The organism is Allobosea sp. P1_A7 (assembly GCF_056406775.1).
The window spans coordinates 1-41,743 of the sequence record NZ_JBFTZN010000031.1; the positions used below are offsets into that span (position 1 = coordinate 1).

The following is a 41,743-nucleotide window of genomic DNA, read 5'->3' on the forward strand; positions in this document are numbered from 1 at the left end:
GTCCTGGATGCAGTACAGGTTCGTCTTCTGGCAGCGTTCGAGTAACACCATCTCTTCCAGGGCACCCCGGTGAGCGGCAGCAGGACAGACACGACCATGGCAAAAGCTGCCGAGAAGACCACGCTGTCTACGACGGTCTACCAGAAACTGCGCAGCGACATCATCCAGGGTGAATTCAGGCCGGGTGAGAAGCTGCGCATCGAGGGGATTGCCTCGACCTATGGCGTCGGCAGCAATGCGGTCCGCGAGGCCCTGTCGCGGCTGTCATCGGAGCGCCTCGTCGAGCGGCACGAGCAGCGTGGCTTCTCGGTGCCGACGATTGCCCTCGACGATTGGCGGGTCCTCGTCCGCACGCGCTGCTGGCTCGAAACCAGGGCGCTCGAGGAAGCGATCAGCCATCGTGACGAGCGCTGGGAGGAAGGCATCGTGCTCGCCCTCCACCGGCTCTCGCGCTATCGCTCGGATCTCCCTGCGGAGCGCGCCGCCTGGGAGGACGCCCATCGCAATTTCCACCGGGCGCTGCTGGCGAATTGCGGTTCGCCCTGGCTGCTCGAGTTCTGCGAGATCCTGGCCGACCACGCCTCGCGCTATATTTCGATCTCGCACGCCTTTGGCAGGATGCCGCGCAATGGCCAGAGCGAGCACGAGGCGCTGATGAAGGCGGTGCTCAACGGCACCCCGCAGGAAGCTTGTGCCCTGCTCGTCGCGCACTACACCAAGACGCTCCAGACGATCGAGGAACTGTTCACGGAGGAGCGTTTCGCAGCCCTTGCGACCGGGCCGGGGAGCACACGCACCGCGGAATTCACGGACTGACCACAGCGACGCTACGCGGAAATCTGATCTCCGCGTCGGCAAATCTGTGGGGACCGCCGTTGTTTCGAGTGTCGCCTCCAGCCCGATCTTGCCGGGCCTCTTCCCGTCTCCGCCCGCCGCAGCGACGAACGTGGCTGGCGTGTCTGACTGGACCTCGGGACAGTCGGTGGTCAGGCTCGGCGACAAGGCCGAAATCCTCCTGGAGCCCCCCGGACCCGGCAATGGGCTCGTGAGCCGAAGGTGCGCATATTGGCGTAAGGCATCGCTCGTCAGAAGCCGACCGATGCGGTCGTAAACGGCAAGCCCGTCACGCGGTGCCTGTTCGGAAGCGGCAAAAGTCCGACGATTGCCGAACACCGGATTGTCCATGGTAGTGGACATGCTTGGTGGCGTGGCGATCGTCTGGGCAGCTGACGCGGCGGCCCCGATAATTCGCGTGAGATGGTTCGGTTTCTGCTCGAAAGCTGAGGCGAGACCGAACATGTCCCCTGTGGGATTGCACGAGAAGGATCACGTTTCGGGTCGGCCGACATTGACGAAGGCGAAGTCCGCATGCCCTCACTCTGCCGCGCCTCTGCCGACTGCCAACGGACGAGTGCTCTCGACAGACTCACGGCGCGGCAAACGGCCATGCAGGATCACATAGGCGACGAGCCCGATCACCAGCCCCCAGAACGCCCCGCCGATGCCGAGCAGGCTGATCTTGGCCGAGGAGGCAAGGAACGTGATCAACGCCGCCTCACGCGACCTCGGATCAGCCATAGCGCTGGCGAGGCTGCCGCCAATCGTGCCCAGTAGCGCCAGCCCTGCGAGCGTCGTGATGAAGGTCGCTGGGAATGCCATGAAGACCGCCGCCAGAGCCACGCCGAAGACGCCGACAAGCACATAGAAAACGCCTGCGGCGATTCCTGCGATCCACCGTTTGGACGGATCCTCATGCGCTTCCTTGCCCGTGCAGATCGCCGCGGTGATCGCTGCGATGTTGAAGGCGTGGGAACCGAACGGCGCCATGATCAGCGAACCGAGACCTGTCACGGTCACGATCGGATTGGCGCTGGTCCTGAAGCCGTCATTGCGCAGGACGAGCATCCCCGGCATGTACTGCCCGGTCAACGTGATCAGGAACAGCGGCAACGCGACGCTCAAGAGCGCATTGAGCGAAAAGTCCGGCGCAGTGAACACCGGAGCCGCAAGCTTGAACTGAAGCCCCGCGAGATCGACACGTCCCTGCACAGTCAAGAAGGCGAGGCCGAGCACCAGAATGCCAACGATAGCATAGCGAGGGATGAAGCGCTTCAGCACGAGATAGGCGATGATCAGAAGCCCAACCAGCAGAGGATCGACGCTCGCACCGCCAAACGCGCCGATGCCGAACTGCAGCAGGATACCGGCGAGCAAGCCTGATGCGATGCCCGGCGGGATCAGCCTGACGACCTTCTCGAAATAGCCCGACAGCCCGAGGGCGACGAATGCGGCCGCCGAGATCAGGTAAGCACCGACCGCCTCGGCATAAGGGGTCGTGGCGAGTGCCGTGACGAGGAACGCCGCCGCCGGCGTCGACCAGGCCGTGATGATCGGCTCGCGAAAGTGCCAGCTTAGATAGATCCCCGTCAGCCCCACGCCGATGGAAACAGACCAGACCCAGGATGCCGTCAGCTCCGGGCTGAGCCCCGCAACCTTTGCGGCCTGAAAGACCAGAATGAAGGTTCCCCCATAGTTGACGATGACAGAGATCAGTCCCGCGACGATCGGAGGCGCGAGATCACTTGGAGTGAGCGATGGTGGTGACGAGACAGGCGGCATGATCGTGGTCGTTATCCTGAAAACCCGCCTGGCCCGGGCCAGCGAGGCGGCTTGACTCCTAGCGGATCAATGGTCTGTTCATCCCCTCCACTTTCTTCGAGCAGGTCAGACCAATTGTTCAAGCATTCTCAGTTGGAATCGGTGAAGGCATGGCTTGCCCATCCCGCCCATGCGGAACTGCCGCTTCACGCGCGTATTCAACGGGCTTTGCGGCAGATGATCCTCGATGGTGCGCTGGGCCCCGGCAAGCCGCTGCCGGCCTCGCGGGCGCTCGCCAAATCGCTCGGTCTCTCCCGCGACACGATCGAGGCCGCCTATGCCCAGCTCCATGCCGAGGGCTTCATCGACCGGCGGGTGGGCAGCGGCAGTTTCGTGGCTGAGATGACCCAGTTCACTCCTGGCCTCAGGCTCTCTCATCGCGGCGCACTGCGGCGTAGCCCGGCTTCGAACCTCAGCGAACGCGGAGCGGCCATCTTCCGCGGTGGCGGCGTTCGCGAGCAGCTATCTCCCCGGCCGTTTGCCCCGGGCGTACCCGAGACGCGCAGCTTTCCGCTCGCGCTCTGGCAACGCCTGGAGCGGCAGGTGCTGAAGGAGACCGGCACGCGGGCGCTTCTTCACGGAGATCCCCAGGGCGCGGAGCCGCTTCGACGCGCTATTGCAGACTATGTCAACCTGGAGAGAGGCGCCCGCGCTCATCCCGACCGCGTGCTGGTCCTGACAAGCTCACAACAGGCAGTGGCGCTCTGCGCCAATATGCTGCTGGATCCTGGAGACCGCATCTTTATCGAGGATCCAGCCTATTACGGGGCACGCAAGGCCTTCGATGCAGCCGGTCTGGAATCTGCGCCTATCCGCGTCGACGATCAGGGAATTCTGGTCGAGCAACTGCGTGACGATCCGCGCAAGGCCAAGGCCGTCTTCCTGACGCCGTCCCATCAGTTTCCGACGGGCGCGACACTTGCGCTCGACCGGCGTCTCTCCCTGATCGAATGGGCAGCGAAGCATCAGGCCTGGATCATCGAGGACGACTACGACAGCGAGTTTCACTACGCCGGCAAACCAATGGCCTGCGTTCAGGGTCTCGATCAGCATGACCGGACCGTCTATATCGGCACATTCACGAAATCGCTCTTTCCAGGCTTGCGGGTCGGCTATGTCGTGCTGCCCCCGCAGCTGGTCAAGCCAATGACGATTGCGCGCACGCTCCTGGACGGCCACACCGCCTCGATCGCGCAATTGACACTCGCCCGTTTTATGGAGGGAGGACATTTCGGAGCGCATGTTCGCGCCATGCGTAATGTCTACGCCGAGCGGCTCGAAATCCTGGCAAGCCTCGTGCGGACGGAGCTTTCGGCTTTCGTCGAGCCTCGGGTTCCGATCGGTGGACTCCAGATGCCGTGCGCGCTGACCGGCGACCTTTCAGAGCGTGCGGCCATCGACGCCGCGCAGCGCGTTGGCGTCGAGCTTCTGGGTCTGTCGGCCCTTCATGCTTCTGGCAATGGCGAGGCTGGCTTTCTGATGGGCTTCGCGGCCTACACTCCGGCCGAGCTTGAGGTCGCAGTCAAGCAGCTCTCGAGCGCATTCCGGACTGTGAAGAGCGCGTAGACCGGGGCAGTCCGGCTCACCGCAAATGGCCGGCCTTATCCTCTGCAAGTGGATGGGTGCAGCAGGCCATTTTCAAGATAAATACCGACGAAGCGATCCGCCGCAGATCAACAGTCGCATGTGCCAGGACTACACTTCATCTGGGTATAACGGACCTGCATCAAGGCGGGATCGTCGGGTTGCCGCCCTCGGCAAGGTCTTCGCAAGACTTGCCCGGCGGTCTCATCTGGAGCTTGCTTCGACATGAATGCACCATCGACGGGCGCCCTTTCGGCCGAGGATATCGCCCGCTTCGGTCATGACCCTGCCGAAGCATTTGCGATGAACCTGAAAGCCGTTCAGGAGCGCATCGCGTCAGCGTGCCAGGGCTGCGGGCGAAATCCAGTCGATGTGCATCTGCTGCCGGTCACCAAGACGGTTCCCGCCCATATCCTGCGGCTCGCCTTTGCTGCAGGCATCTCCAGCTTTGGGGAGAACAAGCTTCAGGAGGCCCGGGACAAGCGGTCGGTGCTTGGCGACCTGCCGATCCGCTGGAGCATCATCGGTCACCTCCAGACGAACAAGGTCAAGTATCTCGCCCGCTTCGCCACGGAGTTCCATGCCCTCGACAGCGTCCGGCTGGCCGATGAGCTCAACCGCCGGCTGGAGGCCGAGGGGCGCGACCTCGACGTCTTCGTTCAGGTGAACACGTCCGGCGAGGCCAGCAAGTACGGCCTGCATCCCGACGATCTTGTGTCGTTCGTCGAATGTCTGTCCGAGTACCCTCGCCTGAAGCCGCGCGGCCTCATGACGCTGGCAATCTTCAGTGCGGATTCCGAGCGCGTGCGCGCCTGTTTCCGGCTGCTGCGGACCCTGCGGGACCGCGCCGTCAGCATCGATCCCGGCCTTGTGCAGTTGTCGATGGGTATGTCGGGTGACTTCGAGTGCGCCATCGAGGAAGGCGCCGACGTCGTTCGGGTCGGCCAGGCCATTTTCGGTGCGCGACCGACCAGCGACGCGCTCTACTGGCCTGGTCTCATCCCGACCTCGCGACCGGAAGAGTGACGACACCGAGCCGAGCCTGTTCTGTTTCCGAAAGCAGACATGATCCGGCGGCAATGCGGGTTGCCGGCTGCGCCTCATGCAGCTTCGTCAGGCCCAGGTCTTCACCGCTGCGTCAGGTCAGCAACTGCCCGCCATCGACGACGATCGTTTGCCCGGTCACCCAGCTTGCCATGTCGCTCGCCAGGAACAGGGCGACATTGGCGACCTCTCCCGGCGCCCCGAAGCGCCCCCAGGGAATGCTGCCGAGCGTGCGCTCGTAGAGCTGCGGATCGGTCGTCTTGCGATTTTCCCACGAGCCGCCCGGAAACGCGATCGAGCCCGGCGCGATGGCGTTGACCCGGATGCGCTTCGGTGCGAGCGCCCGCCCCTGCCCCATGGTGTAGTTGACCACGGCCGCCTTGATGGCAGCGTAGGGCAGCGAACGCGGCACCGCCGTCAGGCCGGAAATCGACGAGATGTTGATGATGGCGCCGCCGCCCGCTTCCTCCAGGAACGGTATCGCCGTCTGGGTGGCGCGCACGGTCGCCATCAGGTCGACATTGATGCTGGCAAGCCAGCCGCTCTCGTCATCCTTCGAGCCGAAGCCCGACGCGTTGTTGATCAGGATGTCGATGCCGCCGAGTGCGCGAGCAGCGTCAGCCACAAAGTTCGCGGCCGCAGAGCCCTCGCCGAGATCGCATGCCATGCTGAAAACCGCTCCGCCATGCCGCTTCAACTCGGCTTCGACGGCACTGAGCCCCTCCGGATTGCGAGCGCAGATCGCCACATCGGCGCCTGCCGCCGCGAAGGAGAGCGCGATGGATCGCCCGATGCCGCGGCTGCCGCCTGCGACGACGACCTTCTTGCCCCTGAAGGAGATTTCCATTCCGTAGCCCCGTGCAAACCATTTGACAGATCACGCCATGGTGCGCTTTCGGCAAACCGGCCTCAATCCGAATATGGCCCGGCGTCGATGTGTCCACACCCCAGTGAGGGGCGGATCATGCCGTCCGCTCCATCGCGGGCGCGAACTCCTTTTTCGGGGCAAGGGGCAATTTCTGTCGCGCATCACCGGCGGGCATGCCTGAGGCGATAGGCGCCGATCGAAGCCCGGGTCGCTCAGCGGGTGAGCGGCATCCTGAATCTGAACCGCGTGCCCTCGGATGTCGAGATGACATCCAGCGTGCCCGCATGCGCCTTGGCGATCTGCGCGCAGATATAGAGGCCAAGACCGAGGCCCTGCTGGTGGGATCTGGCGGAGGCGCGCACGAAGGGCTTGAAGAGCTCGGCCATGACCTCAGGCGAGATCGGCTCTCCGGAATTCGAGACCGACAGCTCGAAATACTCGGGAGACCGATGAGCGTCCACGATCACGGGGCCGTCCTCGGCACCGTGCCTCAGTGCGTTGGCGATGAGGTTCGACGCCATCTGGGCGATGCGCGCCGGGTCGCAGTCGATGACGCCGTCGAACCGCAGCGCCGTCGCGATCTCGCGATCGGGATATGCGGTCTGGAGTTCGCCGATGACCTGTTCGAGCGCGGGCTTCAGGTTCGTCTCGGCACCGCGCTCGAGAATGAACCCGCCGCCCAGTCGCCCGCGAGCGAAATCGAGCACGTCGTCGATCAGGCGCGACATCCGGCCAACGCTGCTCTGCATCATCGTCGCCAGCGTTCGCACCTTCGCCATATCGTCGCTCTTTAGCACCATGCGAAGGCCGGAATGGATGGAGGCAAGGGGATTGCGCAGGTCATGGCCGAGCACGGCGATGAACTGCTCGCGGATCTCGGTGTTCTGCAATTCGCCGACCAGCCTGGCCGCGCTGTCGGCGAGTTTCTGGTGGGCGTCGAGATGGAAGGCGATCAGCTCGGCGAAGAGCCTGAACATGCCGGTAATGGCCGGCGTGCTGACGACATGCGGCCGCGGGTCGATCGCGCAGAGCGTGCCGAAGAATGTTCCATCCGGCAGGATGATCGGCATCGATATATAGCTCTGCAGGCCATAGGTCGCAGGCGTATGATGCCGGCAATAGACGGGGTCCGCATCGACATGGTCGATGACGACCATCTCGCGATGGTCGCGGATTTCATTGCAGATCGTGGTCTCGATCTTGAGCTCGCCGCCGGGCTGCAGGCCGAACGCGATTTCGTCGCGAACGCCACAGGCGACCCAGCGATCCTCGGTCACCCGCGCGACGGCCGCAAAGCCCATGCCCGTCGTCCGGCACACCACTTCCAGAATGCTCGGTACCGCGGCAATGGACGAGATCGCGGCAATATCTTCAGAGAAATCTTGACGCATCAAACCCCGCCCGGAAAAAACGAGCGGAAACACAATCGTGACGACGCGTCTATGTCAAAAGACCGGTCACGATTGGCCGTCCACGCCCGGATATGCGGCTCAGACATTTCTCCATAGCCATGGGCATAGCGGCCATTCCGGCCCCATACCATAGGATAATGCCTAGCCTGTGACGCGTCCCAACACCCGCCCGAGCAGGTCCAGACCATAGGGCTTCTTGAGCAGCTCGGTGCGCGGCTCTGCATCAAGACCCTCGACCTGGTCCCGCCCCGTCGCAAAGACAATGGCGATCGCCGGCTTGAGTTCACGCAAGCTCCGGGAGAGCTCGATGCCCGAAATGTCGGGCAGGCCGACATCGGTCAGCAGGATGTCGATCTCCTCCCGCGACGCGATATCGATTGCCTCGCGCCCGCTATCGGCCTCGATCGCGACATAGCCGAGCTCGCGGACCAGATCGGCGGTATCCATGCGAATGATGGCGTCATCCTCGCAAACGAGGACCGTGAGTTTCCGCGCGGGCTCGGATGCAGCGAGCAGTGCCGGGCTGACTGCCGGCTCCGGCGTGTCGCCAGACGGTTTCCTGCCGCCCTGCGACAGGACCTGCCTGATCTTCCTGGCCAGAGCCTCGCGCGTGTAGGGCTTCGACAGCAGGTTGACGCCTTCATCGAGCCGCCCGCCATGCACGATGGAGTTTTCCGTGTAGCCCGAGGTGAAGAGCACGCCGAGTTCCGGCAGCCTCTCCTTGGCCTTGCGCGCCAGTTCCGGGCTCTTCAATACTCCCGGCATCACGACATCGGTGAAGAGCAGGTCGATGGGTATGCCGCTCTCGATGACCGCGAGCGCGCTTTGCGCGTCATGTGCCTTCAAGACGCGGTAACCGAGTTCGCCCAGCAGTGCGATCACCGTGTCGCGAACGGCTTCGTCGTCCTCGACCACCAGGATGGTCTCGCTGCCGCCGCTGACCGGGCCGGTTTCGCTTTCGACCGGCATATCCTCGACCTGGGTCGAGCGGCTCGAAGACACGCTCCATGACCTCGGGGCTCATGCCCGAGCCCGTATCGGTCACCGCCACCAGGACGTACTGGCCGGCCGAGACATCGGAATGCGCGCGCGCATAGGCGTCGTCGAGAAAGGCGTTGCCGGCTTCGATGGTGAGGCGGCCCTGGCCGTCCATCGCATCACGCGAATTGATCGCGAGATTGAGCAGCGCATTCTCCACATTGGTCGGATCGACCAATGTGTTCCAGAGCCCGCCGGCGATCATCGTTTCCACCTCGACGGCTTCACCGAGCGTGCGGCGAAGCAGATCGTCCATGCCGCGGATCAGCCGGCCGACGCTGACGACCTTGGGCTCCAGCGCCTGCCGGCGGCCGAAGGCCAGCAGTTGAGCGGCGAGCTTTGAGCCGCGCGCCACGCCTGCCATGGCGTTCGCGGCCCGCTTCTCGGCTCTCTCATTGCCGGTGATATCGCGCGAGAGCAGCTGCAGGTTCCCGCTGATCACCTGCAGCAGGTTGTTGAAATCATGTGCAACGCCACCGGTCAGGTTGCCGATCGCCTCCATCTTCTGGCTGTGGCGCAGCGCATCCTGCGCCCTGGCGAGCTCGGCCGTGCGGAGATCGACGCGATCTTCCAAGGTCGTGGCGAGGTCCGATAGCGCCGCCTCGGCCGTCTTCTGATCGTCGATATCGGTATTGGTGCCGATCCAGCGCACCACCGCGCCGTTCTCATCGAGGATCGGGACGGCGCGGGCGATGTGCCAGCGGAAGGCCCCGTCATGGCGCCTCAGCCTGAACTCGGTCTCGTAACCGATCCCGTCGCGACGCGCATTTTCCCAGGCGGCGGCCGCACTCGCGAGATCGTCAGGATGCACGATCGATGCCCAGCGCTCGTCGTCGAGCGAGCCCGCGCCCGTGCCAGAATAGGAATAGACCTGCTCGTTGAACCAATCGAGCATTCCGTCCGGTGTCGCGGTCCAGACATGGTTCGGCATGGACTGCGACAGGGTCCGGAACCGGCTTTCGCTCTCCTGCAAGGCGGCCTCGGCTTTCTTGCGGCCGGTGATGTCCTGGAAGAGCACGGCGACCTGCTTCGCGCTGGCCGGCTCGATGCGAAAGGCCGAGAGCTCGAGATAGCGGCCGGTCGCGACGAGCTCGCGTTCGAAGCGGATCGGCTGGCCGGTGCGGAGCACCCCGCCATAGAGCTCGACCCAGCCATCGGCCTCGTCCCGCACCATGTCGCGGAGCTTCTTTCCGACGACATCGGGAATGCCGGCATGAACCGCGTAGGCGGGATTGGCCTCGATATGGACGTAGTCGCTCAGCGCGCCATGCGGCCCATCGAAGAACTCGATGATGCAGAACCCCTCATCGATGCTGTCGAACAGGGTGCGATAGCGCTCTTCGGTCGCGACCAGCGCCTCTTCGACCGATTTCTGCGCCGTGATGTCGCGGGAAATCGCCAGCAGCCGCTCCGGCTTGCCATCTGGCCCGGGGACGGGCGTGATGCGGACATTCCACCATTTGGGCGTGCCCGCCATCGTCCTGGCGAAGCCCTCGAATTGGCCGGTGCCGCCGGCCCTGGCCGCTGCAACAGCGGCGATCGCCTCTGCCCGATCCTTGCCCTCCCAGAAATCGGTCCAGGCGCGGCCCGCGATCGGCCCAAAATCGGGGACCTCCATGACCCGCATGCCGCCTTCGCTCATGAAGGTCAGCTTGCCGTCGAGGTCGAGAACCTTGATGCAATCGTCGGATATCGCGAGCACGCTCTGGATCAGGCGGCGGTCGCGCTCCACGTCTGTGGTCACAGTCAGGTCCCTGCTCATTGCGCTGCGTGATGTCTCGAGCGTGCAAGGGTTCCTAGTGGCATTCGGCATGAATTGACACTGAGAGGATCATCGCGGGGCCGCCAGACTGAGCAGAGTGGAAGGAAAAACGGGGAGATAGACACGCCGGCAGTCCGCCGGGGAGACGAAGGATTTCGACACCGACAATCGACTGGCGACACTCAACTGCGATGCCCCCCGTCAGGTTCCATCGGTCCGAAAAGATTCTGCGCCTCACGATGCCGTCCGTGCGCAGGCACGAAGAGGCGCCCTCATTCTGATCCGGCCTGGGCCTCGCCTTCGCCGTCCCCGCCATTCATCACGCCGTAGGAGCTGGATTTTGCGCCCGGCACGAGCGTGTAACCGACGGCCTCCAGCCCTCGCCTGAGCAGCTCCCGCACGGCCGCGGCACGCGTCGGCATGCGATTATTGAACCGGAAGTCATCGATCACCCGCAGCTCGTCCTCGTCGAGCATGACCTGAAGTCGCTCGCCGCGGCTGAGGCTTGTTCCCTTGATCGTTGTCTCGCTCATTGTCCGACCCTGCGCTGCCCCGGATCACTCAATCGACGCAAAAGCATCACTCTCATCAGAATGCGCCACTTACTCATTTGTTCCCATTGCGCTATCGGCTCGAAATGAGCAGGCGGTGCGCACGCCTCGCTATAAGTCACTGCACCAATTGGTTTTTTATCGTATCGACGGGCGAGGCGCGGTACTCTTGAGAAAATTATCTCAGGGACCGCGCCGAAGTTTCGCCCGTCCCGGAACAGGAGCAGCGATGCCAGTTGCAGGAAAAATCGTACTCAAGAGCGGAGCACAGCTTCCGCTGGAATACCGCATGGTGACCCAGCCGGACGGCCTCCTGTCCGGTGAGCTGATCGGCGATCTGGATGCCTGGGATCYGTTGGTCTTTGCCGACCGCCTGAGACTGGTCTGCAATGACGGGCGATCAGTCGAGGTGCTGATCACGCATGTGACGGAYAAGGGCGCGCTTTTCATCGCCGCGCTGGAAGTTGCCGCCACGAACTCCGATTGCCAGGGTGTGGCAACCACGACGGCAGCACTCGCTGGCTAGTATTGGGCCGCGGCGCAGTCGGATCTGCGTGCCGAATTCAGCTTGTTGCCGCGTCGACGGCACGCTGGAGATCGACCTGCCAGAACGGCTTTGAGAGCCGGGGCAGTTTCTGTCCCTGCTCGGTTGGCAGCTCCGCATAGCCGGTTGCCAGGATGATCGGCAGGTCCGGCCATTTCGCCCTGATGATTTCGGCGAGCTGGGCGCCCGTCATCCGGGGCATCGCGTGGTCGGTGATGACGAGATCGATCTTTGCGCCGCCGTCGAGCACCTCGAGCGCCTCCCTGGCCGAGGCCGCCTCGATCACGCTGTGTCCAAGATCCTCGAGCAAGGCCGCCGTGTTCATCAGGATGAGTGCGTCGTCATCGACGGCGAGCACCCGCAATGAGCGCTGGGGCTTGTCATCCGCCGGATACGATCGGGCATCGGGCGAGACCTCCTGCGTCGGCAATCGCTCTGCGACGGGAAGCCAGATTTCGGCCGTCGTCCCCTCTCCGGACCGGCTCTTGAGGACGAATCCCCCCCCGGACTGTTCGGCCATGCCATGGACCATGGAGAGCCCGAGCCCGGTGCCCTTGCCGACCCCCTTGGTCGTGAAGAACGGCTCGGTCGCGCGTGCCAACGTCTGCTCGTCCATTCCCTCTCCGACATCGCTCACCGACAGGCAGAGATAGCGCCCTGGCGCCAGGTTCGAGCGCCCGGCCGCCGCAATATCCTCAGCGCGCGCCGCAATGATGATCGTCCCGCCACCTGGCATGGCGTCCCGCGCATTCATGGTCAGGTTCAGCAGCGCCAGTTCGAGCTGATGCGGATCGACGCGCGCCGCATCCAGCGCCAGCGGAAACCGCGTTTCAATACTGACGAGGGGACCGAGCGAGCGCTGGAGCAACTCCGACATGCCCGAGACCAGCTTCGGCAGGTCGACCGTCGTGGGAGAAAGTTCCTGGCGGCGCGCGAAGGACAGCATGCGCTGTGTCAGGGAAATGCCCCGGCGCGCGCCCTCGATCGCGTTATCGGCGAGAGCGGCGACCTTCTCGCTCGAGGCCTGTTTGCGGATGAGCTCCAGGCTGCCGAGGATGGCGGCCAGCAGATTATTGAAGTCATGCGCAACGCCGCCGGTGAGCTGGCCGATGGCCTCGGTCTTCTGGCTTTGAAGCAGCGATTGCCGCGCCTCCTCCAGCGCCTGCTCATGGCGTCGCCGTTCGGTCATGTCCCGGGTGACCTTGGCGAAGCCGATGACCTCGCCATTGTCCCCCTTGATCGCATCGATGACCACGCTTGCCCAGAACGGCGTTCCGTCCTTCCGGAGGCGCCAACCCTCCTTCTCGAACTTGCCCTCGCGGATGGCCGTGTCGAGCGCGCGCTGGGGCTCGCCCCTCTCGCGATCCTCGGCCGTATAGAAACGGGAGAAATGCTGCCCGATGATCTCGTCTGGCGCATAGCCCTTGATCCGCTCGGCACCCTGATTCCAGTTGCTGACGATGCCGTCGCGATTGAGCATATAGATGGCGTAGTCGGTGACGCCCTGCACCAGGAGCCGGAAGCGCTCCTCGCTTCGACGCAGGGCATTTTCGGCTTCTCTCCGCTCGGACAGATCGCGCGTGATCTTGGCGAAGCCGAGGAGTTCGCCGTCCGTTCCATAGATCGCATCGATGACGACGCTGGCCCAGAAGGTCGTGCCGTCCTTGCGGACGCGCCAGCCCTCGCTTTCGAAGCGGCCCTCGCGCGCCGCCGTGCCCAGCGCGAACGCGGGCAGTCCCCTCGCGCGATCGGCATCGGTGTAGAAACGCGAGAAATTGGTGCCAAGCACCTCCAGCGCCGTGTAGCCCTTGAAGCGTTCGGCCCCGCGGTTCCAGCTGCCGATCGTGCCTGCCGGGTCGAGCATGTAGATCGCATAATCCGTGACGGCCTCGACCAGGATGCGATAACGCTCATCGCCCATTGCAGATTGTTCGGCCTTACCCATAGCGTCCCCGCGCATCACACCGGAACAGGGAACGTCGGCGAGTGGACATTGTTCCGTCGCCGGAATGAAAAAGCATCGAGCGCCCCGTCGCAGCGCAGCACGCCTAAGCCCCATTTGCTTTATCGAATGCCCCGAGCAAGATGGCTACCAACTCGCGAAAGCGTCGTTGGAGACTGGCATGGCCGACGCCGAAGCTCTGCTGGGCACCTGGAAAATGATCTCCTGGACGCGCGAGGCTGTCGCGACCGGGGTCGTGACCGACGCCATGGGGTCTGATCCGGTCGGCTACATTTCCTATCAGCCCGACGGTCGAATGATGGCGCTCGTGCTTGACCGGAACAGGGAGAAGCCCGTCGGGTCTGCGCCATCGCCCGAGGAAAAGATCGGTCTGTTCGATTCGATGCTTGCCTATGCGGCGGCCTATACGCTGGAGGACGACAAGGTCACCCACCATGTCGACGCGGCCTGGAACCCGACCTGGCAGATCGACCTGATCCGGCCCTACATCCTGGCCGGGGACAGACTCGTGATCAGCGGAGCGCCCGGCCATGATCCCGCAACCGGCGAAGCGGTGATCTACCGCATGGAGTTCCGGAAGGTCTGAGCGCTTTCGCGGGCAGATCGGCACATTTTCAGATTGAACCGAACGACCGCCGCGCTAGCCTAGCTGCAATGATCATTCGTCAGCTTGTCTATCTGGACGCCCTTGCCCGCGAGAAGCATTTTCGACGCGCAGCCGAGGCCTGCCACGTCTCCCAACCCACCCTGTCCACCGCCATCGGACAGCTGGAGGAAGAACTCGGCGTGCTTATCGTCGAGCGGGGGCGCCGGTTTCAGGGGCTGACCAAGGAGGGCGAGGTCGTCCTCGCCCATGCCCGCCGCATCCTGGCAGAGGCCGACCTGCTGAAGGAATCGATCGCCGAGCTCAGGCAGGGCGTGAGCGGTCGCATCCGGCTCGGCGCCATTCCGACAGCCCTGCCGATGATCGCCCACATCACCGCGCCGTTCTCGGAGCGCTACCCGGCGGTCTCCCTGACCGTGCTGTCGCTGACCTCGGCCGAGATCCAGAGCCGAATCGACAATTTCGAGCTCGATGTCGGCCTGACCTATCTCGACAATGAACCTCTCGACCGCGTGATCTCGAAGCCGATCTACCTGGAATCCTATGTGCTGCTGACGCGCGAGGATGGCGAGATCGCGCGGCAGGACACCATCACCTGGGCGGAAGCCGCGGAGCTCAAGCTTTGCCTGCTGACCTCCGACATGCAGAACCGACGGATCATCGACGGCATCTTTCGCTCCGTCGGACATTCGCCGCGGCCGGCAATCGAAACCAACTCGATCTTCAACCTGTGCTCTCATGCCGGGATCCAGGGCGTCTCGAGCATCGTCTCGCTGCAGCTGCTCGAGTTCTTCGGGGTACCGCTCGGAACCAAGGCCCTGCCGCTCGTGGAGCCGGACGCCAAGCGCACCATCGGGCTGATCGTGGCGGACCGCCAGCCCTTCGCGCCCTTGGCGCGAAACCTGCTGATGATGTCGCGCCCGATCAGCGAGGCCGGCCTGCCTCGCCTGCCCATCGTGAGATAGCTGAGTTCTATCTAAGACGGCAGATCCAGCTCCTCCCGGAGGGAACTATAATCGTTTGGCCGCGTTCTGTGGATTGGCACGCAAGGAGATGCGGCAAGCATCCCGGGAACGCTGCTTTTTGATAGCTAGAAACTATCACGTAGTTGGAACAAACGATTTGAAATCGTTCCAGCCTTGGCCACCCTGACCACAAGCATGACGGCCGGTTCAACGGCCCGCTTGGAGGAAATATGGCTGAGTTTCCGGCATGGGACCGGGACGAAGCACGTCGAATCGTCGGCGGGCTCGTTCATTTGGAAGGCGCAACCCTGCCCATCCTGCACGCGCTGCAGGAGGAGTTCGGCTATATCGACGCCGAGGCCGTTCCGCTGATCTCGGAAGCGTTGAATCTGTCGCGGGCCGAGGTTCATGGCACGATCAGCTTCTATCACGACTTCCGGTCCGAGCCGCCGCCGCGCCGCGTCGTCAAGCTGTGCCGGGCCGAGGCCTGCCAGGCGCTCGGCTGCGAAGACCTCGTCGCGCATCTTGCCCAGGCGGGCGGCATCGCGGTCGATCACGCGTCTCCCGACAGCCCCGTCGCGGTCGAGACCGTCTATTGCCTCGGCAATTGCGCACTCGGGCCCTCGGCCCTGGTGGATGGCGAACTGATCGGGCGCGTCGACGCTGCGCGCCTGCTTGCGCTTTGCGAGACGCAGCCCGGCTCGAGGGGGCAGCGATGAGCCAGGAGTTCACCAACAGCCCGCCCCCCGGCATCCGCGTCTTCGTGCCGATCGATGCGGCCGCCCTGTCGGTCGGCGCCGAAGCGGTCGCGCAGGCGATCCTGCGAGAAGCCGCGGAGCGCGGCATCGAGATCGAACTCGTCCGCAATGGTTCGCGCGGCCTGCTCTGGCTGGAACCGATGGTCGAGGTTGAAACCAGCGAGGGCCGCGTCGCCTATGGCCCGGTCACCGCGGCAGGGGTAGCCGGCCTGTTCGATGCAGGCTTCATGCATGGCGATGCGCATACGCTGCGCCTTGGCCCGGTCGCCGAACTCGACTGGATGAAGCGCCAGCAACGCCTGACCTTCGAGCGTGTCGGCGTCACCGATCCGCTCTCCCTGCCGGAATATCGCGCCCATGGCGGCCTGGCCGGATTGCAGTCGGCGCTCGCGCTTCAGCCGGCCGAGATCGTCGAGACGGTTCGCGCGTCGGGCCTGCGCGGCCGGGGCGGCGCCGGGTTCCCGACCGGGATCAAATGGAAGACCGTCCAGGACGCCAGGGCCGATCAGAAATATATCGTCTGCAATGCCGATGAGGGCGATTCCGGCACATTTGCCGATCGCATGCTCATCGAGGGCGACCCCTTCCTCCTGATCGAGGGCATGGTGATCGCGGCAATCGCCGTCGGCGCGACGCGTGGCTACATCTATCTGCGCTCGGAATATCCGCATGCCTATCGCACGCTCTGCCGCGCCATTCTGAAGGCGGAGCATGCCGGCCTGCTCGGCGACTCGGTCCTCGGTTCCGGACATGCTTTCCACCTCGAGGCCCGGCTCGGGGCCGGCGCCTATATCTGCGGCGAGGAGACGTCGCTGCTCGAAAGCCTGGAAGGAAAGCGGGCGATCGTCCGGGCCAAGCCGCCCCTGCCCGCGCTGCAAGGCCTGTTCGGCAAGCCGACGATAGTCAACAACGTGCTGTCCTTCGCGGCCGTGCCCTGGATCCTGGCCCATGGCGCCCAGGCCTATGCCGATTTCGGCATGGGTCGCTCGCGCGGCACGCTGCCGGTGCAGCTCGGCGGCAATGTCAGACGTGGCGGGCTGATCGAACTCGCCTTCGGCATCTCGCTGCGGGAGATCATCGAGGGCTTTGGTGGCGGCACGCTGAGCGGCCGGCAGATCCGCGCCGTCCAGGTTGGCGGTCCGCTCGGCGCCTATCTGACTGCGAGCCAACTCGACACGCCGATGGATTACGAGGCGCTGGCGGCCATCCGGGCGATGCTCGGCCATGGCGGTATCGTCGTGTTCGACGACACGGTCGACATGGCCAAGCAGGCGCGCTTCGCCTTCGCGTTCTGCGCCAAGGAAAGCTGCGGCAAGTGCACGCCCTGCCGCATTGGCGCGACGCGCGGCGTCGAGGTGATGGACCGCATCATCGCAGGCGAGGAGCGCCCGAAGAACATCGCCGTGCTGCGCGATCTTTCGCGCCTGATGACCGACGCCTCGCTCTGCGCGATGGGCGGCCTGACCCCCATGCCCGTGCTGAGCGCGCTGAACCATTTTTCCGAGGATTTCGACCGGCCACCGCTGCCGATGGCCGCCGAATGAGGAGCATCTGATGAGCCTGATCAAGGAGATCGATTTCGGGACGCCGATCCGCGTGGCGGAGAAGCTGGTCACGCTGACGGTCGACGGACAGAGCGTCACGGTGCCGGCCGGCACCTCCGTCATGGCCGCGGCAATGAGCCTCGGCACCAAGATCCCGAAGCTCTGCGCCACCGATACGCTCGAGCCCTTCGGCTCGTGCCGGCTCTGCCTGGTCGAGATCGAGGGGCGGCGCGGCACGCCGGCCTCCTGCACCACACCGGCCGAGGACGGCATGGTGGTCAGGACGCAGAGCGAGCAGCTCTCGACGCTGCGCAAGGGCGTGATGGAGCTCTACATCTCCGATCACCCGCTGGACTGCCTGACCTGCTCGGCCAATGGCGACTGCGAATTGCAGGACATGGCCGGCGCCGTCGGCCTGCGCGAGGTGCGCTATGGCTATGAGGGTGAGAACCACGTCTTCGCGAAGCAGGACGGCGCGGCCAACGCGCTGTTCCTCGGCAAGGACGCTTCGAACCCCTATTTCACCTATGACCCGTCGAAATGCATCGTCTGCAACCGCTGCGTCCGCGCCTGCGAAGAGGTGCAGGGCACATTCGCACTGACGATCACCGGACGCGGCTTCGAGTCGCGCGTCGCGGCCGGCCCAACCGACTTCCTCGGCTCCGAATGCGTCTCCTGCGGCGCCTGCGTCCAGGCCTGCCCGACCGCGACCCTGATGGAAAACTCCGTCATCGCGATGGGCCAGCCGGAGCATTCCAAGGTCACGACCTGCGCCTATTGCGGCGTCGGCTGCTCGTTCAAGGCCGAGATGCAGGGCGACCGCGTCGTGCGGATGGTTCCCTACAAGGACGGCAAGGCGAACGAGGGACATTCCTGCGTCAAGGGCCGCTTCGCCTGGGGCTATGCGAACCACAAGGACCGCATCACCCAGCCGATGATCCGCGAGAAGATCACCGATCCCTGGCGCGAGGTGTCCTGGGAGGAGGCGATCGGCTACGCGGCGTCCGAGTTCAAGCGGATTCAGGCCAGCTACGGGCGGGAATCGGTTGGTGCGATCACCTCGTCCCGCTGCACCAATGAAGAGGTCTTCCTCGTCCAGAAGCTGGTGCGCGCCGCGTTCCGCAACAACAATGTCGATACCTGCGCCCGCGTCTGCCACTCGCCGACCGGCTACGGTCTGAAGACGACATTTGGCACCTCCGCCGGTACCCAGGACTTCAAGTCGGTGGCCAAGGCGGATGTCATCATCGTCATCGGTGCGAACCCGACCGACGGTCACCCGGTTTTCGCCTCGCGGATGAAGAAGCGCCTGCGCGAGGGCGCCAAGCTGATCGTCGCCGATCCGCGCCGGATCGACCTCGTGAAGTCGCCGCACATCAAGGCCGAGCATCACCTCCAGCTCAAGCCCGGCACCAATGTCGCGCTGATCAATGCGATTGCCCATGTCGTGGTCACCGAGGGGCTGATCGACGAGGATTATGTCCGCGAGCGCTGCGACCTCACCGATTTCGAGATCTGGGCCCGCTTCATCGCCGAAGAGCGCAACTCGCCCGAGGCGAGCGAGGAATTCACCGGCGTTCCGGCGACCGAGGTCCGCGCCGCCGCGCGCCTCTTCGCCACCGGCGGCAATGGCGCGATCTATTACGGGCTCGGCGTCACCGAGCACAGCCAGGGTTCGACCACCGTCATGGCGATGGCGAACCTCGCGATGGCCACCGGCAATATCGGCCGCGAGGGCGTCGGCATCAATCCGCTGCGCGGCCAGAACAACGTCCAAGGCTCCTGCGACATGGGGTCGTTCCCGCACGAGTTCTCCGGCTATCGCCATGTCTCCGACGATGCGACCCGCCAGATCTTCGAGATGATGTGGGGCGTGCCGCTCGAGACCGAGCCGGGCCTGCGCATTCCCAACATGCTCGACGAGGCGGTCGGGGGTACGTTCAAGGGGCTCTATGTCCAAGGCGAGGACATTGCGCAGTCCGATCCCAATACCCAGCACGTCACGGCGGGTCTCGCTGCGATGGAATGCGTCGTCATCCAGGATCTCTTCCTGAATGAGACTGCGAAATACGCCCATGTCTTCCTGCCGGGCTCGTCCTTCCTGGAGAAGGACGGCACCTTCACCAATGCCGAACGCCGGATCAACCGCGTCCGCCAGGTCATGGCGCCGCTTTCGGGCAAGTCGGAATGGCAGGTCACGATCGATCTCGCCAATGCGCTCGGCTATGACATGGCCTACGCCCATCCCAGCGAGATCATGGACGAGATCGCGCGCCTGACGCCGAGCTTCGCAGGGGTGAGCTATGACAAGCTCGACAAGCAGGGTTCGGTGCAATGGCCCTGCAACGAGAAAGCCCCGAACGGGACGCCTCTGATGCATGTCGACCGCTTCGTGCGCGGCAAGGGCAAGTTCATGATCACGGAATACGTGCCGACGCAGGAGCGCACCGGCCCGCGCTTCCCACTGATCCTGACGACCGGCCGCATTCTCTCGCAATACAATGTCGGCGCTCAGACGCGCCGGACCGAGAATTCGATCTGGCACGATGAGGATGTGCTCGAAATTCACCCGTTCGACGCGGAGAACCGCGGCATCCAGACGGGCGATCTGATCTCGCTTGCCAGCCGCTCGGGCGATATCGCATTGCGGGCCGAGGTCTCGGAACGCATGCAACCGGGCGTGGTCTACACGACCTTCCACCATGCCTCGACCGGCGCCAACGTCATCACCACCGATTATTCGGACTGGGCGACGAACTGCCCGGAATACAAGGTCACTGCCGTCGAGGTTCGGCGCACCAATTACTATTCGCAATGGCAGGAGCGGAACCGGGAGGAAGACGTTTCGCTCAGGCTGATCGCGGGCAGGTTGCCGGATGCCGCAGAATAGTTCGCCCGCCCAGTCCCCGGCCTCCTGCGCCGTCCAGGTCGAACCGCTGCGGTTCGACTCAGGCCCGCAGCCGTTCGCGATCGCCGAGGTCCCGGTCGAGACGCCGGTGAACGTCGTCTATGGCACCCTGCCCTATGCGGTGATGATGGCGAGCCCGGCCGATCTGGAGGATTTCGTCGTCGGGTTCAGCCTGACCGAAGGCATCATTGCCGGGGTTGACGAGATCCGCGAGATCCGGGTCACGCCGCGGGAAGACGGCATCGTGGTCTCGGTCGATCTGGCGCCCGGCCGTTTCCGCGAGCATCTGGCCCGGCGTCGCAATCTCTCGGGCCGAACCTCCTGCGGCCTGTGCGGCGTCGAGACCCTGGCCGATCTGCCGGTGGCGGAACTGGTGTCCCGCAGCCGCTCCCCGGTGACACCTGGCGCCATCCGGGCAGCGCTCGCCGCACTGGAAGGCCACCAGCCCCTGCATTGCCGGACGCGCGCCGTCCATGCCGCGGCCTGGTGCGACAGCGAGGGCAAGATTCTGGCTGCGCGCGAGGATGTCGGCCGTCACAACGCGCTGGACAAGCTGATCGGCGCCCGGCTTCGTGCCGGCCATGGCACCGATGACGGCTTCGTCCTCGTCACCAGTCGCGCCTCATTCGAGATGGTCGAGAAGGCCGCGATCTTCGGAGCCGGAACCCTGGTTTCGGTTTCGGCCCCAACATCCCTGGCGATCGAGCGGGCCAAGCGCCTCGGCCTCACCCTGGTCAGCATCGCGCGCAGCGATGCTGCCATGCTTTTCACTGGCACGCTCGCGCATGAGCGGGAGGCCCACACGTCATGAGCACGATAGGCAATACGCCCTCCTCGCATGCCGAAGCGGTGCTGGCAGGTAAAGGCGCCAAGCTCGCGCACATGGGCGGCCAGATCGCCGAGTTCTTCCAATCCTACCCGGACGAGCAGGCCGTGCCCGCGATCGCCGACCATATCAACCAGTTCTGGAGCCGGCGCATGCGCGACGACTTCATCGCAGCCTTCGCTGCAAACCCGTCCGGATTGCCACCGCTGCTGCGCAAGGCGCTGCCCAAGATCAAGGGCGCGCCCGCCGGACGCTGACATCTCTGCTGTTCACGGAATGCCACCGGCCCTTCGAGGGAAGGCCGGTGTCGGAAGAAGCCGGTGCGGAAACCGGCCAGGACGCCAAACGCTCGGGGAGAATGACTGGGATGAGCATCGCACAAGATCTGGGGCAAGTCGCACCGTCGCCCGGCCTGCTGGACCGGGAGCGGATCATCGCGACTGCGGGGTTCAATCGCTGGCTGGTGCCGCCTGCGGCGCTCTGCATCCATCTATGCATCGGCATGGCCTATGGTTTCAGCGTGTTCTGGCTGCCGCTCAGCCAAGCGATCGGCATCACCAAGCCCGTCGCCTGCGCGGCGGATGTCGGGCTGATCGGCTCGCTGTTCACGACGAGCTGCGACTGGAAGGTCGCCGATCTCGGCTGGATGTACACGCTGTTCTTCGTGCTGCTCGGCTCTTCGGCAGCGATCTGGGGTGGYTGGCTCGAACGCTCGGGCCCGCGCAAGGCTGCCTTCGTCTCGGCGCTGTGCTGGTGTGGCGGACTGCTGATCTCGGCCCTTGGCGTCTACACCCACCAGCTCTGGCTGATGTGGCTGGGCTCGGGCGTGATCGGCGGCATCGGACTTGGCCTTGGCTACATCTCTCCGGTTTCGACGCTGGTGAAGTGGTTCCCGGACCGGCGCGGCATGGCGACCGGCATGGCGATCATGGGTTTCGGCGGCGGCGCGATGATCGGCTCGCCTCTGGCTGACATCCTGATGAACTATTTCAAGACGCCGACCTCCGTCGGTGTCTGGCAAACCTTCGTCGTGATGGCCGTGATCTACTTCGCCTTCATGATGGCAGGTGCCTTCGGCTACCGCATTCCGCCCGCCGGCTGGCGCCCGGAAGGCTGGACGCCGCCGGCAACGCAGAACGCGATGATCACGTCCGGCCATGTCCATCTCAAGGACGCGCACAAGACGCGGCAATTCTGGCTGATCTGGGCGGTGCTCTGTCTCAACGTCTCCGCGGGCATCGGGGTGCTCGGCATGGCGTCACCCATGCTGCAGGAGATTTTCGCGGGATCGCTGATCGGCAAGCCCGAGATCGGCTTTGCCGCGCTCGATGCCGAGCAGAAGAAGCAGATCGCGACGATCGCCGCGGCCTTTGTCGGCCTGCTCTCGCTGTTCAACATCGTCGGCCGCTTCTTCTGGGCCTCGCTGTCGGACAAGCTCGGGCGCAAGCTGACCTATGCCACCTTCTTCGGCCTCGGCATGCTGCTCTACGGGCTCTCGCCCTGGGCGGCGCATGCCGGCTCGCTGGCGCTGTTCGTCGGCTTCTTCTGCATCATCCTGTCGATGTATGGCGGCGGCTTCGCGACGGTTCCGGCCTATCTCGCCGACATGTTCGGAACCCAGTTCGTCGGCGCGATCCACGGGCGCCTGCTGACGGCCTGGTCGACGGCCGGCATCGTCGGCCCGGTGGTCGTGAACTACATCCGCGAGGCGCAGATCAATGCGGGCGTGCCCCGTGCGCAGGTCTATGACCGGACGATGTATATTCTGGCCGGCATGCTGGTGCTGGGCTTTATCTGCAACCTGCTCGTGCGCCCCGTTGCGACGAAATGGTTCATGAAGGACGCGGAAGTCGCCGCCCTCCAGGCCAAGTCGGCCAATGCCAGCGCCAGCCTGCATTACGGCTCCTTCGGCATCGGTAAGGGCGGGCTCGACGGCACGGCGCTGCTCGCCTGGGCCGTCGTCGGCATCCCGATTGCCTGGGGTGTCTGGATCACCCTGTCCAAGTCGCTGGCGCTGTTCCGGTAACCGACAGGATTCGGACGTGACCGTCGAGGCCTGCGGCATGCCGCGGGCCTCGATCCGTTTGGGGCGTGCCGGCCAAGGAGACAGCTCTCCGCCCTCCCCGTTATTCAGACGGAAATACAATGCGATGTCTTGGCTTCTTCGTTAGAGTCATGAAGTAACGGTTGCGCGCAAATCGTCCTTCCCAGCGATGGCCTGGAAGAGCTGCGTGGACAACGACCTGCCCGGTCGGTTATATTCCAATGGATATAGCGAACTTCCTGATCGCGCGACCATTGGGTGCCATGCCGGACGACAGAGCGACCTCCCTCCCGGAACCAGCCGCGACGCTGGAAGCCAGGGCCTTGCAGGCCAGCGAGCTGTTCAAGGTCCTGGCTCACAAGAACCGGCTGAAGCTGCTCTATCTGCTTGCAGAGCAGGAACGCTCGGTCGCGGAACTCGAAACCGCCCTGTCCCTGAGCCCGGCCATGGTCTCCCAGCAGCTGACCCGCCTGCGGCTTCAAAGGATCGTGTCGACGCGCCGCGTCGGCCGGCGGATCTTCTACCGCCTGAACGACCGCGGCGTCGGCGCCGTGATCGCGGCCACCCTCGATGCGACGGCTGCGCATTGGACGAAAGCTCACGCCTGATCGAGGCGCGCGCAAAGGCCGGTCTAGTCCTGCTACGCGCCGGACAAGGGCCGTTCCGCCATTTCCGTTGCGACCGGCCCGTCGATCGGCGTGTCGTAGGTCATCAGGATATAGCCGAGCACGGAATAGAATCCGACGGTCGCGATCAGGTCGAAGACCGCCTTGCGCCCGAATGCCTCCGCAAGCTCGGCCTCGAGTTCGGCCGGCAGGCGGCGCTGATCGAAGAGCGCGTCGACAGCGCGGGCGACCAGCCCGTCCTCGCCCTCCGGCATCCCGCGCATCGCGGCGATACGCGCATCGCTCATCCCCAAAACCCGGGACCGGCTGACATGATGGGCCCATTCATAGGGCGAGCCCATCCGGTGCGCGGCGCGCAGGATAACCAGCTCCGAACGCACGGCGCCGAGCGCGCTGTCCCTCACCACATGCTGGCGTAGCGCAGCCGAGGCCTTCAGCAGCTCCGGATGATGGGCCATCGTCCGGTAGACATTGAGCGCGCCGGCAAAACCGGTTCGCATCTCGGCAATCTGGTCCGGCCAGCCGGCGTCAGTGATCGGTGGGCAAGGAGAGTTCGTCATTGTCAATCTCGTTGAAGGCAGCGCCGGAGGATGCCGGTTCTCAAAATCACTGGCCCGAAAAAGTTCCGGTTTTTGGGACCGATGCAAACACGGAAAGGCTGAAGCATCGGGCCAGTCAGCTGCGCACCGCTGCCTCGATCGCCGCGCCGATCCGCTCGACGATAAGGTCGATCTCGTCAGGCTGGATGATGTAGGGCGGTGCAAGCAGCACATGGTCGCCGAGCCGCCCGTCCACTGTGCCACCCATCGGATAGCTCATCAGGCCGCGCGCCATCGCCTCCTTCTTGATCCGGGCATGCAGCTTCAGGGCCGGATCGAAGGGGGCCTTGGTTTCCTTGTCCGCAACGATCTCGATGCCGCGGAACAGACCGCGCCCGCGGATGTCGCCGACATGGGCGTGCTGGCCGAGCCGTGCGTCGAGCCCAGCCTGCAGGCGCTCGCCCATCAGGCGGACGTGTCCCATCATTTCCGGCTGCGAGATGATCTCGACGACCTTGTTCGCCGCCGCCGCCGCGAGCGGGTGGCAGATATAGGTATGACCATGCTGGAACAGCCCTGAGCCCTGGGCGAAGGCGTCATAGATCCGCTGCGACAGCAGCACGGCGCCGATCGGCTGATAGCCACCCCCCAGCCCCTTGGCGATGGTGGCGAGGTCGGGCGAGATGCCGTCCTGCTCGCAGGCGAACATCGTGCCGGTGCGGCCCATGCCGCACATCACCTCGTCGAGGATCAGCAGCACGCCGTATTTGTCGCAGACGCGGCGCACCCTCGCGAAATAGTCCGCGACCGGCCCGACAGCTCCCAGCGTTGCGCCGACCACCGGCTCAGCTACGAAGGCGATCACCTCTTCGGCGCCGAGTTCGAGGATCTTCGCCTCCAGTTCGTCGGCGAGCCGTTCGGCATAGGCTTCGGACGTCTCGCCTGGCCTGAGGTCACGATAGGCATAGCAGGGCGAGACATGGTGGCTCTGTGGCAGGATCGGCTGGAACTGCGCCCGCCGCCAGGCATTGCCGCCGGCCGCGAGCGCGCCGAGCGTATTGCCGTGATAGCTCTGCCGGCGGGCGATGAAATGGCGGCGCTGCGGCTGGCCGATTTCGACGAAATATTGCCGCGCCATCTTGAGCGCCGCTTCGACCGCCTCCGAACCGCCCGAGACGAGATAGACGTAGTCCAGCCCTGCTGGCGCCAGGTCGATCAGGCGCTCCGCAAGCTCTTCCGCGACATCGGTGGTGAAGAAGGAGGTGTGGGCATAGCTGATGCGGTCCATCTGGGCGCGCATCGCCGCAAGCACCTCCGGGTGGCCATGGCCGAGGCAGGAGACGGCGGCCCCACCGGAACCGTCGATATAGCTGCGCCCCTCGGCATCCGTGATCGTGATGCCCTGCCCCGCAACCGCTCGCGGTAGCCGCCCATTCAGGGAGCGATGAAGAATCCTGGTCATCCTGGCTTCCGGGTTAGTGTGGCCCCGCCGCCCTCACCGCGGCCTGCAATTCATGGCACAGGGCAGCAATCGGCGCACGTCGCCAGACACCGGTGCCAACAGAGTATCCTGCGGCGCGACGCGCCATACTCTTGTTGAGCACCGAGTCCTGAAGGTCTCTCTGTATGTATTGCGAAAGAGGGCCTCGCGCCCGCGCTGCTGGCGATATCAGGGTGCTCTTGGCGGCATCCCCGGCGCATCTGCGCCCGCATTTTCCCTCTTCCGGGCGAGCACCTGTTCCGCATCGGCGCCCGGCCGTATTCATGACCGGCGCACCAACGGCAGGTCATAGCTGACGTTACGTAGGCGTCCCTTGAAAGCACAAAGGAAGTGCTTTATATCCTCGGCATGGTTTCGCGCTATCAGTCGACCATGAGCTACGTCCTGGACCCCTCGCCGGACGACATGCGCGCGATCCGCGCAACGCTCGCGGATTATGCCGAGATGATGCGCATTCTCGACGAGATCGAACGGGATCGCGGCGCCAGTGCGAATCTCGTCGCCTTGCACGAGCAGGCTTACGCCACCATCCGCGAACAGACGCGGTTACCGGCGCGGCTGGTGACGCTCGGCCTGCGGGATCACGCCGGCCGAACCAGTGGAACCGTCGTCGCCGACCTGCCGCTGGATGGGCGGCTCTATGCCATCAAGACCCCCACACATCTGAGCCTCTCCACCATCGAGGGGCGCAGGCTCATTCCCTATTCTGTTGCCGGCTACGTACCGGGTTGGTCGGATCACGCCGAAGCACGGCTGGTGCTGCGGGATGACGAGACTCTCATCCTCGTCGGCATCGCTGCTGCCATCACACCGAAGGAGACCGTCATGGCCACCGAAGGAATTTTATCGCGCATCGGGCGTATCATCGCAGGCGCCGCCCACGGCACCGTCGATGCCCTTGAAGGCGCCAACGCCATCGTCACCGTCGAGCAGTCGATCAGGGAGATCGACGCGGTCGCGGAGGATGCCCGGGCGGGCGCCGGCAAGGCACGCGCCGAAGAGCACCGCCTCAAGGCGAAGATCGCCGAGATCAACGACGAGATCGAGGATCTCGCAGGGAAGATCGAAGTCGGCCTGGCCAGCGGGCGCGAGGATTTGGTCACACCCGTCATCGGCCTGCAGATCGACCTGGAGGCACAGCGCTCGGCGCTGGAGACGGCGCTGGCCGAGGCTGCCGGCAAGATCGAGGAGGCGGGCAAGGCCCTCCAGGCTGTCAACTCCGCCCGGCAGGATGCCGTTGCCCGGCTCGCCGCCCTGAAGAAGAGCAAAGGCGCGGAGGATGCGAGCCAGGGCGTGAGTGCCTCGGTCCGCAATGACAACCGGCTGGCCCAATCGCTGAACGCGATCGAGCGCGTCACCGGTGTCTCCGGGCGGCCGGAGACAGGTGCCTCCGAGGTCGAGGAACTGGCCCGCCTGCAACGCGAGAGGGCAATCCAGGAGCGGCTGGCCCGCTATAAAGGGCACAGCGGTTCATGAGCGCACTGACTGCGCCGGGCCTCTATCCCTTCACGATCGCTGCGCTGATCCTCGTCGGCATCGTCGCCATCGAGATCCTCGCGATGGTCGTGGGGATGTCGATCTCGTCGCTGGTGAATGACGGGCTCTCCCATCACGGCGTCCATAGCGAGCACGGCCCGCTCGATGCCTGGATGTCCTGGCTCAACCGGGGCGGCGTGCCGCTGCTCGTGCTGATCATGATCTGGCTGGCCTCGTTCGCCATCGCCGGATTCGCCATTCAGGGCGTGGCCCAGGCGCTCCTTTCGCCGCTGCCGACACTGTTTGCGAGCCTGCTCGCCGTGATGGTGGCGCTGCCGATGACACGTGCGCTGTCGCGTTGGACGGCGCGGATTATCCCGGGCGATGAATCCAACGCCATCAGCCAGTCCGACCTGATCGGGCTGACCGGCACAGTGACGCTCGGCCCGCTCGACCAGGGCAAGCCGGGGCGGGTCCGCGTGAGGGACCTGCACGGCAACATCCACGTCCTTCGGGCGAAAGCCGCCGCGGGCCACCTCATCCCGCAAGGGGCGAGCGTTCTGGTGGTCGATGGTTCCAATGGGTTGTTCGAGGCCATTCCTGCGCCCGATGAGCTCGGCGCGCAGACCTGAAGCTGGGTAAGGGGAAATACGTTCATGGACTATGTTTCCGTCCTCACGATTGCCGGAACGGCGATTGTGCTCATCATCGGCATCGGCGTGGTCATGGCGGCGCTCTATACGCGCTCGACCCGGGACAAGGCCTATGTCCGTACCGGCCTAGGCGGCAAGCGGGTCGTCCTCGACGGCGGATCCGTGATCCTGCCGATCTTCCATTCCTATTCCTGGGTGCAGCTCAGCACGTTGCGCCTTGAAGTTCACCGCAGCGAAGGCGAGTCGCTGATCACGGCCGATCGCATGCGCGCCGACATCACCGCCGAGTTCTACGTGCGGGTGAAACCGGATTCGGACAATATCTCCCTGGCGGCGCAGACGCTGGGCGACCGCACCAACAATGCCGACCTGCTGAAGACCCTCGTGGAAGCCAAGTTCGTCGACGGGCTGCGCTCGGTTGCCGCKACCATGAGCCTGAAGGACCTGCAGGAAAAGCGCTCTGACTTCGTGAAGGCGGTGCAGGATGCCGTCGCGGCCGACCTGCAATCCAACGGCCTCGAGCTTGAATCCGTCTCGCTCACGCGGCTCGACCAGACCGACATCAAGCATTTCAACCCCAACAACACTTTCGAYGCCGAGGGTTTGACCGCGCTGACCCGCGTCACCGAGGAGCGGCGCCGCGAACGCAACGAGATCGTGCGCGAGAACGAGGTGGCCATCGCGACGAAGGACCGTGAGGCAACGCTGCAGCGCCTGACGATCGAGCGCGAGCAACGCGACGCCGAACTCAACCAGCAGCGCGACATCGTCAACAAGACGGCAGAGACGCGCGCGGAACAGGCCCGTGCGGAGCAGGCCGCACGCCTGGCCGAGGAGACGGCCCGGCTCGAGACCGAACGTGGCGTCGCCAAGAACGAGGCAGAGGCGCGCCAGGCCAAGGAGACCGCCCGCATCACGGCCGAGCGCGGCATCGCCGAAAGCGCGGCCGAAGCGACGCGCATCACCGAGACAGCCAGGATCGACGCCGCCATCGCCGTTGCACAGAAGAGCGAGGCCGAGTCACAGGCCAAGGCCAAGGCGGAGGAAGCCAAGGCGGCAGCCGTCACCGCCGAGGAGCAGGTCGCGACCGCGCGCGCCGTCGAGGTCGCCGAACGCGCCAAGAAGATCGCCGTCATCGACGCTCGCAAGGATGCCGAGCAGGCCGCAACCGGTATCACGGTCAAGGCCGAGGCCGAACGCGAGGCCGCCGAGAATCTCGCTGCGGCCATGCTGACCAAGGCACAGGCCGAGGCCGAGGCCGCCAAGGTTCGTGCGGGCGGCATCATCGAACTCGGCGAGGCGGAGGCGAAGCGCGAGCGTGCGCTCAACGAAGCCCGCAATTCGCTCTCGCCGCAGATGGTCGATTTCGAGCTGACGAAGCAGCGCATCGCCGTCATTCCCGAAGCTCTCGCGCAGGTGATGAAGCCGATCGAGAAGATCTCCGACATCAAGATCTTCAGTGCGGGCGGCCTGCTCGGCGCCATGGGCGCTGGCGGCGCAGGATCGGCCGGACATGGCGGCCCGATCGCGGACCTCAGCAACCAGCTCCTCAGCTACGGCGCGCAAAAGCCGATYGTCGATGCGATCCTGGCCCAGGCCGGCTTCGCAGGCGATGATCCGGTGCATGCCTTGCTCAACGGAACGCAACGCCCGACCGCGCTTCCCGCAGCCGAAAGCGGGGCGGCGTAAGCGACCTTTGCACCGCGCGGCCCTTGCGAGCGCCGCTCGGTCGAGAGGCACAAGGCGGCGGCTCAAGCGTCCGGCTTTGACCGCCCCTCCCTCAGAGGCCGGGAGCCTGATCGACAAGCGTCAACCGGGGGATTGTGGTCTCCCGGCCGATGATCGCGCCGGGCGCGATGACCGCGTTCGCACCGACCCGCACATGATCCCCGACGAGCGCCCCGAACTTCTCGACGCCGGGCTCGACGACCCCTCCGCCAAAGACGAAGCGAATAGCCTTCGCCTCCCATTCGTTGCGGTGGTTCGCGATTATCGCACCCGCTTCGAGATTGACGTCCGCGCCCAGGATCGAGTCGCCGACGAAGTTGAAATGCGCGAGCGTGGCCCCCTTGAACAGGAAGCTCGACTTGAGCTCGCATCCGGGCCCGATGATGCAGCCCTCGTCCAGGAACACGCCGCCACGCAGATAGGCGCCGGCGGCCAGGAAGCAGCCCGGCCCGATGATCGCAGGCCCCTTCAGGACAGCCCCGTTCTCGATGGTCGCGGTCCGGTGCACGGCGATATCGCCCTCGCGCCCGTAACCGTCATCAAGAGCGCTGAGCGCCGCTCCGACCAGTTCCGCGGCCCTCTGGGTGATCTGCCAGGCGTGTTGAGCGTCCTGCCGGAATGGCGAAACCGGCCAAAGCGCGACGAATTTCTCGATCCGCAGATCGGCAGACATGGCGTCTCCTCACTCTCTCGATCCCTTCGCTGGCCGAGGTCAGCATCGCAACGCCAATTGCCGTTGATGTGCAGCCGCGAGCCATGCAACACTTTGTATTCAGACCGGACCGAGGACGCTTGGTGTATTTCTCCGCGCATAGTGCCGGGCGACAACAGGGTTAGACGATCCCGCTTCGCCTAACGGCAGGACACCTGATTCTGGCTCAGGGAATTGTGGTTCGAATCCATGAGCGGGAACCGCCCCAAATACATCGTCAGCCGGCATTCCCGGTTTCGGATTTGACCGCGTTCCGAACAATCGTGAACGAAACCCCACCCCCTTGCCCGCTGGCCAGGACATGCTGACGCTCGACCATCTCACCGTGATTGCGCCGACGCTGGTCGAAGGCGTCGCCCATGTTCGATCCTGCCTCGATCTCGATGTCCCTTTCGGGCAGCGCCATGGCTATATGGGCACCTATAATCACCTGCTGCAGCTCGGCGGGACCGTCTATCTGGAAATCGTCGCGCTCGACCCGGATGCGCAAGGGCCTGGCCGCGCACGCTGGTTCGGCCTCGACGATCGCATCGCCGTCAAAGCCGATTGGGATGCGGGGCGCCGCCTGCGCGGCTGGGTCGCGCGAACCGACACCATCGACCTTGTCCTTCAAGGCCGCGAAGACATCTTTGGGCGAAAGGTCTCGCTGCCATGGTCCGCCCCCTCCTTTGACTTCGCGATCCCGGATGACGGCGCCCTGCCCCTTGGCGGAGCAGCCCCTTCCCTCATCGACAGGCGGGGCAAGCCGCGCGCGATGGCTGCGATTGCGGATCTGGGTGCACGGCTGCGCTCATTCACGCTCGCACACCGTGACGCGGCCACCCTCTCGACGCTCTATGAGACGCTCGGGATCGACCGTCCGCCTGTCATCATACCAGGCGATGATCTGCGCTATCGTGCGCTGATCGAAACGCCCGCCGGCGTGAAGGAACTGTCCTGAGCGAGCGAAAAGCCCGATCCCATCGGACTGGCGCTGTCCCCAACCGGGAGAACAGCCAAGGCCCGTTCGCCCCGATCTGCAGCTATTGAAACCCATCAACCCGCATGAAAATCTGAACCAATCGCAGAGCGGTTCAATGCAAGATGCCTGGCCATTGCGCCCCATGAACAAGGTACGCCGCATGCCCAAACGCCCACCGTTCGAGCGTATCGCGCTGCTTCTGCAAGGGGGAGGAGCGCTCGGGTCGTATCAGGCCGGAGTTTACCAGGCCCTGGCCGAAGCCGAACTGCATCCTGACTGGGTGGCGGGCATCTCGATCGGCGCGATCAATTCCGCCCTGATCGCCGGCAATCCGCCGGAGAAGCGCGTGGATGCGCTGCGTGCCTTCTGGGAGGCGATCACCGCGCCGCTGCCGGGTTTCCCCGCCTTGCTCTCGTCCATGCTGGGAGCGATGGCGTGGAATGGTGATCTCGCGCATGGCTGGCTCAACCAGACGCGCGCCTTCGCCACGCTGATGGGCGGCGCGCCGGACTTCTTCAGCCCGCGCCCGATCCCGCCCTTCCTGTCCTCGGATAGCGGTGCTGCTGCAGAGAGCTTCTACGATGTCAGCCCGCTCAAGGCGACGCTGGAGCGGCTCGTCGATTTCGATCGCATCAATGCCGGCCCGATGCGCTTCAGCGTGGGAGCCGTGAATGTGAGAACGGGCAATTTCGCCTATTTCGACACGGCGACCCATGTCATCGCGGCCGAGCATGTCATGGCCAGCGGGGCCTTGCCGCCGGGCTTCCCGGCGGTGGAGATCGATGGCGAGAGCTACTGGGATGGCGGACTTGTTTCCAACACTCCGCTGCAATGGGTCCTGGACAGCCGGCCTCGCCAGGACACGCTCGCATTTCAGGTCGACCTGTGGAGCGCGAAGGGCGAGTTTCCCAAGGATCTGGCCAGCCAGGATTCGCGCTTGAAGGATATCCGCTTCTCAAGCCGCACACGTGCAGCGACCGACCAGTTCCGCAAGAACCAGAGCCTGCGACGCGCGCTGCGGCATCTGATCGAATACGTTCCGAAAACGGCATTGGCCAACGCCGATCCTGACGTTCTCGCGTTGATCGCCGAGGCCGACGACAAGATCCACAACATCGTCCACCTGATCTACCGCTCCAAGAGCTATGAGGGCTCCTCCAAGGACTACGAGTTTTCGCGCGCGACCATGGAAGAGCATTGGGCATCGGGCTACGAAGACGCGTGCTTCACCCTGAGCTATCCCGAAGTGCTTCGGCCCGCGGAGACGCCCGATGGCGTCGCCACCTTCGATCTGGCTGAACTGGCGATGCGAAAGCGCAGTTAGTGGCTTGCGAGCATGTCGCAGCAGGCTTCAGGCAACGAGCAACGAGGACACAGCGTCATGAAGATCGCCGATGTGCGCGCCAATGCTTTCGCGATGCCACTGCACAATCCCGCCTACCCGAAGCCGCCCTACAAATTCTACAATCGCGAATTCGTCGTCATCAACTACCGGACGGATATCGAGCGGCTGCGCGCGTTCGTGCCCGAGCCGCTGGAGGTCATCGGCGATACCGTGGCCTATGAGTTCATCCGCATGCCGGATTCGACCGGCTTCGGCGACTATACCGAGACGGGTCAGGTCATCCCGGTGCGCTTCACCACCGCGTCGGGCGAGGTCCAGGAAGGCGGCTATGTCCACGCCATGTATCTCGACGACAATTCACCCATTGCCGGCGGGCGCGAGATCTGGGGCTTCCCGAAGAAACTCGCGACGCCGAAGCTGACGCATCAACAGGAGACGCTCGTCGGCACCCTGCATTACGGCTCGGTCCTCTGCGCGACCGCCACCATGGGCTACAAGCATCGCGAACTCGATCTGGCGCCGCTTGCCAAGGCCATGACCAGGCCCGCCTTCATGATCAAGATCATCCCTCATGTCGACGGTTCGCCGCGCATCTGCGAGCTGGTGCGCTACTACATGGAGGACGTGACGTTGAAAGGGGCCTGGTCCGGCCCGGCCGCGCTGCAGCTCTTCGAGCATGCGATGTGTGACGTGGCGCGGTTGCCCGTTCACGAAGTGGTCTCGGCGAGCCACTACATTGCCGACCTGACGCTGGGCCTCGGCGAGGTCGTGTTTGACTACCTCGCGACCGACGCAGCCAACGCCTGAACGGCCCCTCAGTGACGCTGGGCGCCCGCCTCGACGGCGAGCTCTCCGGCTCCACCAACCGCCTCGGCGGCCAGGCCCAGATCAGGGTGAGCTTCTGAAAGCAACCCACTGCAGCAATGAGCTGTTCCCGCCAAGGCACCTCACCGAAGCGAACGCCCAGACCAGCGCCAGGGGGAGCTTTGAATCTCCCCCTGATCCAGCCGCACGCGGCTCGCAGGGTGGCAGCTCCTTCAGCCCTTCAGTTTCGTCCAGCGCGCGTTTGCCTTCGATGAGGCGACCGCGGCCTCGATGAAAGCCATGCCCCGAAGCCCGTCCTCCAGCGTCGGAAACGTGGAGTCGCCAGGGATAGGTAGTCCGGCCTGGCGCGCCCGGATGGCGGCGGCGGCCTCCCGGTAGATCGTGGCGAAGGCTTCGAGATAGCCTTCGGGGTGCCCGGCGGGGACACGCGTGACACGTTGCGCTGCCGCATTGGCGCCGCCGGAGCCGCGCGTGACGATGCGCTGCACCTCGCCGAAGGGCGACCATTTCAGCTGATCGGGCTGTTCCTGCGCCCATTCGAGCCCGCCCTTGTCGCCATAGATGCGCAGGCGCAGGCCGTTCTCATTGCCCGGCGCGACCTGGCTCGCCCAGAGGCTGCCGCGCGCGCCATTCTCGTAGCGCAGCATGATCTGGACATTGTCGTCGAGACGCCTGCCGGCCACGAAGCTGGTGAGTTCGGCCGAGATCTCCGTCACCGCGAGCCCCGAGACGAAGCCCGCCAGATGAAAGGCATGCGTGCCGATATCGCCGATCGACCCACCGGCACCGGAGCGTGCCGGGTCGGTGCGCCATTCCGCCTGTTTCTGGCCGGTCCGTTCGAGCGCCTCCGTCAACCACTCCTGCGGGTACTCGACCTGGACGACCCGGATGCGGCCGATCTCGCCGGCTGCGACCATCGCACGGGCATGGCGGACCATGGCATAGCCGGAATAGTTATAGGTCACCGCGAAGACAACGCCCGCACGGTCGGTCGCCGCCTTCAGGCCTTGCGCCTGCTTCAGGCTCGTCGCCAGCGGCTTGTCGCAGATCACATGGATGCCGCGCTTCAGGAAGGCGAGCGCGGCGGGAGCGTGCATGTGGTTCGGCGTGACGATGGCCACGGCTTCGATGCCGTTGCGACGCCGCGCTTCGGCCCGCGCCATCGCCTCGAAATCGGCATAGACCCGCGCCGGGTCGAGACCGAGCGCAAGGCCCGAGCGCAGGGCCYTTTCGGGAGTGGCGGAGAGTGCCCCGGCGAGAAGCTCGTATTCGCCGTCGAGACGCGCCGCCATGCGGTGCACCGCGCCGATGAACGCGCCCTCGCCGCCTCCCACCATGCCGAGCCGGATGCGCGCGTTCATCGGGTGAGCCCCAGGAGTTTGCCGTTGGTCGCGCTGTCGGCGCCGCTCGCAGCGAAATCGTCGAAGGGCCTTTCGGCCCTGCGGATCATATGGCTGCGGATGAACGCAGCACCTTCGGCTGCTCCCTGTTCAGGGTGCTTCAGGGCGCATTCCCATTCGACGACCGCCCAGCCCCGATAATCGTACTGGGCCAGCCTCGAGAAGATGCCGGCGAAATCGACATGCCCGTCGCCCGGCGAGCGGAAACGACCGGGCCGCTCGACCCAGCCCTGATAGCCGCCGTAGACGCCGGAACGGCCGGTCGGGTTCAACTCGGCATCCTTGACGTGAAAGGCCCGGATGCGCGCGTGGTAGATGTCGATGAAGGCGAGATAGTCGAGCGCTTGCAGCAGGAAATGCGAGGGATCGTAGAGAATGGTGGCGCGTCGATGCTCACCAACCGATTCAAGAAAGCGCTCGAAGCTGATGCCATCATGCAGATCTTCGCCGGGATGGATCTCGTAGGCGAGATCGACGCCGGCTTCGTCGAAGGCGTCGAGGATCGGAGTCCAGCGTCGGCCCAGTTCCGAAAACGCTTCCTCGATGAGGCCCTGCGGTCGCTGCGGCCATGGATAGACATAGGGCCAGGCCAATGCACCGGAGAAGGTGGCATGCGTGGCGAGGCCGAGATTCCGCGAGGCCTGGGCGGCAAGTTTCAGCTGGTCCACGGCCCAGGCCTGCCGCTCGGCCGGCTTGCCGCGCAGGGCTGCCGGCGCAAAGCCGTCGAAGAGCAGGTCATAGGCCGGGTGCACGGCGACCAACTGGCCCTGGAGGTGGGTCGATAGCTCGGTAACCTGGAGGCCATGGCGATCGAGCCTGGCGACGATGTCCTCGCAATAGGATTTCGACTGCGCCGCCTGCGCCAGATCGAACAGCGCCGGATCGTTGGTCGGGATCTGGACGCCGACATAGCCATGCCCGGCCGCCCAGCCGGCAAGACCATCGAGGCTGTCGAAGGGCGCCGTCGGGCCGACGAACTGCGCGAGGAACAGGGCTGGACCTTTCATCGTCTCATTCCTTCGTTCTCGGGTTGGGGTTCGGGCAGAGTGGCACAGGAGCGGTGGAACCGCGCACGACGAGGCGTGTCTCCATCACCAGATTGGCGGCGGCCGGCTCCTCGCCGAGGAGACCGATCATGCGCGCCATCGCCTGCCGCCCGATATCGAAACGCGGCTGGTGGATCGTGGTCAGCGGCGGCATGAAGGCGTCGGCGAGCACGATATCGTCGAAGCCGACGACCGAGACCTCCGTGGGGACCGAAAGCCCGCAAGCGCGCAATTCGCTGATCGCACCGAATGCCATCTGGTCGCTGGCCGCAAACAGCGCCGTGAAACCGGTCCCGGTCTCATTGAGACGGCGCACGGCCCGGCGGCCGGCGTCCAGGCTGAAATCACCCTCGACGATCAGCGCCTCATCGGCCGCGATGCCCGCTGCGGCGAGGCCGCTCCGATACCCGGCCAGCCGGTCGACCGCGAGCCGCTCCGGCAGAGGCCCGGTGATATGGGCGATGCGGCGGTGGCCGAGCCCGAGCAGGTGCTCGACGGCTTGCCGGGCCGCAGCGATGTTGTCGATCGAGACGGTCGGCAGCGCGAGCTCGGGAAAGGTCTCGAGCGCGATCACGATCGGCGGCAGCCGCGACAGCTCCGTCTTCAGGGCGTCCGGGAAGCGACCGACCATCAGGATGAGCCCGTCTGCGTGGCGCGCGCGCACCATGTCGACATAGTGGGTGATGCGCTCGTCGTCATCGCGCGCATCCCCCATCAGCACCTTGTACCCGGCCCGCATGGCCGCCTCTTCGACGCCTTTGTAGATCTCGAGATAGAACGGGTTCGAGATGTCGCGCACCAGCAGGATGACCGTGCGGGTCGCGCGGCTCCGGAGATTGCGCGCCTGGGAGTTCGGCACGAAACCTGTCGCCGCCACGGCCTCGAGCACGCGCCGACGGGTCTCCGGCTGGACCTTGTCGGGGCGCTGCAATGCCCGCGAGACCGTCGCCGTCGAGACGCCGGCGAGTTCTGCGACCGTGGCGATCGTGGGCACGCTCATGATCAGACCCGCAGCCTGGCCTGACGGCCGTAAAGCAGCATCAGCACCAGGAGCGTCAGGCCGAAGATCATCTGACGGCCATAGGTTTCAAGCTGCAAGGTCGTCAGCACGCTCTGCAGCAGCACGAGCGCCAGCGCCCCGAGCACCGTGCCGAGATAGCCCCCGGCGCCGCCTGCGAGCGATGTGCCGCCGATGACCACCGCGATGATCGAGGACAGGACGTACTGATCGCCGACGCTGATGAAGGAGCTGCCGGTGTAACCGATGACGCAGACACCCGCGAGGCCGGCGAACAGGCCTGAGAAGCCGTAGAGCAGGCAGCGGATGCGCGCGACGGGCAGCCCGACGAGCATGGCGGCGCGCTCATTGGCGCCGATTGCGTAGACGCCGAGCCCGAAGGCCGTGCAGCGCAGAACGAAGCCGAGCGCCAGTGCGATGACGGCCCAGACCAGGAGGATGCCGGGCAGCCCGAACAGCAACGGGCGATTGACGAAGGCCATCAGGGCTGGCGCGGCATTGCCGGAGGGTACGCCCTGCGAATAGACGACGAGGCCGCCCTGGATGATCGCGGTCATGCCGAGCGTCATGACCAGCGGCGGAATCCGGACCAGGGTGACGCCAAGCCCGTTGACCAGCCCGATGCCGAAGGTCACGCCGCAGGCGGCCAGCACCGCCGGCAGGATGGCGGCGTCCTGCCCGGCCATGACATTGCCGGCAATGACCGCGCCGAGCGAGACCATCGGCCCGACCGACAGATCGATGCCTTCGCGCCCGCCGAGAATGACGAGGTTCTGACCGGCGGCGACGATGCCGAGGATCGCGGCCACTGTCGTCAGGCGGACGATCTGGTCGCCTTGGGCAAAACCCGGCGACAGCGCTTCGCCGATGGCGAGCAGCAGCGCGATCGCCCCCGCGGCGAGCGCCAGCGGATTGGTGAGAAGGGCCCGCACCGTCATCGCCGCGTCACCAGCACGCCGCCGGCCAGTGCGGCGAGCACGATGACGCCCTGGACCAGGGTCTGCCAGGCGAAGGGCAGACCGGCGAAGAAGATGACATTGCCGATCATGCCGAGCACCAGCGCGCCCAGCACCGAACCGACAGGGCTGCCCGAGCCGCCGGAGAGCGCCGTGCCGCCGAGCACGACGGCCGAAATCGACGAGAGCGCGAGGCTCTGTCCGAGCAGCGGATCGCCGCTCGCCGTCTCCCCGGTCAGGCACAGGGCCGCGAAACCGGCAAACAGGCCGGACAGGGCAAAGGCGCCGATGCGGATGCGCTCCAGCCTGAGGCCGGTCTGGAAGGCACCGACACGGCTGCCACCGACGGCCAGCAGATGCGCGGCAAAGGGCCGGCGGGCGAAGACGAGCGCAAAGGCGAGCCCCGCCAGCAGGATCCAGAGCACGACCGGCAGCCCGAGCAGCGTCGCGCCATAGCTGCGCCAGAATCGCTCGGGCACCGGCAAGCCGGCCTGCGGCAGCACGAAGAGCGCCGCCCCCGCAAAGACGATACCGGTCGCGAAGGTGGTGACGATGGCCTGGAGCCGGAGCAGCGCGACGAGCAGGCCATTGACGAGCCCGCAGAGCAGCGCGGTCGTCAGCCCCGCCAGCATGCCGGCCAAGATGGCCGCCATCCCCTCGCCGCCGATCGCGGCGATGACGCTGACCGTCACCACATTGACGAGCGCGGCAGTCGCGCCGACCGAGAGATCGATATCGCCGCTGAGCACGACATAGGTCTGGCCGATGGCGACCAGCGCCAGCGGCAGGAAAGTCGTGAGATTCGATTGCAGCACCGCCGGCTGGACGAAGGATGGCTGGAAGGCGGTGTTGACCAGGACGAGTACGATCAGCGCGGCGAGCGTCAGCATCCAGGGCCGGCTGCGGATCAGGGCTGCGCTCATGCCACCTCTCCATAGGAGGCGCGCGTCAGATGGAAGGGATCCAGCGTGTTCTCGGCGAGTTCGGCCACGATCCGCCCGGCGTTGAAGACGGCGACGCGATCGCACCATTCCAGCAATTCGGCGTCCTCGGAGGAGTAGATCAGGATGCTCGCCCCCGCGTCGGCGAGCTGCCGCATGATCGCCAGCAGATCGGCCTTGGCGGCGAGATCGATGCCCTTGGTCGGATCGTCGAGCAGGACGACGCGCGGCCCGGTCGCCAGCCAACGGGCGATGAAGACCTTTTGCTGGTTCCCGCCCGACAGCGTGCCGATCGCTGCGGAAAGGCTCGCATATTTGGTCCTGAGGCTGTCGGCATGCTGCGCGGCGCGCGGCACGAGCACGCTCCGCCGGACGAGCGCCCGCTTCTCGCGGACGAGGACGGCAGCGATCAGGTTTTCGAAGATCGAGCGGCCGCTCAGGGCCGCGTCGCGCCCACGGTCGCCGGAGACATAGGCGAGGCCGCGCCGGATCGCATCGGCCGGTCGGGCCGGCATGAAGGCCTCGCCCGCGAGCGTGACCGCACCGGAGGAAAACGGCAGGACGCCGAACAGCCCTTGCAGGAAGGCCGACTGCCCCTGTCCCTGCAGCCCGCCGAGACCGACGATCTCGCCCGGCGCCACCCTGAGCGAGACATCGCGCAGGCGCGGGTTCGAGACTTGGGCCACGACCAGCCCTGCCTGTGCCTGTGCCGCAGGCGGGCGCCGTCCGGCAGCGGGGCGAAGTTTTGTCTCGCCGACCATGTGCCGCACGACGGTATTACGATCGGTCTTAGCCGTTGCGAGCTCGGCGACTGTCGCGCCGCCACGCATCACCGTGATCCTGTCGGCGACGGCAAAGACCTCGTCGAGACGGTGCGAGATCATCAGGGTCGAGACCCCCTCGCCCTTGCGCCGGCGCAGGATTTCGAAGAGTCGCTCGGCCTGCCGCCCGTCGAGTGCCGCCGTCGCCTCATCCAGGATCAGGAGGCGCGGCTCGCGGGCAAGCACCTTCAGGATCTCGACGATCTGGCGCAGATCGGGCGTCAGATCGGCAATCAACGCCTCGGGTGTCAGGTCCGGTCCCGCGACTCCCTCGAAGAGAGCGATCAGTTCACGCGCCCTCGCCCGCGAGCTCCGACGGTCGACGAAGCCCAGCCGCGTGCGCGGCTCATGGCCGAGGCCGAGATTGGCCTCGACGCTGAGCTGCGGGATGAGGCTGAGCTCCTGGTAGAACAGGGCGATGCCGGCGCGCTCCGCATCACGCGGGCCGCGGAAATGCCGCGGCTCGGCATCGATCGCAATGGTTCCCGCGTCAGGCGCGACGGCGCCTGCCACAGTCTTGCACAAGGTGCTCTTGCCGCAGCCATTGGCGCCGAGAAGGGCGTGGATTTCGCCCGCCTCGACCCTGAGCCGCCCGTCGGAAAGGGCAACAACGGCGCCAAAGCGCTTGCCGACGCCCCGGGCCTCGAGGAGAGCCATGGCTATTTGAAGTACTKCTGGGCCTCGTCGGGCGTCACGACCGCAGTGACAGACCAGTAGCCCGGCTTGCCCTCCGCCTGCTTCAGAGCCGCCGGCAGGCTGGCATTGTCGACGAACGGAATCGGGATGTAGATGGCGTTGCCATACTGCCCCTTGAACACTCCATCCTTGAACTCCTTGCCCATCAGGCGCAGCACCGCGACGTTGAGCGCCGAGGCCATCACGCCCGGCGGATTGACCGAGGCGCCGGAGTTCAGCTTCTGCTCGGACCAGCGCGTCAGGAAGTCCTTGCGGATCTCGCCGGTCGCAGCGGTCTGGTCCTTCTTGCCGGCAGCGTCGATCGCGCGCCAGGCGCCATCCGCCATGCCGTCCTGCACCCAGACGCCGTTGAGCGCCGGATAGGTCGCGAGCAGGTTCTGCATCGCCTGCTGACCCTTGGCCTGGTCCCAGTCGGCATTGGCCTGGTTCAGCACCTTGATGTCGGGATGCTTGGCGAAGACCTCCCGATAGCCCGCGACCCGCATCTCATTGGCGGGGTGGCCGGCGATGCCGTTGATGGTGACGATATTGCCCTTGCCGCCGAGCGCCTTGGCGAGCCACTCCGCCGATTTCACCGCCCAGTCCTTCTGGTCGATGCCGACATAGATCGCGTCCTTGGACGAGACCTCGGCATCGGTGGACACGACGAGGATGTTTCGCGCCTTGGCCTGGGCGAAGACCGGGTCGAAGGCCGTCGGGCTGTTCGGGTTGATGATGATGGCGTTGACGCCCTGGTTCACGAAATTGCGGACATGGCCGATCTGGCCTTGCACATCCACGGTCGAGCTCTGGACCACGACCTCGACATTGACGCCCTTCGCCTTCCAGGCGGCGGCCGCGGCCTGGGCCTCCTCGATCATCTGCGTGCGCCATTCGCTGCCGACCCATCCATTCGACAGCCCGATCTTGTAGGATTGTTGTGCACTCGCCGCGCCGCTCATCGCCAGCACTGCGGCAGCCGTCAGAAGTCCCCTGCGGGTTGTGATGCTGTTGATCATCGTTTCCTCCCTTGTCCCGTATTAATCGGGACTATCGGCAGGATGTAATCGATTGCATCGAGCGTCAATACGCCAAAGGGCTGGTCCGATGCCCCTAATGGGCGTCCTGGGATCAAAGCGGCGCCGTGAGGCGGCAAGGCCGGGCGATCTACGCCGACCGCGACGAAGCAAGGGGCGCCCGAGGGCACCTCTTGCTGAAGGTCTGGCAGGATCCGCCCGGTCAGAATTTGACGGCGAAGGTGCCCTTGACAGTCTGCTCGATCGCATGGGCGCTGTACTGGCCGCCATAGGACAGGCTGAGCGTCGCATTGGGCGACACGGCCAGGTCGAGCCCGGCATCGAGGACGGCCGCGTTCTTCGCGATCGGGATGCCCGTGATGCTGAACGGGGTGCCGCCAGCGAAGGACAGGAGCGAGGCTGGCGTGACG

The 41,743-nt window shown here is 65.3% G+C and carries 35 protein-coding genes, 1 tRNA gene and 2 pseudogenes; 20 read left to right on the plus strand and 18 right to left on the minus strand.

Going from position 1 to position 41,743, the window contains the following annotated elements; all coding sequences use genetic code 11:
- Window positions 1-96 precede the first annotated feature (96 nt).
- Window positions 97-816, plus strand: a complete 720-nt coding sequence (locus tag AC1D34_RS07745) for a GntR family transcriptional regulator (protein ID WP_441507741.1) — start codon at window positions 97-99, stop codon at window positions 814-816.
- Between the two features lie 558 nt (window positions 817-1,374).
- Here AC1D34_RS07745 and AC1D34_RS07750 read toward each other — a convergent pair.
- Complete coding sequence (locus AC1D34_RS07750; protein WP_476823922.1) at window positions 1,375-2,619, minus strand: benzoate/H(+) symporter BenE family transporter; 1,245 nt, start codon at window positions 2,617-2,619, stop codon at window positions 1,375-1,377.
- Between the two features lie 114 nt (window positions 2,620-2,733).
- Between AC1D34_RS07750 and pdxR the strand changes: the two genes are divergently transcribed.
- Window positions 2,734-4,224, plus strand: coding sequence for a MocR-like pyridoxine biosynthesis transcription factor PdxR (gene pdxR, locus AC1D34_RS07755; RefSeq protein ID WP_476823923.1), 1,491 nt, complete (start codon window positions 2,734-2,736; stop codon window positions 4,222-4,224).
- Window positions 4,225-4,467: 243 nt separating this feature from the next.
- Window positions 4,468-5,268 carry a YggS family pyridoxal phosphate-dependent enzyme gene (locus tag AC1D34_RS07760; protein ID WP_476770784.1) on the plus strand — a complete coding sequence of 267 codons (801 nt, stop codon included), beginning with the start codon at window positions 4,468-4,470 and terminating at the stop codon, window positions 5,266-5,268.
- A 112-nt stretch (window positions 5,269-5,380) separates the two neighbouring features.
- On the opposite strand, the gene AC1D34_RS07765 is transcribed toward AC1D34_RS07760, so the two are convergent.
- The 5 genes and pseudogenes from AC1D34_RS07765 to AC1D34_RS07785 form a co-directional block, all read right to left on the minus strand.
- Window positions 5,381-6,133, minus strand: coding sequence for an SDR family NAD(P)-dependent oxidoreductase (locus tag AC1D34_RS07765; RefSeq protein ID WP_441507737.1), 753 nt, complete (start codon window positions 6,131-6,133; stop codon window positions 5,381-5,383).
- Between the two features lie 233 nt (window positions 6,134-6,366).
- Window positions 6,367-7,545 carry a GAF domain-containing sensor histidine kinase gene (locus AC1D34_RS07770; RefSeq protein WP_441507736.1) on the minus strand — a complete coding sequence of 393 codons (1,179 nt, stop codon included), beginning with the start codon at window positions 7,543-7,545 and terminating at the stop codon, window positions 6,367-6,369.
- 162 nt (window positions 7,546-7,707) lie between these two features.
- Window positions 7,708-9,946, minus strand: a pseudogene (locus AC1D34_RS07775) (hybrid sensor histidine kinase/response regulator); the annotation flags it as partial.
- 39 nt (window positions 9,947-9,985) lie between these two features.
- Window positions 9,986-10,417 (minus strand): annotated as a pseudogene (locus AC1D34_RS07780) (PAS domain-containing protein); the annotation flags it as partial.
- Window positions 10,418-10,638: 221 nt separating this feature from the next.
- Window positions 10,639-10,899, minus strand: coding sequence for a hypothetical protein (locus AC1D34_RS07785; RefSeq protein WP_441491035.1), 261 nt, complete (start codon window positions 10,897-10,899; stop codon window positions 10,639-10,641).
- A gap of 115 nt (window positions 10,900-11,014) precedes the next feature.
- Here AC1D34_RS07785 and AC1D34_RS07790 point away from each other — a divergent pair, with 115 nt between their 5' ends.
- Complete coding sequence (locus tag AC1D34_RS07790; RefSeq protein ID WP_476823924.1) at window positions 11,015-11,443, plus strand: hypothetical protein; 429 nt, start codon at window positions 11,015-11,017, stop codon at window positions 11,441-11,443.
- A 37-nt stretch (window positions 11,444-11,480) separates the two neighbouring features.
- On the opposite strand, the gene AC1D34_RS07795 is transcribed toward AC1D34_RS07790, so the two are convergent.
- Window positions 11,481-13,382: a hybrid sensor histidine kinase/response regulator gene (locus AC1D34_RS07795; RefSeq protein WP_441507733.1), complete on the minus strand. Its 1,902-nt coding sequence runs from the start codon at window positions 13,380-13,382 to the stop codon at window positions 11,481-11,483.
- Between the two features lie 202 nt (window positions 13,383-13,584).
- Here AC1D34_RS07795 and AC1D34_RS07800 point away from each other — a divergent pair, with 202 nt between their 5' ends.
- The 9 genes from AC1D34_RS07800 to AC1D34_RS07840 all read left to right on the plus strand — a co-directional run bounded on the left by AC1D34_RS07800 (window position 13,585) and on the right by AC1D34_RS07840 (window position 23,681).
- On the plus strand, window positions 13,585-14,010 hold the full coding sequence (locus tag AC1D34_RS07800; RefSeq protein WP_441491038.1) for a lipocalin-like domain-containing protein: 426 nt from the start codon (window positions 13,585-13,587) through the stop codon (window positions 14,008-14,010).
- A gap of 68 nt (window positions 14,011-14,078) precedes the next feature.
- Window positions 14,079-14,993 (plus strand): LysR family transcriptional regulator, encoded by a 915-nt coding sequence (locus AC1D34_RS07805; RefSeq protein WP_441491039.1) that lies wholly within the window; start codon window positions 14,079-14,081, stop codon window positions 14,991-14,993.
- Between the two features lie 230 nt (window positions 14,994-15,223).
- Window positions 15,224-15,712 (plus strand): NAD(P)H-dependent oxidoreductase subunit E, encoded by a 489-nt coding sequence (locus tag AC1D34_RS07810; protein WP_441491040.1) that lies wholly within the window; start codon window positions 15,224-15,226, stop codon window positions 15,710-15,712.
- Entirely contained in the window at window positions 15,709-17,295 is a 1,587-nt protein-coding gene (locus AC1D34_RS07815; protein ID WP_441491041.1) for a formate dehydrogenase beta subunit, read from the plus strand. Before AC1D34_RS07810 ends, AC1D34_RS07815 begins: the two co-directional genes overlap by 4 nt.
- Window positions 17,296-17,305: 10 nt before the next feature.
- The gene (fdhF, locus tag AC1D34_RS07820; protein ID WP_476823925.1) at window positions 17,306-20,185 is read left to right on the plus strand and encodes a formate dehydrogenase subunit alpha; all 2,880 of its coding nucleotides are present in this window, start codon (window positions 17,306-17,308) and stop codon (window positions 20,183-20,185) included.
- On the plus strand, window positions 20,172-21,014 hold the full coding sequence (gene fdhD, locus AC1D34_RS07825; protein ID WP_476823926.1) for a formate dehydrogenase accessory sulfurtransferase FdhD: 843 nt from the start codon (window positions 20,172-20,174) through the stop codon (window positions 21,012-21,014). Before fdhF ends, fdhD begins: the two co-directional genes overlap by 14 nt.
- Window positions 21,011-21,286, plus strand: a complete 276-nt coding sequence (locus AC1D34_RS07830; RefSeq protein ID WP_441507729.1) for a formate dehydrogenase subunit delta — start codon at window positions 21,011-21,013, stop codon at window positions 21,284-21,286. The genes fdhD and AC1D34_RS07830 overlap by 4 nt, the downstream gene beginning before the upstream one ends.
- Before the next feature lie 110 nt (window positions 21,287-21,396).
- Window positions 21,397-23,055: an OFA family MFS transporter gene (locus AC1D34_RS07835; protein WP_476823927.1), complete on the plus strand. Its 1,659-nt coding sequence runs from the start codon at window positions 21,397-21,399 to the stop codon at window positions 23,053-23,055.
- Between the two features lie 239 nt (window positions 23,056-23,294).
- Window positions 23,295-23,681, plus strand: a complete 387-nt coding sequence (locus tag AC1D34_RS07840) for an ArsR/SmtB family transcription factor (RefSeq protein ID WP_476823928.1) — start codon at window positions 23,295-23,297, stop codon at window positions 23,679-23,681.
- A gap of 32 nt (window positions 23,682-23,713) precedes the next feature.
- Here the strand turns inward: AC1D34_RS07840 and AC1D34_RS07845 are convergent, their stop codons facing one another.
- Window positions 23,714-24,259 (minus strand): carboxymuconolactone decarboxylase family protein, encoded by a 546-nt coding sequence (locus tag AC1D34_RS07845; protein WP_476823929.1) that lies wholly within the window; start codon window positions 24,257-24,259, stop codon window positions 23,714-23,716.
- Between the two features lie 115 nt (window positions 24,260-24,374).
- Window positions 24,375-25,700, minus strand: coding sequence for an aspartate aminotransferase family protein (locus AC1D34_RS07850; protein WP_476776581.1), 1,326 nt, complete (start codon window positions 25,698-25,700; stop codon window positions 24,375-24,377).
- Window positions 25,701-26,069: 369 nt separating this feature from the next.
- On the opposite strand from AC1D34_RS07850, the gene AC1D34_RS07855 reads away from it, so the two are divergent.
- Genes AC1D34_RS07855 through AC1D34_RS07865 form a run of 3 tightly spaced genes read left to right on the plus strand, consistent with a single transcriptional unit; the run spans window position 26,070 to window position 29,557 of the window.
- Window positions 26,070-27,215, plus strand: a complete 1,146-nt coding sequence (locus AC1D34_RS07855; protein ID WP_476823930.1) for a PspA/IM30 family protein — start codon at window positions 26,070-26,072, stop codon at window positions 27,213-27,215.
- Window positions 27,212-27,847, plus strand: coding sequence for an OB-fold-containig protein (locus AC1D34_RS07860; protein WP_441508207.1), 636 nt, complete (start codon window positions 27,212-27,214; stop codon window positions 27,845-27,847). Before AC1D34_RS07855 ends, AC1D34_RS07860 begins: the two co-directional genes overlap by 4 nt.
- A gap of 24 nt (window positions 27,848-27,871) precedes the next feature.
- The gene (locus AC1D34_RS07865) at window positions 27,872-29,557 is read left to right on the plus strand and encodes a flotillin family protein (protein ID WP_476823931.1); all 1,686 of its coding nucleotides are present in this window, start codon (window positions 27,872-27,874) and stop codon (window positions 29,555-29,557) included.
- 91 nt (window positions 29,558-29,648) lie between these two features.
- Here the strand turns inward: AC1D34_RS07865 and AC1D34_RS07870 are convergent, their stop codons facing one another.
- Window positions 29,649-30,269 (minus strand): LbetaH domain-containing protein, encoded by a 621-nt coding sequence (locus tag AC1D34_RS07870; protein WP_476823932.1) that lies wholly within the window; start codon window positions 30,267-30,269, stop codon window positions 29,649-29,651.
- 168 nt (window positions 30,270-30,437) lie between these two features.
- Here AC1D34_RS07870 and AC1D34_RS07875 point away from each other — a divergent pair.
- From AC1D34_RS07875 to AC1D34_RS07890, 4 genes are all read left to right on the plus strand, one after another.
- Window positions 30,438-30,508, plus strand: a tRNA-Gln gene (locus tag AC1D34_RS07875).
- An 83-nt stretch (window positions 30,509-30,591) separates the two neighbouring features.
- Window positions 30,592-31,248 carry a VOC family protein gene (locus AC1D34_RS07880; RefSeq protein WP_476769894.1) on the plus strand — a complete coding sequence of 219 codons (657 nt, stop codon included), beginning with the start codon at window positions 30,592-30,594 and terminating at the stop codon, window positions 31,246-31,248.
- Window positions 31,249-31,429: 181 nt separating this feature from the next.
- A complete protein-coding gene (locus AC1D34_RS07885; protein WP_441508211.1) occupies window positions 31,430-32,593 on the plus strand; it encodes a patatin-like phospholipase family protein in 1,164 nt (387 codons plus the stop codon).
- A gap of 57 nt (window positions 32,594-32,650) precedes the next feature.
- On the plus strand, window positions 32,651-33,421 hold the full coding sequence (locus AC1D34_RS07890; protein ID WP_476823933.1) for an acetoacetate decarboxylase: 771 nt from the start codon (window positions 32,651-32,653) through the stop codon (window positions 33,419-33,421).
- A 230-nt stretch (window positions 33,422-33,651) separates the two neighbouring features.
- Here the strand turns inward: AC1D34_RS07890 and AC1D34_RS07895 are convergent, their stop codons facing one another.
- From AC1D34_RS07895 to AC1D34_RS07930, 8 genes are all read right to left on the minus strand, one after another.
- Window positions 33,652-34,800 carry a Gfo/Idh/MocA family protein gene (locus AC1D34_RS07895; RefSeq protein WP_476823934.1) on the minus strand — a complete coding sequence of 383 codons (1,149 nt, stop codon included), beginning with the start codon at window positions 34,798-34,800 and terminating at the stop codon, window positions 33,652-33,654.
- Window positions 34,797-35,846 carry a sugar phosphate isomerase/epimerase family protein gene (locus AC1D34_RS07900; RefSeq protein ID WP_476823935.1) on the minus strand — a complete coding sequence of 350 codons (1,050 nt, stop codon included), beginning with the start codon at window positions 35,844-35,846 and terminating at the stop codon, window positions 34,797-34,799. The genes AC1D34_RS07895 and AC1D34_RS07900 overlap by 4 nt, the downstream gene beginning before the upstream one ends.
- 4 nt (window positions 35,847-35,850) lie before the next feature.
- Window positions 35,851-36,885, minus strand: coding sequence for a LacI family DNA-binding transcriptional regulator (locus tag AC1D34_RS07905; protein WP_476823936.1), 1,035 nt, complete (start codon window positions 36,883-36,885; stop codon window positions 35,851-35,853).
- A 2-nt stretch (window positions 36,886-36,887) separates the two neighbouring features.
- A complete protein-coding gene (locus AC1D34_RS07910; protein ID WP_441508217.1) occupies window positions 36,888-37,841 on the minus strand; it encodes an ABC transporter permease in 954 nt (317 codons plus the stop codon).
- The gene (locus AC1D34_RS07915; RefSeq protein WP_476823937.1) at window positions 37,838-38,782 is read right to left on the minus strand and encodes an ABC transporter permease; all 945 of its coding nucleotides are present in this window, start codon (window positions 38,780-38,782) and stop codon (window positions 37,838-37,840) included. Before AC1D34_RS07915 ends, AC1D34_RS07910 begins: the two co-directional genes overlap by 4 nt.
- On the minus strand, window positions 38,779-40,278 hold the full coding sequence (locus tag AC1D34_RS07920) for a sugar ABC transporter ATP-binding protein (RefSeq protein ID WP_441491061.1): 1,500 nt from the start codon (window positions 40,276-40,278) through the stop codon (window positions 38,779-38,781). The genes AC1D34_RS07915 and AC1D34_RS07920 overlap by 4 nt, the downstream gene beginning before the upstream one ends.
- A 2-nt stretch (window positions 40,279-40,280) precedes the next feature.
- On the minus strand, window positions 40,281-41,315 hold the full coding sequence (locus AC1D34_RS07925; protein ID WP_476823938.1) for a substrate-binding domain-containing protein: 1,035 nt from the start codon (window positions 41,313-41,315) through the stop codon (window positions 40,281-40,283).
- A 220-nt stretch (window positions 41,316-41,535) separates the two neighbouring features.
- The coding region (locus AC1D34_RS07930; protein ID WP_476823939.1) for a hypothetical protein at window positions 41,536-41,743 on the minus strand (208 nt) is incomplete at its 5' end.

What these genes read in the sequence shown, in the direction of transcription:
- AC1D34_RS07905 (WP_476823936.1), bottom strand. Translation starts at nt 36,885, where the DNA reads ATGAGCGTGCCCACGATCGCCACGGTCGCAGAACTCGCCGGCGTCTCG.
- AC1D34_RS07870 (WP_476823932.1), bottom strand. Translation starts at nt 30,269, where the DNA reads ATGTCTGCCGATCTGCGGATCGAGAAATTCGTCGCGCTTTGGCCGGTT.
- AC1D34_RS07845 (WP_476823929.1), bottom strand. Translation starts at nt 24,259, where the DNA reads ATGACGAACTCTCCTTGCCCACCGATCACTGACGCCGGCTGGCCGGAC.
- AC1D34_RS07745 (WP_441507741.1), top strand. Translation starts at nt 97, where the DNA reads ATGGCAAAAGCTGCCGAGAAGACCACGCTGTCTACGACGGTCTACCAG.
- AC1D34_RS07915 (WP_476823937.1), bottom strand. Translation starts at nt 38,782, where the DNA reads ATGAGCGCAGCCCTGATCCGCAGCCGGCCCTGGATGCTGACGCTCGCC.
- AC1D34_RS07860 (WP_441508207.1), top strand. Translation starts at nt 27,212, where the DNA reads ATGAGCGCACTGACTGCGCCGGGCCTCTATCCCTTCACGATCGCTGCG.
- AC1D34_RS07770 (WP_441507736.1), bottom strand. Translation starts at nt 7,545, where the DNA reads ATGCGTCAAGATTTCTCTGAAGATATTGCCGCGATCTCGTCCATTGCC.
- AC1D34_RS07785 (WP_441491035.1), bottom strand. Translation starts at nt 10,899, where the DNA reads ATGAGCGAGACAACGATCAAGGGAACAAGCCTCAGCCGCGGCGAGCGA.
- AC1D34_RS07850 (WP_476776581.1), bottom strand. Translation starts at nt 25,700, where the DNA reads ATGACCAGGATTCTTCATCGCTCCCTGAATGGGCGGCTACCGCGAGCG.
- AC1D34_RS07750 (WP_476823922.1), bottom strand. Translation starts at nt 2,619, where the DNA reads ATGCCGCCTGTCTCGTCACCACCATCGCTCACTCCAAGTGATCTCGCG.
- AC1D34_RS07800 (WP_441491038.1), top strand. Translation starts at nt 13,585, where the DNA reads ATGGCCGACGCCGAAGCTCTGCTGGGCACCTGGAAAATGATCTCCTGG.
- AC1D34_RS07760 (WP_476770784.1), top strand. Translation starts at nt 4,468, where the DNA reads ATGAATGCACCATCGACGGGCGCCCTTTCGGCCGAGGATATCGCCCGC.
- AC1D34_RS07900 (WP_476823935.1), bottom strand. Translation starts at nt 35,846, where the DNA reads ATGAAAGGTCCAGCCCTGTTCCTCGCGCAGTTCGTCGGCCCGACGGCG.
- fdhF (WP_476823925.1), top strand. Translation starts at nt 17,306, where the DNA reads ATGAGCCTGATCAAGGAGATCGATTTCGGGACGCCGATCCGCGTGGCG.
- AC1D34_RS07830 (WP_441507729.1), top strand. Translation starts at nt 21,011, where the DNA reads ATGAGCACGATAGGCAATACGCCCTCCTCGCATGCCGAAGCGGTGCTG.
- AC1D34_RS07810 (WP_441491040.1), top strand. Translation starts at nt 15,224, where the DNA reads ATGGCTGAGTTTCCGGCATGGGACCGGGACGAAGCACGTCGAATCGTC.
- AC1D34_RS07890 (WP_476823933.1), top strand. Translation starts at nt 32,651, where the DNA reads ATGAAGATCGCCGATGTGCGCGCCAATGCTTTCGCGATGCCACTGCAC.
- AC1D34_RS07885 (WP_441508211.1), top strand. Translation starts at nt 31,430, where the DNA reads ATGCCCAAACGCCCACCGTTCGAGCGTATCGCGCTGCTTCTGCAAGGG.
- AC1D34_RS07840 (WP_476823928.1), top strand. Translation starts at nt 23,295, where the DNA reads ATGGATATAGCGAACTTCCTGATCGCGCGACCATTGGGTGCCATGCCG.
- fdhD (WP_476823926.1), top strand. Translation starts at nt 20,172, where the DNA reads ATGCCGCAGAATAGTTCGCCCGCCCAGTCCCCGGCCTCCTGCGCCGTC.
- AC1D34_RS07765 (WP_441507737.1), bottom strand. Translation starts at nt 6,133, where the DNA reads ATGGAAATCTCCTTCAGGGGCAAGAAGGTCGTCGTCGCAGGCGGCAGC.
- AC1D34_RS07795 (WP_441507733.1), bottom strand. Translation starts at nt 13,382, where the DNA reads ATGGGCGATGAGCGTTATCGCATCCTGGTCGAGGCCGTCACGGATTAT.
- AC1D34_RS07920 (WP_441491061.1), bottom strand. Translation starts at nt 40,278, where the DNA reads ATGGCTCTCCTCGAGGCCCGGGGCGTCGGCAAGCGCTTTGGCGCCGTT.
- AC1D34_RS07805 (WP_441491039.1), top strand. Translation starts at nt 14,079, where the DNA reads ATGATCATTCGTCAGCTTGTCTATCTGGACGCCCTTGCCCGCGAGAAG.
- AC1D34_RS07815 (WP_441491041.1), top strand. Translation starts at nt 15,709, where the DNA reads ATGAGCCAGGAGTTCACCAACAGCCCGCCCCCCGGCATCCGCGTCTTC.
- AC1D34_RS07910 (WP_441508217.1), bottom strand. Translation starts at nt 37,841, where the DNA reads ATGACGGTGCGGGCCCTTCTCACCAATCCGCTGGCGCTCGCCGCGGGG.